This is a genomic window from Pseudomonas sp. MWU12-3088 (assembly GCF_023242405.1).
GTDB lineage: Bacteria > Pseudomonadota > Gammaproteobacteria > Pseudomonadales > Pseudomonadaceae > Aquipseudomonas > Aquipseudomonas kribbensis.
This window is the reverse complement of record NZ_JALJEA010000010.1, coordinates 1-55790: the sequence shown is the minus strand read 5'-3', so window position 1 is coordinate 55790 and position 55790 is coordinate 1. Positions and strand designations below refer to the sequence as shown.

At 60.4% G+C, this 55790-nt stretch carries 54 protein-coding genes and 1 pseudogene (1 of these 55 running past the window's edge); 28 read left to right on the top strand and 27 right to left on the bottom strand.

Translation table 11 applies throughout. The features are described 5' to 3' along the window. Both pta and M5B98_RS21845 read right to left on the bottom strand, forming a co-directional pair. Positions 1-46: the beginning of a phosphate acetyltransferase gene (pta, locus tag M5B98_RS21850; RefSeq protein WP_248743951.1), read on the bottom strand. The gene continues 2054 nt to the left of window position 1, outside the view; 46 of the gene's 2100 nt are visible here — the first part of the coding sequence; the start codon lies at positions 44-46; its stop codon lies beyond the left edge, outside the window. 61 nt (positions 47-107) lie between these two features. Continuing rightward, positions 108-434 carry a DUF3565 domain-containing protein gene (locus M5B98_RS21845; protein WP_085711877.1) on the bottom strand — a complete coding sequence of 109 codons (327 nt, stop codon included), beginning with the start codon at positions 432-434 and terminating at the stop codon, positions 108-110. Between M5B98_RS21845 and M5B98_RS21840 the strand changes: the two genes are divergently transcribed. From M5B98_RS21840 to M5B98_RS21830, 3 genes are all read left to right on the top strand, one after another. Beyond that, positions 403-888 (top strand): FKBP-type peptidyl-prolyl cis-trans isomerase, encoded by a 486-nt coding sequence (locus tag M5B98_RS21840; RefSeq protein ID WP_085711766.1) that lies wholly within the window; start codon positions 403-405, stop codon positions 886-888. The genes M5B98_RS21845 and M5B98_RS21840 overlap by 32 nt on opposite strands. A 122-nt stretch (positions 889-1010) precedes the next feature. Beyond that, on the top strand, positions 1011-1493 hold the full coding sequence (locus M5B98_RS21835) for a glutathione peroxidase (protein ID WP_007959082.1): 483 nt from the start codon (positions 1011-1013) through the stop codon (positions 1491-1493). A 158-nt stretch (positions 1494-1651) separates the two neighbouring features. Continuing rightward, positions 1652-2755 (top strand): NADH:flavin oxidoreductase, encoded by a 1104-nt coding sequence (locus tag M5B98_RS21830; RefSeq protein ID WP_248743950.1) that lies wholly within the window; start codon positions 1652-1654, stop codon positions 2753-2755. Here M5B98_RS21830 and M5B98_RS21825 read toward each other — a convergent pair. Both M5B98_RS21825 and cysZ read right to left on the bottom strand, forming a co-directional pair. Further along, positions 2724-3944, bottom strand: a complete 1221-nt coding sequence (locus tag M5B98_RS21825) for a glycosyltransferase family 4 protein (protein ID WP_248743949.1) — start codon at positions 3942-3944, stop codon at positions 2724-2726. The two genes, M5B98_RS21830 and M5B98_RS21825, sit on opposite strands and share 32 nt — an antisense overlap. A gap of 42 nt (positions 3945-3986) precedes the next feature. Further along, positions 3987-4739 carry a sulfate transporter CysZ gene (cysZ, locus tag M5B98_RS21820; protein WP_114881439.1) on the bottom strand — a complete coding sequence of 251 codons (753 nt, stop codon included), beginning with the start codon at positions 4737-4739 and terminating at the stop codon, positions 3987-3989. A gap of 312 nt (positions 4740-5051) precedes the next feature. Between cysZ and trxB the strand changes: the two genes are divergently transcribed. After that, positions 5052-6014, top strand: a complete 963-nt coding sequence (gene trxB, locus M5B98_RS21815) for a thioredoxin-disulfide reductase (RefSeq protein ID WP_085711762.1) — start codon at positions 5052-5054, stop codon at positions 6012-6014. Between the two features lie 64 nt (positions 6015-6078). On the opposite strand, the gene M5B98_RS21810 is transcribed toward trxB, so the two are convergent. From M5B98_RS21810 to M5B98_RS21785, 6 genes are all read right to left on the bottom strand, one after another. Beyond that, a complete protein-coding gene (locus M5B98_RS21810) occupies positions 6079-6417 on the bottom strand; it encodes a HopJ type III effector protein (protein ID WP_085685761.1) in 339 nt (112 codons plus the stop codon). Beyond that, entirely contained in the window at positions 6410-6706 is a 297-nt protein-coding gene (locus tag M5B98_RS21805) for a DUF1244 domain-containing protein (RefSeq protein ID WP_085711760.1), read from the bottom strand. Before M5B98_RS21805 ends, M5B98_RS21810 begins: the two co-directional genes overlap by 8 nt. Before the next feature lie 68 nt (positions 6707-6774). Further along, a complete protein-coding gene (gene folX / locus M5B98_RS21800; RefSeq protein ID WP_007957207.1) occupies positions 6775-7146 on the bottom strand; it encodes a dihydroneopterin triphosphate 2'-epimerase in 372 nt (123 codons plus the stop codon). Beyond that, on the bottom strand, positions 7147-7707 hold the full coding sequence (folE, locus tag M5B98_RS21795; protein ID WP_248743948.1) for a GTP cyclohydrolase I FolE: 561 nt from the start codon (positions 7705-7707) through the stop codon (positions 7147-7149). Between the two features lie 22 nt (positions 7708-7729). Then, positions 7730-8440: a dihydromonapterin reductase gene (folM, locus tag M5B98_RS21790; RefSeq protein ID WP_248743947.1), complete on the bottom strand. Its 711-nt coding sequence runs from the start codon at positions 8438-8440 to the stop codon at positions 7730-7732. Positions 8441-8496: 56 nt separating this feature from the next. Next, entirely contained in the window at positions 8497-9066 is a 570-nt protein-coding gene (locus tag M5B98_RS21785; RefSeq protein WP_248743946.1) for an antibiotic biosynthesis monooxygenase, read from the bottom strand. A 212-nt stretch (positions 9067-9278) separates the two neighbouring features. Between M5B98_RS21785 and M5B98_RS21780 the strand changes: the two genes are divergently transcribed. Next, on the top strand, positions 9279-10238 hold the full coding sequence (locus M5B98_RS21780) for a MerR family transcriptional regulator (protein WP_248743945.1): 960 nt from the start codon (positions 9279-9281) through the stop codon (positions 10236-10238). 3 nt (positions 10239-10241) lie between these two features. On the opposite strand, the gene M5B98_RS21775 is transcribed toward M5B98_RS21780, so the two are convergent. Together M5B98_RS21775 and M5B98_RS21770 are read right to left on the bottom strand one after the other, a co-directional pair. After that, a complete protein-coding gene (locus tag M5B98_RS21775; RefSeq protein WP_248743944.1) occupies positions 10242-10847 on the bottom strand; it encodes a hypothetical protein in 606 nt (201 codons plus the stop codon). 54 nt (positions 10848-10901) lie between these two features. After that, positions 10902-11378, bottom strand: a complete 477-nt coding sequence (locus M5B98_RS21770) for a PAS domain-containing protein (RefSeq protein ID WP_248743943.1) — start codon at positions 11376-11378, stop codon at positions 10902-10904. A gap of 153 nt (positions 11379-11531) precedes the next feature. Here M5B98_RS21770 and M5B98_RS21765 point away from each other — a divergent pair, with 153 nt between their 5' ends. After that, positions 11532-11987: a flavodoxin gene (locus M5B98_RS21765; RefSeq protein WP_248743942.1), complete on the top strand. Its 456-nt coding sequence runs from the start codon at positions 11532-11534 to the stop codon at positions 11985-11987. Here M5B98_RS21765 and M5B98_RS21760 read toward each other — a convergent pair. After that, entirely contained in the window at positions 11977-12864 is an 888-nt protein-coding gene (locus tag M5B98_RS21760; protein WP_248743941.1) for a LysR family transcriptional regulator, read from the bottom strand. The genes M5B98_RS21765 and M5B98_RS21760 overlap by 11 nt on opposite strands. Positions 12865-12959: 95 nt before the next feature. On the opposite strand from M5B98_RS21760, the gene M5B98_RS21755 reads away from it, so the two are divergent. From M5B98_RS21755 to M5B98_RS21735, 5 genes are all read left to right on the top strand, one after another. Beyond that, on the top strand, positions 12960-13346 hold the full coding sequence (locus M5B98_RS21755; RefSeq protein ID WP_248743940.1) for a CidA/LrgA family protein: 387 nt from the start codon (positions 12960-12962) through the stop codon (positions 13344-13346). Continuing rightward, the gene (locus M5B98_RS21750) at positions 13336-14022 is read left to right on the top strand and encodes an LrgB family protein (protein ID WP_248743939.1); all 687 of its coding nucleotides are present in this window, start codon (positions 13336-13338) and stop codon (positions 14020-14022) included. The genes M5B98_RS21755 and M5B98_RS21750 overlap by 11 nt, the downstream gene beginning before the upstream one ends. A 131-nt stretch (positions 14023-14153) precedes the next feature. After that, positions 14154-14936, top strand: coding sequence for a class II aldolase/adducin family protein (locus M5B98_RS21745; protein ID WP_248743938.1), 783 nt, complete (start codon positions 14154-14156; stop codon positions 14934-14936). After that, entirely contained in the window at positions 14936-15838 is a 903-nt protein-coding gene (locus tag M5B98_RS21740; protein ID WP_248743937.1) for an alpha/beta fold hydrolase, read from the top strand. Before M5B98_RS21745 ends, M5B98_RS21740 begins: the two co-directional genes overlap by 1 nt. 152 nt (positions 15839-15990) lie before the next feature. After that, positions 15991-16902 carry an SDR family oxidoreductase gene (locus M5B98_RS21735; protein WP_248743936.1) on the top strand — a complete coding sequence of 304 codons (912 nt, stop codon included), beginning with the start codon at positions 15991-15993 and terminating at the stop codon, positions 16900-16902. Between the two features lie 52 nt (positions 16903-16954). Here the strand turns inward: M5B98_RS21735 and M5B98_RS21730 are convergent, their stop codons facing one another. Both M5B98_RS21730 and M5B98_RS21725 read right to left on the bottom strand, forming a co-directional pair. Further along, the gene (locus M5B98_RS21730; RefSeq protein ID WP_248743935.1) at positions 16955-17212 is read right to left on the bottom strand and encodes a hypothetical protein; all 258 of its coding nucleotides are present in this window, start codon (positions 17210-17212) and stop codon (positions 16955-16957) included. After that, on the bottom strand, positions 17209-19317 hold the full coding sequence (locus M5B98_RS21725; protein ID WP_248743934.1) for an S-type pyocin domain-containing protein: 2109 nt from the start codon (positions 19315-19317) through the stop codon (positions 17209-17211). The genes M5B98_RS21730 and M5B98_RS21725 overlap by 4 nt, the downstream gene beginning before the upstream one ends. A 689-nt stretch (positions 19318-20006) precedes the next feature. Between M5B98_RS21725 and M5B98_RS21720 the strand changes: the two genes are divergently transcribed. The 4 genes from M5B98_RS21720 to M5B98_RS21705 all read left to right on the top strand — a co-directional run bounded on the left by M5B98_RS21720 (position 20007) and on the right by M5B98_RS21705 (position 29489). Next, positions 20007-21800, top strand: a complete 1794-nt coding sequence (locus tag M5B98_RS21720) for a DUF1302 domain-containing protein (RefSeq protein ID WP_248743933.1) — start codon at positions 20007-20009, stop codon at positions 21798-21800. 23 nt (positions 21801-21823) lie between these two features. Continuing rightward, positions 21824-23191: a DUF1329 domain-containing protein gene (locus tag M5B98_RS21715; protein ID WP_412548548.1), complete on the top strand. Its 1368-nt coding sequence runs from the start codon at positions 21824-21826 to the stop codon at positions 23189-23191. 139 nt (positions 23192-23330) lie between these two features. Beyond that, the gene (locus M5B98_RS21710; protein WP_248743931.1) at positions 23331-25877 is read left to right on the top strand and encodes a helix-turn-helix transcriptional regulator; all 2547 of its coding nucleotides are present in this window, start codon (positions 23331-23333) and stop codon (positions 25875-25877) included. A 162-nt stretch (positions 25878-26039) separates the two neighbouring features. Next, the gene (locus M5B98_RS21705) at positions 26040-29489 is read left to right on the top strand and encodes a dermonecrotic toxin domain-containing protein (RefSeq protein ID WP_248743930.1); all 3450 of its coding nucleotides are present in this window, start codon (positions 26040-26042) and stop codon (positions 29487-29489) included. A gap of 12 nt (positions 29490-29501) precedes the next feature. Here M5B98_RS21705 and M5B98_RS21700 read toward each other — a convergent pair whose 3' ends face one another. Next, complete coding sequence (locus tag M5B98_RS21700) at positions 29502-30284, bottom strand: IclR family transcriptional regulator (protein WP_248743929.1); 783 nt, start codon at positions 30282-30284, stop codon at positions 29502-29504. A gap of 163 nt (positions 30285-30447) precedes the next feature. On the opposite strand from M5B98_RS21700, the gene hmgA reads away from it, so the two are divergent. The 4 genes from hmgA (at position 30448) to M5B98_RS21680 (ending at position 35181) form a co-directional block, all read left to right on the top strand. Further along, positions 30448-31743 carry a homogentisate 1,2-dioxygenase gene (gene hmgA, locus M5B98_RS21695; protein WP_248743928.1) on the top strand — a complete coding sequence of 432 codons (1296 nt, stop codon included), beginning with the start codon at positions 30448-30450 and terminating at the stop codon, positions 31741-31743. 3 nt (positions 31744-31746) lie between these two features. After that, positions 31747-33051 (top strand): fumarylacetoacetase, encoded by a 1305-nt coding sequence (gene fahA, locus M5B98_RS21690; RefSeq protein ID WP_248743927.1) that lies wholly within the window; start codon positions 31747-31749, stop codon positions 33049-33051. A 12-nt stretch (positions 33052-33063) separates the two neighbouring features. After that, positions 33064-33702 carry a maleylacetoacetate isomerase gene (gene maiA, locus M5B98_RS21685; protein WP_248743926.1) on the top strand — a complete coding sequence of 213 codons (639 nt, stop codon included), beginning with the start codon at positions 33064-33066 and terminating at the stop codon, positions 33700-33702. 81 nt (positions 33703-33783) lie between these two features. Then, on the top strand, positions 33784-35181 hold the full coding sequence (locus tag M5B98_RS21680; protein ID WP_248743925.1) for an MFS transporter: 1398 nt from the start codon (positions 33784-33786) through the stop codon (positions 35179-35181). Here the strand turns inward: M5B98_RS21680 and M5B98_RS21675 are convergent. Next, positions 35105-35908: a SirB1 family protein gene (locus M5B98_RS21675; RefSeq protein ID WP_248743924.1), complete on the bottom strand. Its 804-nt coding sequence runs from the start codon at positions 35906-35908 to the stop codon at positions 35105-35107. The two genes, M5B98_RS21680 and M5B98_RS21675, sit on opposite strands and share 77 nt — an antisense overlap. A 184-nt stretch (positions 35909-36092) precedes the next feature. On the opposite strand from M5B98_RS21675, the gene M5B98_RS21670 reads away from it, so the two are divergent. Beyond that, on the top strand, positions 36093-37112 hold the full coding sequence (locus M5B98_RS21670) for a Glu/Leu/Phe/Val dehydrogenase family protein (protein WP_085711736.1): 1020 nt from the start codon (positions 36093-36095) through the stop codon (positions 37110-37112). 153 nt (positions 37113-37265) lie between these two features. On the opposite strand, the pseudogene M5B98_RS21665 reads toward M5B98_RS21670, so the two are convergent. Further along, positions 37266-37523: pseudogene (locus tag M5B98_RS21665) on the bottom strand (YebG family protein); the annotation flags it as partial. A gap of 293 nt (positions 37524-37816) precedes the next feature. Here M5B98_RS21665 and M5B98_RS21660 point away from each other — a divergent pair. Continuing rightward, positions 37817-38317: a phosphate-starvation-inducible protein PsiE gene (locus tag M5B98_RS21660; RefSeq protein WP_003221775.1), complete on the top strand. Its 501-nt coding sequence runs from the start codon at positions 37817-37819 to the stop codon at positions 38315-38317. Here M5B98_RS21660 and M5B98_RS21655 read toward each other — a convergent pair. The 3 genes from M5B98_RS21655 to M5B98_RS21645 form a co-directional block, all read right to left on the bottom strand. After that, positions 38314-38631 carry a DUF3509 domain-containing protein gene (locus M5B98_RS21655; protein ID WP_096819085.1) on the bottom strand — a complete coding sequence of 106 codons (318 nt, stop codon included), beginning with the start codon at positions 38629-38631 and terminating at the stop codon, positions 38314-38316. The genes M5B98_RS21660 and M5B98_RS21655 overlap by 4 nt on opposite strands. A 199-nt stretch (positions 38632-38830) precedes the next feature. Next, complete coding sequence (locus M5B98_RS21650) at positions 38831-40132, bottom strand: HAAAP family serine/threonine permease (RefSeq protein ID WP_248743923.1); 1302 nt, start codon at positions 40130-40132, stop codon at positions 38831-38833. Between the two features lie 63 nt (positions 40133-40195). Next, a complete protein-coding gene (locus tag M5B98_RS21645) occupies positions 40196-41572 on the bottom strand; it encodes an L-serine ammonia-lyase (RefSeq protein WP_248743922.1) in 1377 nt (458 codons plus the stop codon). A 135-nt stretch (positions 41573-41707) separates the two neighbouring features. Here M5B98_RS21645 and M5B98_RS21640 point away from each other — a divergent pair, with 135 nt between their 5' ends. Further along, positions 41708-42655 carry a LysR substrate-binding domain-containing protein gene (locus M5B98_RS21640; RefSeq protein ID WP_085711731.1) on the top strand — a complete coding sequence of 316 codons (948 nt, stop codon included), beginning with the start codon at positions 41708-41710 and terminating at the stop codon, positions 42653-42655. Between the two features lie 200 nt (positions 42656-42855). Continuing rightward, entirely contained in the window at positions 42856-43263 is a 408-nt protein-coding gene (locus M5B98_RS21635) for an HPF/RaiA family ribosome-associated protein (protein ID WP_085711730.1), read from the top strand. 131 nt (positions 43264-43394) lie between these two features. Here the strand turns inward: M5B98_RS21635 and fecA are convergent, their stop codons facing one another. From fecA to M5B98_RS21620, 3 genes are all read right to left on the bottom strand, one after another. Next, positions 43395-45728, bottom strand: a complete 2334-nt coding sequence (gene fecA, locus M5B98_RS21630; protein WP_248743921.1) for a TonB-dependent Fe(3+) dicitrate receptor FecA — start codon at positions 45726-45728, stop codon at positions 43395-43397. A gap of 91 nt (positions 45729-45819) precedes the next feature. Continuing rightward, complete coding sequence (locus tag M5B98_RS21625; RefSeq protein ID WP_248743920.1) at positions 45820-46749, bottom strand: DUF4880 domain-containing protein; 930 nt, start codon at positions 46747-46749, stop codon at positions 45820-45822. Further along, complete coding sequence (locus M5B98_RS21620; protein WP_412548550.1) at positions 46746-47234, bottom strand: sigma-70 family RNA polymerase sigma factor; 489 nt, start codon at positions 47232-47234, stop codon at positions 46746-46748. Before M5B98_RS21620 ends, M5B98_RS21625 begins: the two co-directional genes overlap by 4 nt. A gap of 175 nt (positions 47235-47409) precedes the next feature. Between M5B98_RS21620 and M5B98_RS21615 the strand changes: the two genes are divergently transcribed. The 4 genes from M5B98_RS21615 (at position 47410) to M5B98_RS21600 (ending at position 51868) form a co-directional block, all read left to right on the top strand. Next, the gene (locus M5B98_RS21615) at positions 47410-47715 is read left to right on the top strand and encodes a DUF3649 domain-containing protein (protein WP_085711727.1); all 306 of its coding nucleotides are present in this window, start codon (positions 47410-47412) and stop codon (positions 47713-47715) included. 66 nt (positions 47716-47781) lie between these two features. Next, positions 47782-48348, top strand: coding sequence for an RNA polymerase sigma factor (locus M5B98_RS21610; RefSeq protein WP_248743918.1), 567 nt, complete (start codon positions 47782-47784; stop codon positions 48346-48348). After that, complete coding sequence (locus tag M5B98_RS21605) at positions 48345-49334, top strand: FecR family protein (RefSeq protein WP_248743917.1); 990 nt, start codon at positions 48345-48347, stop codon at positions 49332-49334. Before M5B98_RS21610 ends, M5B98_RS21605 begins: the two co-directional genes overlap by 4 nt. Before the next feature lie 104 nt (positions 49335-49438). Next, positions 49439-51868: a TonB-dependent siderophore receptor gene (locus M5B98_RS21600; RefSeq protein WP_114881468.1), complete on the top strand. Its 2430-nt coding sequence runs from the start codon at positions 49439-49441 to the stop codon at positions 51866-51868. On the opposite strand, the gene M5B98_RS21595 is transcribed toward M5B98_RS21600, so the two are convergent. Further along, positions 51869-52744 carry an AraC family transcriptional regulator gene (locus M5B98_RS21595; RefSeq protein WP_248743916.1) on the bottom strand — a complete coding sequence of 292 codons (876 nt, stop codon included), beginning with the start codon at positions 52742-52744 and terminating at the stop codon, positions 51869-51871. 139 nt (positions 52745-52883) lie between these two features. On the opposite strand from M5B98_RS21595, the gene M5B98_RS21590 reads away from it, so the two are divergent. Then, positions 52884-53786, top strand: a complete 903-nt coding sequence (locus M5B98_RS21590) for a DMT family transporter (protein ID WP_248743915.1) — start codon at positions 52884-52886, stop codon at positions 53784-53786. 20 nt (positions 53787-53806) lie between these two features. Here M5B98_RS21590 and M5B98_RS21585 read toward each other — a convergent pair whose 3' ends face one another. After that, positions 53807-54316, bottom strand: coding sequence for a DUF2165 family protein (locus tag M5B98_RS21585; RefSeq protein WP_248743914.1), 510 nt, complete (start codon positions 54314-54316; stop codon positions 53807-53809). Between the two features lie 138 nt (positions 54317-54454). Continuing rightward, the gene (locus M5B98_RS21580) at positions 54455-55429 is read right to left on the bottom strand and encodes a 2-hydroxyacid dehydrogenase (protein WP_248743913.1); all 975 of its coding nucleotides are present in this window, start codon (positions 55427-55429) and stop codon (positions 54455-54457) included. Positions 55430-55790 lie beyond the last annotated feature (361 nt).

Here is a 55790-nt window from a genome sequence, read left to right as displayed (position 1 = left end):
TCAGACCCACACCAAAATCGGTGGGCGCGATAAAAAAAGTTTGCATGCGGATTCTCTAAGGGTGCATGGCAAGGGCGTGGGCCTATGGCTGGCCTTCCACCGATTTTTCAGGCGTCAAGGTTAGCGCTAACCGCGCCTTGAGCGCACCAACCGCAAGCAAAGGGTTGGCCTATTTTTTCAATACGTTGCGTTGCGTCCAGCACCCATGCCCGCGACTGCCAGGGCGGCTGGTGGCGCAGATGCTGGGTGTGGCCGCAGGAGAGCTCGGCCACCCAGTGACCGTCCTCGTCCTGATGGAAGCCTGTGATCGTCGAATCCCGTTTGTCAGGGTTGTGTTCGCTTTCGAGCGATTGCTTCGCTAAACTTGGCCTTTCTATATTCTTATGCAAAAGGTCTCGCCCCATGCTGATCGCCGCCAATAAGGCTGTCTCCATCGACTATACCCTGACCAACGACGCTGGTGAGGTCATCGACAGCTCCGCCGGCGGCGCTCCGCTGGTTTACCTGCATGGCGCAGGCAACATCATCCCGGGCCTGGAAAAAGCCCTGGAAGGCAAGGAAGTCGGCAACGAGCTGGAAGTTTCCGTCGAGCCGGAAGATGCCTACGGCGAGTACTCGGCCGAACTGGTCAGCACCCTGAGCCGCAGCATGTTCGAAGGTGTCGACGAGCTGGAAGTCGGCATGCAGTTCCACGCTTCGGCGCCGGACGGCCAGATGCAGATCGTCACCATCCGTGATCTGGACGGCGACGACGTGACCGTCGACGGCAACCACCCGCTGGCCGGTCAGCGCCTGAACTTCAAAGTGAAGGTCGTTGCCATCCGTGACGCCAGCCAGGAAGAAGTCGCTCATGGTCACGTCCATGGCGAAGGTGGCCATCACCACTGATTTTCTGCGCTAAGCTCAGAGAACTGGAGAGGCGCCCGAGGGCGCCTTTTTAGTCCGCGGCTGTCCTTGGTAGTCTCGCCAAGTGGCTGTTTCGAGTAGAACACGGGAATCTGGAGTTCGTCATGAGTGCTTTTCACGACCTTAAGTTGACAGCCCTGGATGGTCAGGAGCTACCGCTGGCACCCTTCAAGGGCCAAGTCGTGCTGGTGGTCAACGTCGCCTCCAAATGCGGCTTGACCCCACAGTACGCGGCGCTGGAAAACCTCTATCAGCAATACAAGGGCAAAGGCTTCAGCGTGCTGGGCTTGCCGTGCAACCAGTTTGCCGGTCAGGAACCGGGCAGCGAGCAGGAGATTCAGGAATTCTGCAGCCTCAACTATGGCGTGAGTTTTCCGTTGTCGAAGAAGCTCGAAGTCAACGGCCACGATCGTCATCAGCTCTACCGTCTGCTGGCGGGCGAAGGCGCGGAGTTTCCCGGCGACATCACCTGGAATTTCGAGAAATTCCTGCTCGGCAAGGACGGTCGTGTACTGGCCCGTTTCTCGCCGCGCACGGCACCGGATGATCCTTCGGTGATCACGGCGATTGAAAAAGCCCTGAGCTGAAACGCGAAAATCGCAGCCATCGAGCTGCGATTTTTTTTGCCTGCCTTTTGACCCTTAATCATTCAGATCAATAGTGCTATGACACTGTTGGAACTCCGCATATTATCGCCGTCATATTGAATTCAATGCCCGTCGATCAATTTTTCGTGGAGCCTCCCATGCCTGTCCAAGCCTTGTTCAAACCGTTCCAGCTCGGTGCCCTCGAACTGCCGACCCGCGTGGTCATGGCGCCGATGACCCGTTCGTTCTCTCCGGGTGGCGTACCCAATTCCAAAGTGATCGAGTACTACCGTCGTCGCGCGGCAGCGGGCGTCGGCTTGATCATTACCGAAGGCACCACCGTCGGCCATCAGGCCTCCAACGGTTACCCGAATGTGCCGCAGTTCTTCGGCGAAGCAGCGCTGGCCGGCTGGAAGAAAGTCGTCGACGCAGTGCACGCCGAAGGCGGCAAGATTGTTCCGCAACTGTGGCACGTCGGCAGCGTTCGCCGCATCGGCACCGAGCCGGATGCCAGCGTGCCGGGTTATGGCCCGACCGAGAAACTCAAGGACGGTCAGGTCGTGGTGCACGGCATGACCAGGCAGGACATCCAGGACGTGATCGCGGCCTTCGCCCAGGCTGCCAAAGATGCCCAGAGCATCGGCATGGACGGCGTGGAGATCCACGGCGCCCACGGTTACCTGATCGACCAGTTCTTCTGGGAAGGCAGCAACCAGCGCACCGACGAATACGGCGGCAGCCTGGCCAACCGGTCGCGTTTCGCCATCGAGCTGATTCAGGCTGTGCGCGCTGCCGTGGGCGAGGGTTTCCCGATCATCTTCCGCTTCTCGCAGTGGAAGCAGCAGGACTACACCGCGCGTCTGGTGCAAACCCCGGAGGCGCTGGGCGAGTTCCTCAAGCCGTTGTCCGACGCCGGCGTGGACATTTTCCACTGCTCGACGCGCCGTTTCTGGGAGCCGGAATTCGAGGGTTCCGAACTGAACCTGGCGGGCTGGACTCGCAAGCTGACTGGCAAACCGACCATCACCGTCGGCAGCGTCGGCCTCGATGGCGAATTCCTGCAGTTCATGGTCAACACTGACAAGGTCGCGCAACCGGCCAGTCTGGAAAAACTGCTGGAGCGTCTGAACAACGACGAGTTCGATCTGGTGGCAGTGGGTCGTGCGCTGCTGGTCGATCCGGACTGGGCGCAGAAAGTGCGCGAAGGCCGCGAGCAGGACATTCTGCCGTTCAGCCGTGAGGCGTTGATGACGCTGGTTTGATCGATGTGGGGGGCTTGTCGCGCAGGTCGCGGCAAGCTCCCTGCAAATGGTGTTCAAACTGCTCGATGATGGCCGCCCAGCCTTGGCGACTGGCATGTTGGCGGGCGTTCAATCTGACGCAGCGCAAGGTTTCATCCTCTTCCAGCAGCCACTGCGCTGCATCGCAAAACGCTTCTTCATCCCCCGGCATTGCCAGCACGCCGTTGTAGCCGTGGCGGATATGTTGTGCCGCCGCTGCCTGATCGTAGGCCACCACGCCAAGACCTGATGCCAGAGCTTCCAGAACGACGTTGCCGAAGGTTTCGGTCATGCTCGGAAACAGGAACAAATCGCCGGACGCATAGTGCGCCGCCAATGCTTCGCCACGTTGCGAGCCGCAGAAGATCGCGTCGGGCAATTCCTTTTCCAGAGCTACACGCTGCGGTCCGTCACCGACGATGATCAGCTTCAGATTGCGTTGCGGGTACGCGCCAGCGAGCTTGTCGAAGCAGCGTTTGAGCAGACCAAGATTCTTTTCGGGTGCCAGGCGTCCGACGTGAATCACGGCGATGTCCTGCTCGCTCAATCCCCATTGCTCACGCAGAGCGTTCAGGCGTTTGGTCGGGTGGAACAACTGGCTGTCGACGCCTCGGGACAGCAGCGCCAGACGATCGAAATGCCGCCGTTCCAGTTCCAGGCGCTGGCTGACGCTCGGCACCAGGGTCAGCGCCGAACGATTGTGAAACCAGCGCAGATAATGCGTCAGCAAACGCGTCAGCAGACCGAGACCGTACTGGTTGGTGTACTGCTGGAAATTGGTGTGGAAGCCGCTGACCACGGCGATGCCCAGGCGACGCGCCGCGCGCAGTGCCGACAACCCGAGCGGGCCTTCGGTGGCGATGTACAGCACGTCCGGGCGCTGACGTGTCCAGCGCCGCAATAATTTGTGCATTGACGACTGACCCCACTGCAACCCCGGATAACCCGGCAGTGGCCAACCCCGGCACAACAGCAAAGCGTCGTCCTCAGTGCGCTGAGGATCGTCACCCTGACGCGGGCGCACCAGCTCCACCCGATGCCCGCGCGCGCGCAAGCCGTCGCACAAGCGGCCAAGGGTATTGGCCACGCCGTTGATTTCCGGTGGGAAGGTTTCGCTGATCAGGGTGATATGTAGAGCTGTCGTCATGGCCTCAGTGTCGGCTGAGGCCATGTCGCGCTTGTGACGTTCGGATGATGGATTTGTGACGTGCGCTCAGCGTTGTGTCACGAGGTTTTCGGCACCGCGCTCGCGCACCCAGAACAGCGTAGCCCCGGCCACGGCAGCGGGCATCATCAGGATGTTCACCACCGGGATCAGCAGCGCCAGGTAGACGATCCCGCCGAAGCTCATGCTCTGCCAGCGCTTCTGCCGCAGCCAGGCGAGCATCTCGTTCCAGCCCAGTTTGTGGTTGTCCGCCGGGTAGTCGATGTACTGGATCGCCATCATCCACACACCGAACAGCAGCCACAGCGGCGCGGCGATAATGTTCACCATCGGGATGAACGACAGGATGAACAGGCCGATGGCCCGGGGCAGGAAGTAGCCGAGCTTGCGCATTTCCCGGGCGAGGGTGCGCGGGATCATCGCAATCAGTTCGCCCCAGCTGAAGGCCGGGAAATCGTCGGTGCCGCGCACCACGACTTCGACTTTCTCCGCGAGAAAGCCGTTGAACGGCGCGGCGATCACGTTGGCGAGCATGGTGAAAGTGAAGAACACCATCAACGCCACCAGCACCACGAACAGCGGCCACAGGATGTAGCTCAGAAAGCTCAGCCAGTCGGGGAGCGATGGCATCAGGGAATCGACCCACAGGCTGAACTGGTGACCGGCGAAATAGATCAATCCGACGAACAGCACCAGGTTGATCGCCAGCGGCAGCAGCACGAACAGGCGCAGGCCAGGACTCAGGACCAGTTTCAGGCCTTCGCGCAGGTATTGCGGGCCGGAGAGAACAGGGGCGGGCATAGGGTGCTCCGAGCAAGGGAAAACGCGCCGACCTTACCGGCTTTGCATAAGCTGTGAAAGCGCGGCAGCGGGATCGACATTCACTGTAACAAAGACGTCCATCTCGTCAGTGTGTCGGCATAGAGACCACCTATGAGCTGGATTGTTAAACCGTATTTCCTTAATCTTGCCCCCCTCGATACGCTGCACCCAACTTTTTACAGGACTGTCGAGCTCACGCCTTCCCCAAGGTTATCCACAGTCCTTTTTTATTCTCGCCGGCAGTCCGGCGTCCGCGCCTGATGTATCGGCCGGTCAACAGGAGACAGGTTCATGTCTGAAGTCCGTCATTCGCGAGTGATCATTCTCGGTTCCGGCCCTGCCGGTTACAGCGCTGCTGTCTACGCTGCCCGTGCCAACCTCAAGCCGCTGCTGATCACCGGCATGCAGGCCGGCGGTCAACTGACCACCACCACCGAAGTCGACAACTGGCCGGGCGACGTCCACGGCCTGACCGGTCCGGTGCTGATGGAGCGCATGCGCGAGCACGCCGAGCGTTTTGAAACCGAGATCGTCTTCGATCACATCAACGCCGTGGACTTCGCTTCCAAACCGTACAGCCTGACCGGCGACAGCGGCACCTACACCTGCGACGCCCTGATCATCGCCACTGGCGCCAGCGCTCGTTACCTGGGCCTGCCGTCGGAAGAAGCGTTCATGGGCAAAGGCGTTTCGGCCTGCGCGACCTGCGACGGTTTCTTCTATCGCAACAAGCCGGTGGCCGTGGTCGGTGGCGGCAACACCGCTGTCGAAGAAGCCCTGTACCTGGCCAACATCGCCAGCAAGGTCACCCTGATCCACCGTCGCGAAACCTTCCGCGCCGAGAAGATCCTGATCGACAAGCTCAACGCCCGTGTGGCCGAAGGCAAGATCGAGCTGAAACTGAACGCGACCCTGGACGAAGTGCTGGGCGACAACATGGGCGTGACCGGTGCGCGTCTGAAGAACAACGACGGCAGCTTCGACGAAATCAAGGTCGACGGCGTGTTCATCGCCATCGGCCACACCCCGAACACTTCGCTGTTCGAAGGTCAGCTGGAGCTGAAGGACGGTTACCTGGTGGTTCAGGGCGGCCGTGAAGGCAACGCTACCGCGACCAGCGTCGAAGGCATCTTCGCCGCCGGTGACGTGGCCGACCACGTTTACCGTCAGGCCATTACCTCGGCCGGCGCCGGCTGCATGGCGGCACTGGACACCGAGCGTTACCTGGACGATCTGCAGAACGCTTCGTTCTAAGATCACAGAAACGAAAAAACCGGCCAATTGGCCGGTTTTTTTGTGCCTGCGATTCGCTCGGGAATCAGCGGCGGGTCAGCGGCTGGGCGTCGAACTTCACCCCGGCCAGACCGTGCTGGATCAGCGCACGGATATTGCCGTGATCGCTGCCTTCAGGCGTTGCCACAACCGAACGGTAGTGTTCGCCGAACGCCAGCAGCGCTTCTTCATCGCTCAAGCCTTCCAGCAGCGCCAGACCCAACGTCTTGCACGAACCTTCGTTCTGCCCGGCCGCGTTTTCCACGCCGCCGTTGTTGAACGCCTGAGGCTGGTAGTCGTAACCGGCGGCGATGAACGCCAGGGTGTCGGCAAAAACGTGTTCGCCGCTCTTGAGGCTGGCGCGCAGGGTGTTCAGATCACTCATTGGGTTTTCCTTTGGCGAACGCCGCTTGTTGTTCGGCGCTGGCTTCTTGCTGATATTGGGCTTTCCACTCGGCGTACGGCATGCCGTAAACCACTTCACGGGCATCGTCGAGGCTGACCTCGATCTGGCGCTCGTCGGCGGCGGCCTTGTACCACTTCGACAGGCAGTTGCGGCAGAACCCGGAGAGGTTCATCAGGTCGATGTTCTGCACATCCTTGCGGCTGTCCAGGTGGGCGACCAGCCGGCGGAAGGCGGCGGCTTCGAGTTCGAGGCGTTGTTGCTCGGTCATGATGGGCTCTGTGCAGTCAAATCGTGGCGCGGATGATAAAAGTCTGACGCTTTAAGCGCCAGACGCACTCAGCGGCTCGCGGCGAGGGTGATCGATACCGACTCGGCAAAACGCAGCGCGTGCGGCTTGTCGACTTCGACCTCGGCGTACAGCACCGATTCGTTGGCCATCACCAGATCCAGCAACTCCTGGGTCAGGCGTTCGAGCAGCGCAAAACGGTTGCCCTCCACGTGGGCGATGATCGCCTTGGTGATGGTGCGGTAGTTCAGCGCGTGGTCGATGTCGTTGTCACGCACGGCTTCCTGCGCGGCGTACAGGATGGTCAGGTTGATCAGCACATCCTGCTTGTTGAGGATTTCGTCCTCGTTGATCCCGATAAAGGTGCGCAGGCGCAGATCCTTGACCCGGATGCGCGCCATTCCCGGTTGAAGTTGTGGCATTTACTTGCTCCGTCCAATCAATTGCAGGAACTCCTGGCGGGTGTTGCTCGACTCGCGGAAGGCGCCGAGCATGACCGAGGTGTTCATGGTCGAATTCTGTTTCTCGACACCGCGCATCATCATGCACATGTGCCGGGCCTCGATGACCACCGCGACACCGGCGGCATCGGTGACTTGCTGGACCGCCTCGGCGATCTGGCGGGTGAGGTTTTCCTGGATCTGCAGGCGGCGGGCGAACATGTCCACCAGCCGTGCGATCTTCGACAGTCCCAGTACCTTGCCTGTCGGAATATAAGCCACATGGGCCTTGCCGATGAAGGGCAGCAGGTGATGTTCGCACAACGAGTACAACTCGATGTCGGCGACGATGATCATCTCGTCGCTGTCGGACGCGAACAGCGCTCCGTTGACGATCTCGTCGACGCTCTGTTCATAGCCGTGACACAGATACTGCATGGCCTTGGCCGCGCGCACCGGCGTGTCGAGCAAGCCTTCACGGTCGGGATCTTCACCGAGGCCGATGAGGATCTCGCGGTAGTTTTCGGGCAGGGAACGGCTCATGGAACATCCTCGCGGGGGCGTTTTACTTGACGTGCCGCCCGCCGTTGACGGTCAGGGTGGTGCCGGTGACATAAGGGTTGTCGAGCAGATAGCGCAGGCTCTGATAGATCACTTCGCTGCCCGGCTCGATGCCCAGCGCGGACTTGGCCAGCGCCTTGGCGCGGTATGCCGCGTCGTCGTCGGGATTGAACAATAGCAGGGCCGGTGCGATGCCGTTGACCTTGATTGACGGGGCGTAACGCGCGGCGAAGGACAGCGTGAGGCTGTCGAGCCCGGCCTTGCTGGCGCAGTAGCCGATATGTTTGCTGCTGCCCTTGCGGGTGACGTCGTCGCTGATGTGGATGATGTCGGCGGGGCTCGAACGTTGCAGCAGATCGGCGCAATGCAGGTTGATCAGGTACGGCGCCAGCATGTGAATGTTGAACATACGGGTGAAGGCTTCGGCCTCACAGTCGCCGTTTTCCGCCAGCCATTCGGAGGCGTTGTGCACGATGGCCCGCAGGCTGTCGGTGTGGGTTTTCAGTTCAGCGATGAAAGCGAGGATCGAGGCCTCACTGGAAAAATCCGCGAATACCCCGATGGCCCCCAGATCCCTTAACGTTTTCACACCGGGACGTTCGCTGCGGTAGGTGAAGATGACCCGGTGGCCGTCTTCCAGCAGTCGCTGCGCGCAATGCAGCCCGACGCGCTGGCCGGCGCCAGTGATGAGAATGGGGGCTGTGGAAAGGGTCATGAACGGCTCGCGTCGAGGTCAGTGTAAAAACTATAACAGCGACGCGAGCGATGGTTTCAGCGATTTTGCGCGGGCGCCGCACCGGGCAATGGACGGGCCGGGGCGCTGTTGAGCCAGCCGGCCAGCAGACGCGTCGACAGCGGGATGAAGAAATAGACCATCAACGGTGTCAGGCACAGCGTGCTGATGAATACGCGGGGCAACAGGCTCATTTCTCCGAGCAGCGGACCGAGCACGAAGTTGAACAGCAGCGACACCGGGAAGAACGCCAGCCAGATGGCTACGGCCTGTCTCCAGCGCGGTGGGCGGACGCCTGCTGCGCCGAACCAGCCTTCGATGCCGCTGACCCGATGTTCCTTCGGATGGGCGAACAGATCACTGCCACGGGACAGCCACGCGGTGCGCGACGCCGAGTGCTCCCAGGCATGCAGGGTCTGCTCGTCGACAAAGCGGAAAATGATCTGAAACTCATTGTCGCCGGGAGGCGGAGCCAGGACGCCGGAACCGAGATAACCGGGGAAATCGGTGGCCAGTTGTTCGCCTTCGCGCAGCCAGGCGATCAGGTCCTGATAGCGGCCATCGGCGACGCGACGGGCGACCATCAGCGTGACGGGGGAAGTAGACATTGTGTATCTCCGAATTGCATATGCGTCGCTCCGGGTAGGAGTTTCGCCTGACGCAGCGCCGGGGTAGAGGGCTGCGCTTTCGACAAGCAAGGATTATTCCTGATTATTGTGACGAAACCAGAGACGTTCGTCCCATTTCATCGCTTGAATCGGAATGGGGCATCAGAGGTAGAATGGGATCCAACTACGCCAACAAGGACGTGTCCGCACACATGCCTGTCATTACTGACGTTCGCCTTGCCTCGCAGGTCTCTGTTGCGCTTGAGCGCGAGGAGCTTTTCCCCATACGCGAGGTGGCACGGCTGACCGGCGTCAATCCGGTCACCCTGCGCGCATGGGAGCGGCGTTATGGTCTGATCCAGCCGACACGCACCGAAAGTGGGCACCGGTTGTATTCGATGACCGATATCGAGCGCGTTCGCAGTATCGTCGACTGGATCGATCGCGGTGTCTCGGTGAGCAAGGTCGGCAGGATCCTGGCCAAGACCGAGCCGATGAAGGCGTTGGCACACATCATTCCCGATGACCTGGTGCAGGCTGACTACCTGCAATGGCAGGAGCAGGTTCAGCGAGCGGTCAGTTCGTTCGATGACCAGGAACTGGATCGGGTCTACGGGCAGATTTTCTCTTCCTACACGCTGCCTGTGGTGTTCCAGGACATCCTGATGCCGCTGTGGCTGCAGCTGTTGCAGCGCCAGGACTCATTCGGGCAAACCAGCGAGTGGCTGTTCCTGGACGGTTTCCTGAGGGCGCGGGTACTGCAGCGCATCGTGGTGTTGCGTGGCTCGCATCCGCGCAAGGTGATCGTCAGTGCCCTGGCCGGGCAATGCCGCGAGCTCGAGCTGCTGGTGGCGGCACTGTTTCTCAGTGGCAACGATGCAGGCGTTCGGGTGCTGACCACCGGCCAGCCGTTCGATGAGCTGACGCTGGTTTGTGAAAAGATAAAACCCCAGGCGCTGGTGCTGTTTTCCAATCACGCCCCTACCGCGGAACTGCCCCGACGTCTGAACCGCCTGGCCCTGAGTCTGGATTGTCAGCTGATGCTGGCGGGCGATGCGTCGGATCTGGCGCAGGACAGCCTGGCTGGATCATCGGTGGGCTGTCTGGGCAATGAAGGGTCAACCATGCGCCAGCGTCTGAACCAGTTTCTCGCGGGGACGCTGGATACCTGAGGCTCAGGTGTGCAGGGCGGGGTGAGTCAGGCGATGTTGCTGAAGGATGAACTGGCGCAGACGTTCGGTTTCGTCGGTATCACTCTGGCTCAAATCGTAGGCGAAGAAACCGTTTTCGGTTTCCCGTTCGAAAGTGCCGCGCAGGGAAATCCGCTCATAGCCTGAAGGGCTGAACCACAGGGCGAAATGCTTCGGCGGCTTGGTCTTGTTGCGCACTTCCAGCAGCACGCCCTTATGCGAAACCTCGTGAACCCACAACATGCCCGGCTGGCCCTGGGCATTCTCCAGGGCTACCGGTTCTTCAAGGGCCAGACGCCAGGGGCGAACCATCGGTCCGTCTTCATAGATGCTCGGCACACCCAGACGCAAATGCAGGGCATGGAATTCGTCTTCCACCAGATGCAACGGAAAGGTCATCTGCTGGTTTTCGAAGTTGGCCTGGATGGTGACTTGCTCATGGGCCGCCAGGCGCGTGAGCAGATCACGGATCTGCGAACCACCATTGACCAGCAGGCTCGACGTCGCATCCCGCACATTGAGCTGCGGGTTGTGTTGCATGGTCTGGATGAAATCCAGCTCATCCTGGGTCAGGAGGGCGTCGCGTTGCATGGCTAGCTCGAAATAAATAATTACAAAGTCATTGGTGATTGTAGTTAATGACACTTAGTTCGCTGTTTTGTTTGCGCCGTTCGTCGTTTTCACGGCCGCCAGTTCTGCCTCGAGAGCCGCGACCTGGGCTTCCAGTTGCGCCACTCGCTGCTGCGCCTTGACCTGAACGGTCACGTCCTTTTGCACACCAACAAAGTAAGTCTGTCCATCATCGGCGTTTTTTACCGTCGACAGCGACAGCTCGTTCCAGAACGGCGTGCCGTCCTTGCGATAGTTACGGATGATTTCCCGACACGAACCGTTATTGCGCAAAGCTTCGCGAATCAGTGGCAGATTTTCCTGGTTCCGGTCTCCGGCCTGCAGAAAACGGCAATCCTGATACAGGATCTCTTCACTGGTGTAACCCGTCAGGCGTTCAAAAGCCGGGTTCACGTAAATCAGGATGTTGTCTTCCTTGCCTTCTCGCTCGGCCACCACGATTCCATCATTCGACGCGTTGATCACCATTTGCAGCAGGCTGGCATTGATCATCTTTGAATCCTTTCAAGGTTGTCGGTGGCAGGCATTCTAGAAGATCAATCAGCGCTGTCTACTGGCCATCAGCGCTTATCGAGAGCCAATCGCAACATTGCGTCGGTGGCTGTTACTATCGCCGCTCTTTTTTTCAGTTTCAGGATCAGATTGATGAAAGTCGCCATCCTCTCCGGCTCGGTGTACGGCACGGCCGAAGAAGTCGCTCGCCACGCGCAAAGCCTGCTGAAAGCCGCCGGTTTTGAAACCTTCTACAACTCGCGCGCCAGCCTCGCCGATCTCCAGAACTTTGGCCCCGAGGCGTTGCTCACCGTGACTTCGACCACCGGCATGGGCGAGTTGCCGGACAACCTGCAACCGCTGTATTCAAGCATTCGCGACCAGTTGCCGGCGGCCTGGCGCGGTTTGCCTGGCGCGGTGATCGCCTTGGGCGACGCCAGTTACGGCGACACGTTCTGCGGCGGTGGCGAGCAGATGCGTGAATTGTTCGGTGAGCTGGGCGTGCGTGAAGTGCAGGACATGCTGCGTATCGACGCCAGCGAAAGCGTCACCCCGGAAACCGACGCAGAGCCATGGCTCGAGCAGTTGATCGCCACGCTCAAAGGCTGATATCGCGTTCGCGCAGCAGCGCGAGCCAAGCCTGCGCCGCCTTCGACAGATAGGCGCCCCGGCGCCAGATGAACGCGATATCCCAGCGCAGATAGTCCGGCGCATTCAAGGCCAGGCGCACCACGCCTGGCCGCACCAGACCGCGGGCCACCACGCTGGGCAGCAGCACCACGCCTTGCCCGGCGGCCACCAGCGCCGCGAGAAAATCCGCCTGACCGCTACGGCCACCTTCCTTCGGGGTGAAGCCCATCTGCTGGCACGCCTGAAGCAAACGGTCATTGAGCACGAAACTGCGCTGATACAGCAGAAACGGCGTGTCGGCCAGTTCCTCCAGACCGATTTCACCTTTCGTCGCCAACGGGTGATCCACCGGCAGCAGCGCATCGAGCGGCTCATCGCAGAACGGCTGGAAGTCGAACTGAGGATCTTTCGGCAGCAGACTGCCGCCCAGCTCCAGTTCCCCGCTCAGCACCGCCTGTTCGACATTGCGGCTGCCGCCTTCGAGCAATTGCACGCTGATGTTCGGGTAGCGCCGTCGGTATTCGGCGAACAGCCCGGCGAACAGCGCATCGCTGCCCAGCAAGGGCAAGCCGAGGCGCAACTCGCCCCGGGCCAGATGACTGAGATCATCCAGTTCCGTGAGCAATTCATCGCGCAGGCGCAGCATGCCTTCGGCCCGTTGCAGCACCACGCTGCCGGCGGCGGTCAGGCGCAATTGCGAGCCCAGGCGATCGAGCAGCGGAGTGCCGAGGCTCTGTTCGAGCTGGGCGATCTGCTTGCTCACGGCGGACTGACTGATGTGCAGGGTTTTCGCCGCTTGGGTGAAACCGCCCTGATGCATGACTTCGACAAAGCTTTTGAGCTGTTTGAATTCCATGGCCTGATTCCGGATTGGAATGGCTTTGAGTCTAACAATTCGCTTTGGAGATGGCAGTCGGCTTCGTAAAATAGGCCCCTGAAAGGAGCCCACCGATGAAAGCCTCAACCCTCAAATATCTCTCTCGCCTGCTGGCCGAACTGGCCGTGCTGCTCGGTCTCTACCTGCTCGGCTGCGAACTGGCGACGTGGCTGGCATGGCCGATCCCCGGCGGCGTGATCGGCATGGCACTGTTGCTGCTGGCGTTTGCATTCGGCTGGGTCAAGCCGGCGGCGCTGCAAATGGGCGCGGGATTGCTGATGGCCGAGATGCTGCTGTTCTTCATTCCGGCGCTGATGAGCCTGCTGGATTACGGCGCCCTGTTGCGTGATGACGGCTGGCGGATTCTGCTGGTGATAGCGGCGAGCACGCTGATGGTGATGCTGGTGACGGCGTTCACCGTTGAATTGGCCGTGCGCCTGAGGCGGTCCCATGAAGCTTGAGCTGATGCCGATGTTCTGGCTGGCGTTCACCTTGCTGGCCTACCTGTTCAGTCGCTGGTTGTATCGCCGTACCGGGCGCTACTTGCTGTCGCCGCTGATTCTGGTCCCCGCGTTGCTGCTGGCGCTCGCGGTGCCATTGCATACCGCTTATGCCGAGTACTCAAGCAACACCCACTGGCTGATGCTGGTGCTCGGCCCGGTCACCGTCGCGTTTGCGGTACCGATCTGGCAACAGCGACGTTTGCTGGCGCGGCACTGGTCGGCGTTGCTGCTGGGCATGCTGGCTGGCAGTGTCGCATCAATTGCCACCTCGTTCGGTCTGGCCAGGGCTTTGGCGCTGGACAGCTCGGTGACGCTGTCACTGGTGCCACGCTCGATCACCACGCCGTTTGCCATGCCGCTGGCGCAGGATCTCGGTGGGGTGCCGGAATTGACGGCGGTGTTCGTGATGTTCACCGGGGTGTTCGGCGCGATGCTGGGTGGTGTGCTGCTCAAGTGGCTGCCACTGCGCAGCGCCTTGGCGCGGGGAGCCTTGTTTGGCGTTGGTGCCCATGGTGCGGGCGTCAGTCGCGCTCATGAAGTGGGTGGTGAAGAGGGTTCGGTGGCGGGGCTGGTGATGGTGCTCACCGGGCTGCTCAATCTGTTCGCCGCACCTTTGTTGGCGTCGTTGCTTTGACATGGATCCAAGCAGTTTGCGCAGCTGACTCGCTCAGTCATCAAGCTGGCTGCCAATGCAACTACGCGAAACCCCGGGGCTGACTAGACTGCTGACACCTGCCGAGAAAAACAAAAACAGAGGTGCATACAGTGAGCGTAGCCCCCGTCCCTTCTTCCTTGAATGTCAAAGATCAGGTCAGTGCTGCGGAGTGGCAGACCCGAGTCGATCTCGCCGCCTGCTATCGACTGGTTGCCTTGCATGGCTGGGACGATCTGATCTTCACCCACATCTCGGCCAAGGTGCCCGGCACCGAAGATTTCCTGATCAACCCGTTCGGGATGATGTTCCATGAGATCACCGCGTCCAGCCTGGTGAAGGTCGATCAGGCCGGCAACAAGCTCATGGAAAGCCCCTACGAAATCAATCCTGCCGGCTACACCATTCACAGCGCCGTCCATGAAGTGCGCCATGATGTGACCTGCGTGCTGCACACCCACACCGCTTCCGGTGTCGCTGTGTCGGCGCAGAAGCAGGGCGTGCTGCCGATCAGCCAACAGTCCTTGTTCGTGCTGTCGAGCCTGGCCTTTCACGCTTATGAAGGCGTGGCGCTCAATCACGAAGAGAAGGCCCGGCTGCAGGCCGACCTCGGCGACAACAATTTCCTGATGCTGCACAACCACGGTCTGCTGACCTGTGGCGGCACCATCGCCGACACGTTCCTGATGATGTTTACCTTTCAGCGTGCCTGCGACATTCAGGTCATGGCGCAGACCGGCGGTGCCGAACTGATCGCCATCGAACCGCAGATTCTGGCGGGCGCCAAAGCGATGATCGCCGGCGTCACCAAAAGTGCTCAAGGCATGGGCGGCGCGCTGGCCTGGCCGGCGTTGCTGCGCAAACTCGATAAACAAGACCCGGGGTATAAACTCTAATGCCTCTCGCCGAGATTCCTCTGAGTGCCTGGCGCAAACGCAGCCAGTCGTTTGTCTTCCGTGGCCAGCCGATCCGTTACTGGACGGCCGGGCAGGGCGAACCGCTGCTGCTGATCCACGGCTTCCCGACGGCCAGTTGGGACTGGCATTACCTGTGGCAGCCACTGGCCCAGCGCTTTCGGGTGATCGCCTGCGACATGCTCGGCTTCGGCGACTCGGCCAAACCGCTGAACCACACCTACAGCCTGCTGGAGCAAGCCGATCTGCAACAGGCGTTGCTCGCGCATCTTCAGGTCGAGCAACCGGTGCATCTCCTTGCCCATGACTACGGCGACAGCGTTGCCCAGGAACTGCTGGCCCGGCATTACGAAGAGAAGATCGAAGTCGCCAGTTGTGTGTTCCTCAACGGTGGTCTGTTCCCGGAAACCCATCGGCCACTGCTGGCGCAAAAGCTGTTGCTCAGCCCGCTGGGCTGGATGATCGGCCGAGCGTTTACCCGCGATGCACTGGTGAAAAGCTTCCGGCAGATCTTCGGCCCGGACACCCGGCCCAGCGAAAGTGAAATGGACGACTTCTGGAGCCTGGTCGAATGCAATCGCGGGCCGCGCATCATGCACAAGCTGATCAACTACATTCCGGAACGCCGGGTGCAGCGAGATCGCTGGGTCGCGGCAATGCAGCGTGGCGAGGTGCGGCTACGAGTGATCGACGGCGAAGTCGATCCGATCTCCGGTGCACACATGGTCGAGCGTTATCGCGAGTTGATCCCCGATGCGGACACTGTGCTGTTGCCCGGCATCGGTCATTACCCGCAAAGCGAAGCGCCGGTGCAGGTGCTCAAGCACTACCTGGAATTTCGCGACCACTTCGTGCTGCCGCCGCGCAAGGTGGCGTGCTCCTGATCGACGTGCAGAGGCGCGTTGCGCCTCTGCACGGTTTCATCATCCCCCAGCCTTATCGCGCACCATTCAGCCTCAGCCGTGTTCGTTGTGACCACACGCTCTGTGCCTGACACTCGGGGACACTGTCCCTCAGGCCTGCTGGAGTTGCCTCGATGAATGAGTCTGTGCGTTTTGAAGATAAAGTCGTGATCGTCACCGGAGCCGGTGGTGGCCTGGGGCGCGCTCATGCTTTGCTGTTCGCCAAACAGGGCGCCAAAGTGCTGGTCAACGACCTCGGCGGCTCGACCCAGGGCGAAGGCGCCAACGCTTCGGCCTCCGACCGCGTGGTGGCGGAAATCCGCGAGGCCGGCGGCATTGCCGAAGCCAACCATGACTCGGTGACCGACGGCGACAAACTGGTGCAGAACGCCCTCGATGTATTTGGTCGCGTCGATGTGGTGGTCAACAACGCCGGCATCCTGCGCGACAAGACCTTTCACAAGATGGAGGACGCTGACTGGGATCTGGTCTATCGCGTCCACGTCGAAGGCGCCTACAAAGTGACCCGCGCCGCATGGCCACACCTGCGCGAGCAGAACTACGGTCGAGTGATCTTCACCGCGTCAACGTCGGGCATCTATGGCAACTTCGGCCAGTCCAACTACGGCATGGCCAAACTCGGTCTCTACGGCCTGACCCGCACCCTGGCGATCGAAGGTCGCAAGAACAACATCCTGGTCAACGCCATCGCACCCACCGGCGGCACGCGCATGACCGAAGGCCTGATCCCGCCGCAAGTGTTCGAACAACTCAAACCGGAACTGGTCAGCCCGCTGGTGGTGTACCTGGCCAGCGAACAGTGCCAGGAAACCTCGGGCCTGTTCGAAGTCGGCGGCGGCTGGATGGGCAAGGTGCGCTGGGAACGCAGCCTGGGCGCCGGGTTCGATCCGCGCGTCGGGTTCTCGCCGGAAGATGTGGCGGCGCACTGGCAGCAGATCTGTGATTTCGAAGGGGCGGCGCATCCGAAGGACAACATTGAAGCGCTGAAGGAGATGATGGGGAATTTGCAGAAGTTTTCGTTGTAGCTTGAAGTGGCCACCAGGCGGGAGCCTGGTGGCTGATTGGCTGATTAGCTGGTCAGGTGTATCTGTTTTCGGTCATGAACTTTGGAGGGGACCAGTTCGGGCCTTTCTTGGCCAATCCTTTCTCGCCGGTTGCCAATATTCCCTCTTCAAAGAGTTTTGCATAAGACCTTTGAAGTTCCCCATGCCTGATGGATTCAGGATTAAAACGCGAGATCATCATGTCCAGATGTGGATGGGCTTTGAATAGCGCGAATACAGTGACGATATCGTCGAGTGGTTCATTTAATACAATCTGTTCAATGGTGTTCATTTCCACATCTCCTTCAAGAACTCTCGGAACTCACGTTCCTGCTGGTCATTGTCAGCAGCTAATGCCTCAGCGGTATAAAGCAGGGTAGGGTCATCCTTTAATTGAAAGTCTTCCAAAGTGGCCGTATGCGCATTGTTCCAGATTGGCGTATTCGTACCGGGGCCTTCGGTATCGCTGATCCCAAGTGCCCGGAAACGCTCAAGCTCTCTGATTTCATGAGAGTAGTAGCGTTTGTCCGTGTCGGTTATATCTAACTCCCCTCTGATGATTCTTTCGAGTCGATCAATCATTACCTCGTTGGCTGCGGACCTTGGAAGCCGGGCTGTATGCAGTTTGACGAGCTCCAATCCGTCCTCTGAGGTTCTCATCGGATTCCAATCCAGTTTTTGAATTTCTCCGCCAGCTCTATCCGGATTGAAATCGCGCCCACTATGCGTTCCTTCGACATCGGCTCCCTCATAAGGACTGCTGAAAACCACATAAAGCGGTTCAATCCCCGAATCAGCCGGAAACACGATGATGAATCGATCCCAGCCTTCCACCAGAATCGGATTCAAATCCAGCCGTCCTTCCACCGGCACGATGGACACACCGGAATAAGCGGAAGAATCGGTATCCACTACTGGCGATGCGGTCGAGGCGCCACCCGGCGAGATAGCGGGTGTCCAGGTCAAGTAGTCGGTGGGCGAGTCCGATAGCGCGACCTTGTATACGTTGTTGAGCAGATCGTAGGCGGCATTCAGGACCAGCACACTTGAGCGAATATGGAAGTCATCGCTCGTAGCGACGAACACTTGCATACCGGTACCGAGTCGCCTGAGGCCGAGCCCGGCGTGCATCTCCAGCGTACCCTGTCGATCGGCGATTTCGCGGAGCGTCTCTGCCGGCTCGGACGACAACTCGGCGAGAGGAACACTCATGGAAAAGCGCTCGCCGTTGCCCAGATTTGAAGGCATCAACAGCGCCGCGAACCCCATCAATACCGGACTGCCGAACAGCGCCGTGCCCGTCGCTGTCAGGGTCGCTGTTGCGGTACGTAATGCATTGAGTACTCCCGCCGAGGTAGCAGGGCTGAGGCTGACCGCAGTCGAAGCGAAAGAAACGACCGGGCCGTTGCTGGCCATTGCTCCGGAAGCCGGAAAGACATGCTTCCTTTCCTCCTGTAACCGAGCCTGTTCTGCCGCAAGCGCCCGTGCCGCTGTCTCAGCTTTGGCTTGTGCCTCGGCCTGGGCGATCTTCAACGCAGCCACCCGCTCTTTCTCCCGAGCTTCAGCCTCAGCGTTCAGGCGCGCGGTCTCAGCCGACTGTCGAGCCTGTTCGGCCTCCCGAAGTTGTTTCTCCACCAACGCGGCCAGTCGAGCCTGTTCGCGTGCACCTAGTTCTTCCTGTTCCCGGCGCGCGGCCTCGGTAATATCTCGCTGGCGCTGTTGCTCCGCAGCAATTCGGGCATGTTCCGCGGCTTGCCGCTGCGCCTCTGCCGCAGCGGCCTGATCCTGTGCCTGCACGGTGGCCAGCCAGTTGAGCACGCCGACCTGTTGCTGGTTGAGAAGCGCCAATGTCTGGCCCAGCAGCCGGGCTTCGTGGGCGGCCCGCAACGATTCACTCCATAACGCCCTGCTCTTGACCCCCGCGCCGTGCGCCCGCCGAATGGCCGATGCCTGATCCAGGTAATCCTTGAAAGTTTTCCCCAGCGGATCGCTGCCATAAAAGCGGTTGGCGATGGCGGTCTGCCTTTGAAACTCTGCGCTCTTGCGTTGAATCAGCGTGTTCCTGACGCCGACTTCGCGTGCCAATGCCGCTGCGGGTGGCAGAGGGTTCGTCGGGCCTTCCAGTCTGGTGGCTGCCAATTCCACTTCGATGGATTGTGGAATCGAGGCGGCTTTTGCGTTGAACTCCTGTTCAACGGCAAGTTGTGTTTCATGCATCAATTGACGCGTTTGCGAATTGGCACCGGCAGGGCCGAATGTGCCGCTGTAGGAATAACCCACATTGGTTTCTTTGAATGGCTCGTAATCATCCGGGGCGAACTCCCGGATATGTAATGCGTCCAGCTCTAACGGTGGAGGTTTTGGCATATTCATGTCCTTTTGAATGTGCGTTTTCATTCGCTCGAAAAATGCCCGCGGGGGCTATGACATCCGTGTCACCGGCGAATGGTTGAGGTGTTTCAGGTTACCTCGGAGTGGCGGTGATCAAATCTGAGAAGCCCGTAAGTAACAGGGCGTTGTGTGGGAAGGGTTTTCGCGGGTTGTTGTTAATGCAGAAGGGATTCGTTCGGAACTCAAGGAAATGTCTGACGCGGTTATCGGAGGATCTTTGCAGAACCGCCATCCACGCTTTTTTAAACGCCCATAAAAAAGGCCGCTGCAAACGCAGCGGCCAAGGTAAGACGTTGGATCAAGGAGCTACAAATCAACGTCAGTGAACACCTGGGCGATGGAGCGAAAAAAGGCTTCGGTCCATCAGAAATCGGTTGCCGACGACTCGGTCGCGGACTTTTGCTTCGTGGCTGTCTGCCGTGAAAGCCCGCTCAGAATAAGCGCCTGAGGCCAAAGGAAAAATAGCGATTCCGGACATGCACTGTTACGGGGCATGTAACAGTGGGGTGATTCGAAGGGCCATCATCCGTTGCGTTGATAGTGGCCCATCCAGCCTGTTCATGGCGTGCGCAAAGCCTTGTCCCAGGCGGCGATTCATCCTTTCGAGCGACAGCGCGAATACCTCCTTGGTGCGCTTATCGTCCCCGTGTGGCGGCAGTAGGGTGGGGCCTTCTGTCACTCACCGGGGAAGACGCATGACAAAAACAACAATGCGCGCCATCTTCAAACCGCAGGCGCTGGCCGCTGCGGTGGCCTTGGGTTGCTGGGCCCAGGCCCATGCCGTGGATTTCAATATTGGAGAAATCGAAGGCACGTTCGACTCGTCGCTGTCGGTCGGCGCGAGCTGGGGCATGCGCGACGCGGACAAGTCGCTGGTCGGTACGGTCAATGGCGGTACGGGCCAGTCTTCGACCGGTGATGACGGGCGCCTGAACTTCAAGAAGGGCGAGACGTTTTCCAAGATCTTCAAGGGCATCCACGACCTTGAATTGAAGTACGGCGACACCGGCGTGTTCGTGCGTGGCAAGTACTGGTACGACTTCGAACTCAAGGACGAAGACCGCGAGTTCAAGCCGATCAGCGACAAGGGTCGCAAGGAAGGCGCCAAGTCTTCCGGCGGGCAGATTCTCGATGCGTTCGTCTATCACAACTATTCCATCGCCGACCTGCCGGGCACCGTTCGCGCCGGCAAGCAGGTGGTGAGCTGGGGCGAAAGTACCTTCATCGGCAACTCGATCAACAGCATCAACCCGATCGATGTCTCGGCGTTCCGTCGGCCCGGCGCGGAGATCAAGGAAGGCCTGATTCCGGTGAACATGCTGTTCGGCTCCCAGAGCCTGACGGACAAGCTTTCGGTCGAAGGCTTCTATCAGCTGGAATGGGACCAGACCGTTCTCGACAACTGCGGCACCTTCTTCGGTGTCGACGTGGCGGCGGATGGTTGCAACAACGGTTACACCGTCGGCAGTCCGGCGATTGCTCCGCTGGCGCCGCTGGCCGCTGCCTTCGGGCAACCCATCCAGGTCACTCGCGAAGGCGTGGTCGTGCCCCGTGGCGGTGACCGCGATGCGCGGGACTCCGGGCAGTGGGGGACGGCGTTGCGCTGGCTCGGCGACGATACCGAATATGGCCTGTACTTCATGAATTACCACAGCCGTACGCCCACGGTCGGCACCACCACCGCCGGGCTGTCGACCCTGGCGGCACTGCCGGGGATGGTCAGCACCGCCAACCGCCTGGCTGCCGGCAGCGGTTCCGGGCTGGCGCAAAGCGTGATGCTCGGGCGCGGTCAGTACTACCTCGAATACCCGGAAGACATCCGCCTGTATGGCGCAAGCTTCGCCACCACGTTGCCCACCGGCACTGCATGGACCGGCGAGCTCAGCTACCGGCCAAACGCCCCGGTGCAGGTCAACACCAACGACTTGACCCTGGCCTTGCTCAACCCGATTGCCGGCGGTACGGCATCGCCCCTGAGCACATCGCCCGGCGCCGATAACAAAGGCTACCGGCGCAAGGAAGTGACGCAGCTGCAGAGCACCCTCACGCACTTCTTCGATCAAGTGCTGGGCGCCGAACGCCTGACCGTGGTCGGCGAGGCGGCGGTGGTGCGGGTCGGCGGTCTGGAGTCGCGCAGCAAGCTGCGTTACGGCCGTGACTCGGTGTACGGCCAGTACGGTTTCGGCGGTGACACCGGCGGTTTCGTCACGTCGACCTCCTGGGGTTACCGTGCCCGGGCCATCCTCGATTACGCCAACGTGATCGGCGGGATCAACCTCAAGCCCAACCTGTCCTGGTCCCATGACGTTTCCGGTTACGGCCCCAACGGTCTGTTCAACGAAGGCGCCAAGGCCATCAGCGTCGGCGTCGATGCCGACTACCGCAACACCTACACCGCCAGCCTCAGTTACACCGATTTTTTTGGCGGCGATTACAACGTCCTCACCGACCGTGACTTCGTGGCCTTGAGCTTCGGCGTGAACTTCTGATCTGCCCGAGAAGGATGAAATCCATGCGCAAGATGATTCTGCAATGCGGTGTCCTGGCCCTGAGCCTGCTGGCTGCCAACGTGATCGCGGCGGTGTCGCCGCAAGAGGCCGACAAGCTCGGCACCAGCCTGACGCCGCTCGGCGCCGAGAAGGCTGGTAACGCCGACGGCTCGATTCCGGCCTGGACCGGCGGCATTCCGAAAAACGCCGGGGCGGTGGACAGCAAGGGCTTTCTTGCCGACCCGTTCGCCAATGAAAAACCGCTGTTCACCATCACCGCCGCCAACGTCGACCAGTACAAGGGCAAACTCTCCGAGGGGCAGGTGGCGATGTTCAAGCGTTACCCGGAAACCTACAAGATTCCGGTCTACCCGACCCACCGCACCGTCGCCGTGCCACCGGAAATCTACGAGTCGGCCAAGCGCAGCGCGTTGAACGTGACCACGATCAACGACGGCAACGGCCTGGCCAATTTCACCGGCAATCGCTACTACGCCTTCCCGATTCCGAAGAACGGCGTCGAGGTGCTGTGGAACCACATCACCCGTTATCACGGCGGCAATCTGCGGCGGATCATCACCCAGGTGACACCACAGACCAACGGCAGCTACACGCCGATCCGCTTCGAGGAAGAGATTGCCGTGCCGCAGTTGATGAAGGATCTGGACCCGCAGCAGGCGGCCAACGTACTGACCTTCTTCAAACAGTCGGTGACCGCGCCGGCGCGCCTGGCCGGCAACGTGTTGCTGGTGCATGAAACCCTCGACCAGGTGAAGGAGCCGCGTCTGGCCTGGATCTACAACGCCGGGCAGCGTCGGGTTCGCCGTGCGCCGCAAGTCGCCTACGACGGTCCGGGTACCGCCGCCGATGGCCTGCGGACTTCGGACAACTTCGACATGTTCTCCGGCGCCCCGGATCGTTACGACTGGAAGCTGGTCGGCAAGAAGGAAATGTACATTCCGTACAACAGCTACAAACTCGATTCGCCGAAGCTCAAGTACGACGACATCGTCAAGGCCGGGCACATCAACCAGGACCTGACCCGCTATGAATTGCATCGCGTCTGGGAAGTGATCGGTACGGTCAAACCGAGCGAGCGGCACATCTACGCCAAGCGCCACATGTACATCGACGAGGACAGCTGGCAGGTGGCACTGGTCGATCACTACGACGGTCGCGGGCAGCTGTGGCGCGTGGCCGAAGGTCATGCCCAGTACTACTACGATCACCAGGCCCAGGCCTACACGCTGGAAGCGCTCTACGACATCATCGCCGGTCGCTACATCGCTCTGGGGATGAAGAACGAGGAGAAGCACAGCTTCGAGTTCGGCTTCGAAGCCAAGGTCGCCGACTTCACCCCTTCAGCCCTGCGTGCCGAGGGTGTGCGCTAGGGTTTTCGAGACACCGGCGAGACAAAAGGCGACCGTGCGGTCGCCTTTTTTATGGGCAGCAATCAGCGATCTGAATACTCATCAACAAGCGTCGGGGAGAGGGCTAGGGTGAACGAATAACGATAAAAAGGCGCCCCCGATGACCGCCATGACACCCCTTCTGGATCGACCGGATTTTCTCCCGAGACTGTCTCCTCATCATCTGCCACGTCCGCGCCTTTGCGAGGCACTGCTTGATTCGGCAGCACGGGTCAAACTGATCTGCGCGCCGGCCGGCAGCGGTAAAACCGCGCTGCTCACCGAGTGCCTGCTGCAAGCCCCGGTCAATTGCACCGTCTGCTGGTTGCCGCTGGCAGGTGCGTCCTTGAGCGTCGGTGAATTTTGCGAACGGCTGGCGCATGCGATGGGACTGACGGCCTCGGACGAGGTTTCGTTGCTTTATGAACTGGCGCGGCGGTCCTCGGCAACCTGGGTGTTGATCGACGATTACTGCCGGAGTCCGCAACCTGCGCTGGATGCATTGCTCGACCGGATGCTGGCGATCAGCAGTCCGGCCCTGACATGGTGGATCGGTACCCGGCGGCGTCCGCCCTGCAACTGGCCGCGCCTGCTGCTCGATGATGCTTTGTACGAATGTGAAGGCGCGATGCTGGCGCTGACCCGGGACGAGATCGCCCAAGTGTTGCGTCACTTGCCGCCAGCCCAGGCCGACAGCGTGGCTGCTCGTATTCATCTGCGCAGCGGTGGCTGGTGTGCCGGAGTGCGGATGCTGATGATGCAAAAATGCGACTGGTCGCAAAAGACCTTGCCGCAGCAACGTATGGACACTTTGCTGGACTACCTGCAACACGAACTGTTCAGCGGCCTGAGCCCGGAACTGGCCGAAGCCTGGCGGGTGCTGGCGCACTTGCCGCGTTTCAATGCCAGCCTTTGTGATCACCTGTTCGGTGCCGGGGACGGGGCGCAATGGATGCGCAGTCTGCAAACGCTGGGATGCTTTATCGAACCCTGGCAAGGATCTCCGGACTGGTTGCAGGTATGTGTTCCACTGTCGCGCCTGATGCGTGACGAACCCTGGCCTGCCGGGCGTTCCTGGCATCGCCGGGCCTGTCAGTGGTTTGCCGCCGGGCAACATTGGAAATGTGCTTTCGAGCAAGCGTTGCTGGCCGAAGAATACGAGGTTGCGGTGAGTCTGTTGCAACACTTCAGTTTCGAGCATCTGTTCGAGGAACAGACGGTCGTGCTGTTGCTGCGTCTGTATGAGCAGCGCGGCGAGGAACTGCTGTTGGGTTCGGCGCAACTGGTCGGGTTGATTACGGCTGCGTTGTTGTTCGCCGGGCGCTTCGCCCAGGCGGCAGAATGCATCGGGCAACTGTCGCGCTTTTTGCCGCCACCGTCGGCTGGCCAGCAACGGCAATTGATCGCCCGCTGGCAGGCTCAGCAAGGCTGGTTATTGCATCTGCAAGGGCGGATGGACGAGGCGCGTGAGCATTTCGAGCAAGCGTTGAGCGATCTGTCGCCGAAGGCCTGGACAGCGCGTCTGTTGTGCCTCTCGGGCCGTACACAGCAGGCGTTGCTGTGTGGCGATCTGGAGCTGGCTCATTCGATCAATCGTGAAGCCCTTTGCCTGGCCCGGGCAGAGGGTTCATTGCTGTTCGAGGCGTTGCTGGAACTTGATCACGCCCAATTGCTGGAACAGCGTGGTGGGGCCGCCCGGGCCGAAGAGCTGCTGGCCAATCTCTGCGAAATGCTCGGCTCGTCCGTCGAGCGACCGACGCCGCTGCTGGGGCGCATTGCCCTGCGTCGAGGGCGACTGGCGCTGAGCATGGGACAACCGGAACGGGCGACCGAGCACTTTCAGCAGGGACTCGACGACTGTCTGCGCAGCTTTGACAAACGTGTGCTTTACGGCTTTCTCGGACAGGCGCAACTGGCCGCCGATCAGGGCGATTACCCACAGGCTTTCATGCGCCTGCGTGATGCTGAACGGTTGATGCAGCAGCGACAGATTCCGGACACGGTTTATCGCGGCGTCCTGTTGCAAGTCAGCAGCGAATTCTGGTTGCAACAAGGGCGGCCAGAACTGGCCCGGGAGGCCTTGACTCGGGTACTTCGGCACTATCGTGGCCCCCACGCACGACAGGCACCGCCGGCGTCGCTGGAGCTTGTCCCGCGCATCGAGTGCTTGCTGATTCTGGCCGAGACCCGGTTGCATCAGGCACTGCAACCCATGGCGCGTCTGCAGTGTTTGTTCGAACAGGCTCAAGCCAATCGGATGATTGTTCTTGAAGCCGAGCTGTTACTGGCAATGGGTGAGGTGGCTTCGTTGCTCGATGAACGGGAATCGGCCCGGCAGTACTTTGAAAGAGGCCGGACATTGGCCAGCCATTTCAATTTGTCGCGAGTATTGTTGAAGTTTGAAGAGCAAGTGTCGGATGCCTGGGTTGATTTGACACAGGAAAAGAAACCTTCTGATGAAAGTGGCGATGAAAGTTCATTGAGTTTGCGAGAGTCTCAGGTTCTGGAGTTGATTGCTTCGGGGAACTCCAACCAACAAATAGCGGACAAGTTGTTCATCTCGTTGCATACAGTTAAAACTCATGTTCGGCGAATTCACGCCAAGTTGGGCGTGGAACGTCGGACGCATGCCGTGGCACGGGCAAGAATGCTGGGGTTGTGCAGTTAATTGTCAGTTAATAAAGTTGTAGGTCATGTTGAGGTTTGAAGGTTTTCAATACTTCGTAAAGTGTGGTGGGTATTTGTGCTGGTGCTTTTCAAGCTAGGTTAATTGCACGGTTCAGGTGATGTTGTATTGCCTGGTTGTAACGTGTATTTGCGGAGTTTGTTTATGAGTGCCATGGAAAAGATTTCGTTTGAAACAGGTCTGGGTAAAGTTGATCAGGGTTTTGTAGAGTTTGAACGTATGCTGGGAGGGTTGCCTTCGTTCAAATCGTTTTTGCAGGAGGTGGTGTTCAAAGAACTTCAGAAATTGCTGCCGGACATTTACATCAGCAAGACTTACATCACTGCCCGAAGCTGGGAAATCGTCAATCCGCAACCGACCGGGCTGGTCATGGACGTGTTCATGCAGTGCCTGGCGCTGGGGCGGGCACCCGTGTATGACGCAGGCCAGTACGGCGTCTACGACTGGCCCGGCTCCACGGATGACGAGGATCGAATCCAGGGTCTGGATGTGGTTGCCGTCGCCTCGGTGATCGGCAATGTGTTGGGCTCGCTGGCACAAAAGTACCCGTCCTTGCTGGCGCAATACTGGGCTGCTTCTTCGGGCAAGGATGACAAGGGGCGCGAGCTGCCGTCGCGCAGCCGTCAGCTACAGAGTGCCCATGCAGCGCTGTTCTGGCAGGAATTGAGTGCGACGGTGCAGATGCAAGGCGCGAGGCCGGAAGTAGAGGAAAGTTTTGCCGTCTACATCAGGGACGCATCCATGACGCCGGCCTACAGTGTTTCTCTGCAACTGGATGACGGTCGATTCGCGACGCTGGCCGGCTGCTTTGTCACTTACCTCGCCGGCCGCTCGGTCGCTGAACTGATACCGGGCGAGGACGATTGGGTCGTTCTTTTCACTCACGTGAACGGCCTGGAAACATTCCGTACATCGGCCATGATGCAGCGTGTTCTGGAGCAGCGCCTGAGCAATACGGACAGCCGGCTGCAACTGCTCAAGGGCGTTGCCCTGGAAGACGCCGCTCAGGTCAGGCAGGTTCCGGACATCCGTTACCTGAACATTCAGGGAGAACTCTTTCACACCCTCACGGCCCGGTTGCTTGAACAGCAGCAAAGAGACGCTACCTGGCACCTTCGCCAACTGGAAAAAAACGGCGCGGATCTGCAGGCCGTCATTCAGTCCATCGAATCGGTGCATCGTCAGCAGACAGTGACCGATGCTGCAAAGGGACGTATTGCCCACCTCCTGGCCCTGATGAACAAAAAAAATCGGCCGCAATGGCTCAAGGATGCTCCCGCCGCCCATCAGGAAGTTTTCGCCTCGATGGAAAACGGATTGTTCAGAAGTCAGGTGGCATTGCATGAGTCGATGGGCGGGGTGTCTTCATTCCAGGAGTATGTGCGCGGTGTCGTCGAAACTCATATTTCCGCAGGCGATACCCAACGTGTGGACCCTGATGCGATCTGGGTGACGGTGCAACATTCGCTGCCGATGGGCAGCCGGCGTATCGAGCATATCGAGCGCAAAACCCTGACCCAGCTGTTCATGTATGGCGTGCATGACAAGGGGGCTGCGTACTCGATCAAGTTCGAGGCGTTTCACAACAACCCTCGACTGACCGCGTTCAATATCGAACACGCCATCCGCCGGTTTGATCTGCGGGTGCAATACGCCAACGAACGCAATGATCGCTTTGGACGGGCGTCTGTCAGAGAGGCCATGCGCGAAGTGCTGGCGCAGCAGATTGCCGTCAGCAACTTCGCCGCGATCCTGCAAAAACACATCAGCCCGCAGGCCCAGGATCTGGTGCAGCGCTATTTGCTTGGGGACCCGGCAATGGAGGCATCGGGTGTTGCTTTCCGGCGTTACTACAAACCGTTCAGGGACATGCTTGCGTTTCGTGCGAAAGGCGCGGCGGCTGATCACTCAAGGCATGTCCTTTATGCACCCGGCGCACCGACAGGGCAGCAGTGGTTCGAGTTCACCGATCTGACGGCATTGAAGCGCCAGTTCATTGCCTGGGGATTCGAGCCGCGTGATCGTGACTTCCTGACCGGTCAGGCATTCAGTGAAGATCGTGCGGAATTCGAGAAGGACTACCTTTCCCTCAGCGAACCGGGCCCGGTATTCCAGCCATGGTGGTGGGAGGGCGTGACACTGGTGCAGTGGGCTCAAGGTCTGGATGAAGGCCCGCTGATGGGGGCTATCCACAGGATCATCGACTGGGAAGTCGCAGAGGAAAAAGTGGCCACACCTGTCTGGTACCGGAACGCGGCGGCACAGGATCGTGAGCTGCTCACCCGGCTGAATACGGAGTTCAAGGCAATCTACGAAGTGTCAAAAGATGAGCTGAATATCCCCACGATGGCGCTTTTTTCGCGAGACCTGGTGATGGAAAGGCTGAACAGTCATCTGCGCCGATCCGACCCGAAACACCCATTGATCGATCCTGATCAAGTGAACGTCAAGGTGCGTGGACAAGACTGGATGACGCTTACCCAACTGTTCATTCAATGGCAGCTCTGGCCAAGCGATGGTCAGGTGGCGTTTGCCTCCGGAAATGGTGCTTCGCTGGGAGGCCTGAATGCGAGTGTTGTGGGATCGTTGATCAGCCTGAAACCGGCCATGGCGTATGAGTGGCATCTGGTTGACCATTTCGCCAACTCCCCGTCGCAGAGCCTCAAAGCGAAACTCTTCTGCAAGGTCAAGCAAAACGAAATGCTCAAGGCTGCATTGACCCAAAAGATGCAGGGTTCCCTGTCCTCCGAGCAGTTCAATTGGCTGGCGGGACTGGTCGAGGGGCTGGATCATGACCGCCCTCATGAGCCGGAACCGTTCAAGCCCGGAGCTACCCCGCAGGAGGGTATCTATACGCTGGTTCTTGAAGGTCGACGCATCGAGGGTGCCTACACATTCGGACGCCGTGTGGCGGGGAAGTTGCAGCTGCTGGTCTACATTCCCAAGGCACCGGACGGTTTGAGCTTTCGCCCGCTCGAATCGCTGACGCTGGGACTCAAGGGCGCCAGCCTGGGCAATCACGTCATTGCATTGGCAAGGCTGGAGCACCGGGCTGTCGTGCAGAGTTTCGTCACGCGTTGTCAGCAAGCGGAAAACGCCCTCCCTGCACCTGCATTGAACAACAGTTACGCCGTGACTCATTTCAAGTTCGAGTTCGACAGCATGATTTCGCGGGTGCTCAGCGACGTCGATCATCAAACGACCACGCCTGCCGAACGTTTCTGGAACACGGTGCTGGTGGTCACAGAGCTGGCGGTGGATATCGTCTCGCTGTTTGTACCGCCGGTGGGACTGGTCGCCAGTATCGTACGGATCACACGGTCGATCGTTCAGGGCATCGTTGCCTACAGCCAGGGGGATGACGACGCAGGCAGGAACCACCTCGCCTCGGCCTGGAGTAGCTCCATTCTCCTGTATGTCGGTGTGATTGCGGGAGTTGGCGGATCGGTATCGGCAGTGGGCGCATTGTCACGGGTCAAGGATATTGCCGACATCGTATCGACCGCGACCGGCGTGCCGGTCGGGATCGGTTATATCACCGCATCGGTTTCTCCCCATGTGATTGCGGACAGCAGGACCCACATTGTCGGCTGATCCTTCAATCCTTCAGGCGGGTTGATACCCCATCCGCCAACTCACGGCCCGCGTCGCCGTCAGCAACCGCTGCGCCGCCGGGCCGTTTTCGTCGGCGTGGAACAGCGATGTCGGGCCAACGATGGTCAACACCGCCGAGATCTGCCCGAGGGCGTTGAACACCGGTGCCGACAAGGCATCGACACCGGGCATCAGCAAACCGTGCACATGATGCAGACCGCGTTCGCGGATCTGTTCGCACAACGCCGAATAGGCTTTTTCGTCTGCCAGCGGATGGCCGCCGCTGGCGATTTCCTGTTCGCGCAATTCGTCGGTTTCCCGGTGCGGCAGATAGGCGCTGAATACCAGACCGGTGGATGAACTGAGCAGCGGCAATACCGAGCCCAGTTGCGTTACCACGGTCACCGCGCGCACCGCCGGCTCGATGTGCACCACGGTCGCGCCCTGGTTGCCCCACACCGCCAGGAAACAGGTTTCGTTGAGTTCGTCGCGCAGTTCGGCCAGCGGCAGGGCGGCGACTTTCAGCACGTCCATACTGTTGAGTGCGGCCAAGCCCACGCGCAGCGCTTCACGGCCAAGACCGTAATGGTTGGTGGCGGTGTTCTGTTCGGCGAAACCACTGGCGATCAATGCCTGCAGATAGCGGTGAACCTTGCTCGCCGGCATCTGCACATGTTCGGCCAGGCGCGACAGCGAAGTGGACGGCGACAACTCGGCCAGAGCCTTGAGGATGTCGGTGCCGACTTCGGCGGAGCGGACTTTCTGTTTGCCGTTGCTGTCGCTGGTTTTTTCCATGGTGCTGCCGTGTCCCGGAACGAATGGGCGTCTTTATAGCTTGACGCTGGATAGCGAGCAAATTACGTTATGCGTAATTGAATTACGATAAAAATAACCCCGGCGTGCCAAGACCTCCGATCCAGAGCGTCCGGCCATGCCGACTCCCTGTTCAGGAGGCTCCATGAACCTCGATTCAGCCCTGGCTTACCAGTCCGGTTTCGGCAACGAATTCAGCTCCGAAGCGTTGCCCGGCGCACTGCCCGTCGGCCAGAACTCCCCGCAGAAAGCCCCTTACGGCCTCTACACCGAACTGTTCTCCGGCACCGCGTTCACCATGACCCGCAGCGAAGCGCGGCGCACCTGGATGTACCGGATCCAGCCGTCGGCCAATCACCCGGCATTCGTCAAACTGGAACGACAACTGGCGGGCGGCCCGTTGGGCGAAGTCACCCCCAATCGTCTGCGCTGGAACCCGCTGGAGATCCCGGCCGAACCTACCGATTTCATCGACGGTCTGGTGAGCATGGCGGCCAATTCCGCTGCCGAAAAACCGGCCGGCATCAGCATTTACCACTACTGCGCCAACCGTTCGATGGAGCGGGTGTTCTTCAACGCCGACGGCGAGCTGCTGCTGGTGCCGCAACTGGGTCGCCTGCGTATCGCCACCGAACTCGGTGTGCTGGAAGTGGCGCCGCTGGAAATCGCCGTGTTGCCACGGGGCCTGAAATTCCGCGTCGAACTGCTCGATGCGCAGGCACGCGGTTATATCGCCGAGAACCACGGTGCGCCGCTGCGCCTGCCGGATCTGGGACCGATCGGCAGCAACGGCCTGGCCAATCCACGGGATTTCCTGACCCCGGTCGCCGCCTACGAAAACCTGCAACAACCGACCACGCTGGTGCAGAAATTCCTCGGCCAGTTGTGGGGCACCGAACTCAATCACTCGCCGCTGAACGTGGTCGCCTGGCACGGCAACAACGTGCCGTACAAATATGACCTGCGCCGCTTCAACACCATCGGCACCGTCAGTTTCGATCACCCGGACCCGTCGATCTTCACTGTGCTGACCTCGCCGACCAGCGTCCACGGTCTGGCCAACCTCGACTTCGTGATCTTCCCGCCGCGCTGGATGGTGGCCGAGAACACCTTCCGTCCGCCGTGGTTCCACCGCAACCTGATGAACGAATTCATGGGCCTGATCCAGGGCGAATACGACGCCAAGGCCGAAGGTTTCGTGCCCGGCGGTGCGTCCCTGCACAGCTGCATGAGCGCTCACGGACCGGACGGCGAGACCTGCACCAAAGCCATCAACGCGGACCTCAAACCGGCCAAGATCGATAACACCATGGCCTTCATGTTCGAGACCAGCCAGGTGCTGCGCCCAAGCCGCTTCGCTCTCGACTGCCCGCAACTGCAATCCACTTACGACGCCTGCTGGGCCACGCTGCCCGCCACGTTCGACCCGACCCGGAGATAACCCATGACTCAGAATTCCATCACCCGCAGTTGGGTCGCTTCGGCCAACGGCCACACCGATTTCCCGTTGCAGAACCTGCCGCTGGGCGTGTTCAGCTTCAATGGCTCGGCACCGCGCGCGGGCGTGGCGATTGGTGAGCACATCTTCGATCTGCAAGTGGCGCTGGAGGCCGGACTGTTCGACGGCGTTGCGCGCAGCGCAGTCGAAGCCATGCACGGCGGTGAGTTGAACGCCTTCTTCGAACTCGGCCGCGACGCTCGCGTTGCCCTGCGCGAGCGTCTGCTGGAGCTGTTCAGCGAAGGCAGCACTCACCGCGGCAGCATTGAAGCTCAGGGCGCGAAACTGCTGCCGCTGGCCGCCGATTGCCAGCTGCACCTGCCGGCCCGCATCAGTGACTACACCGACTTCTACGTCGGCATCGAGCACGCGCAGAACGTCGGCAAACTGTTCCGCCCGGACAACCCGCTGCTGCCGAACTACAAACACGTGCCGATCGGCTACCACGGTCGAGCGTCCACCGTGCGTGCTTCCGGTACCGACGTGCGCCGTCCGAAAGGCCAGACCCTGCCGGCCGGTGCGACCGAGCCGACCTTCGGCCCGTGCGCGCGTCTGGACTATGAGCTGGAACTGGGGATCTGGATCGGTCAGGGCAACGAAATGGGCGAGCCGATCGCCATTGGCGATGCCGCCGAGCACATCGCCGGTTTCTGTCTGCTCAATGACTGGTCGGCCCGTGACATCCAGGCCTGGGAATACCAGCCGCTCGGCCCGTTCCTGTCCAAGAGCTTCATCACCAGTGTTTCGCCATGGGTGGTGACTGCCGAAGCGCTGGCGCCATTCCGCACCGCGCAACCGGCACGTCCGAAAGGTGATCCGCAGCCGCTGCCGTACCTGCTCGACAAGCGTGATCAGGATGGCGGTGGTTTCGACATCGAGCTGGAAGTGCTGCTGCTCACCGAGAAAATGCGCGAGCAGAACCTGCCGGCCCATCGCCTGACCCTGAGCAACACCCGCTACATGTACTGGACCGTCGCGCAAATGGTCGCGCACCACAGCGTCAACGGCTGCCAGTTGCAGGCCGGTGACCTGTTCGGTTCGGGCACGTTGTCCGGCCCTGAAAACGGCCAGTTCGGCAGCCTGCTGGAAATCACCGAGGGCGGCAAAAAGCCGATCGAACTGGCGTCCGGTGAAGTGCGCAAGTTCCTTGAAGATGGCGACGAAATCATCCTGCGCGCCCGCTGCGCCCGCGAAGGTTTTGCCTCCATCGGTTTCGGCGAATGCCGTGGCACCGTGCTGGCGGCACGCTGACAGGAGCGGCTCATGGATCTCTATACCTATTACCGTTCCACCTCGTCGTACCGGGTGCGGATCGCGCTGGCGCTAAAGGGCCTCGACTATCAGGCGTTGCCGGTCAACCTGATCGCACCGCCCGGTGGCGAACATAGGCAACCGGCGTATCTGGCGATCAACCCCCAGGGCCGGGTGCCGGCCTTACGCACTGATGACGGCAAGTTGCTGATTCAGTCGCCGGCGATCATCGAGTACCTGGAAGAACGTTATCCACAGGTGCCGTTGCTGCCCGAAGACCTCGTTGCCCGCGCCCGGGTGCGCGGCGTGGCGGCGGTGATCGGCTGCGATGTGCATCCGCTGCACAACGTCAGCGTGCTCAATCGGCTGCGCGGTCTGGGCCATGACGAGCCGCAGGTCAACGAGTGGATCGCTCACTGGATCGGTCAGGGTCTGGCGACGGTGGAGCAGTTGATCGGCGACAGCGGTTTCTGTTTCGGCGAGTGGCCGTGCGTGGCTGACGTGTACCTGATTCCGCAGTTGTACGCGGCCGAGCGTTTCAACGTTTCGCTTGAGGCGTATCCAAGGATTCGTCGGGTGGCTGCATTGGCCGCAGAACATCCGGCGTTCATCGCGGCGCACCCGGCGAACCAGCCGGACACACCGAAGTAGCATTTGATGGCTCCCGTGCAACACACGGGAGCCATTCCGGTTACCCGCAAAAAATCATAAAAACAAAACAGGTACCTTGCGATGCATAACCAGATTGCCAGCTTCCGGGCGGCACTCGACGCCCGTCCTGTGTCCCGTTTTCAGTGGTTGCTCCTGATTCTTCTCGCCTTGCTGCTGGTCACCGACGGCTATGACGCCCAGGTGCTCGGTTACGTGGTGCCGGCACTGGCGCAGGACTGGGGCCTGGAGAAATCGGCGTTCGGTCCGGTGTTCAGCGCCAACCTGCTGGGCCTGACCCTCGGCTCGCTGGCCGTAACGCCGCTGGCCGATCGCTTCGGCGTACGGCGGATTCTGCTCGCCTGTGTACTGATTTACGCCAGTCTCACCGTGCTGATGGTGTTCGCCGATTCCCTGAACACCCTGATGATCGCGCGCTTCATCTGCGGCATCGGCATGGGCGGTGCAATGCCCAGCGCTATGGCGTTGATGTCGGAATATTCACCGCCGCGCCTGCGTACGTTGATGGTGACGCTGGCGGCATGCGGTTTCTCTTTCGGCGGGGCGGCGGGCGGTTTTGTTGCAGCCGGGTTCATCGACCGTTTCGGCTGGCAGGCGGTGTTCCTCGCCGGTGGTGTCACGCCGTTGCTGCTGTTCCCGTTCCTCTGGTGGATGCTGCCGGAGTCCTTGCCGCGTCTGCTGCGCGATGCGCCACCGTATGCACGCCTGCGCAAGGTCACCGCGCGAATGCTGCCGGATTGGCAGCCGCCCGCCGCATCGGTCGAGCAGAACGAGCGGGAGCAGGGCAGCAAACTGACGGTGGTGGAATTGTTCCGCAATGGTTACGCACGCCCGACCTTGCTGATCTGGGCGACGTTTTTCGTCAGCCTGATCCTGCTGTATTTCATGATCAGCTGGCTGCCGTCGCTGCTGCTGGAAAGTGGCCTGAAACTCAACGAGGCGAACCTGGTGACGTCGATGTTCCTGTTCGCCGGTACGCTGGGCGCGATCTGCATGGCGTGGTTCGCCGACCGTTTGAAAAGCAAAGTGCGGCTGCTGTCCGGTGTACTGGCCGGCGCGGCGGTGTGCACGATTCTGCTGGGCCTGAATCACGACAACCCGCGTTATCTGGTGGCCTGTGTTTTCGCGGCGGGCTTCTGCATCATCGGCGGGCAACTGACGCTCAACGCCTTCGCCAGCAATTTCTATCCGGCCCACGTGCGCGCCACCGGCACCGGCTGGGCATTGGGAGTAGGGCGGTTCGGCTCGATTCTCGGGCCGCTGTTCGGCAGCCTGTTGCTGGCGATGCACATTCCGGTGCAGCAGATTTTCTTCTTCTGCGCGATTCCGGCGGTGATTGCGGCGTTGCTGATCATTCAGGTACGTTCGCCTTCGGCGGGGTCAGTCAGTGCACCACCGAATTGGGCGGCAGATGCCCCAGCCGTTCCGTCAGGCGAAGCCGCTGAATCGGGTCGTCACTGAGCAATAGCGCATGCTCCAGATCGAAGCGCTCGGCGTTCGGGCAGTCGAGACGTTGATACAGACTGGCCCGGGCCAGGTAGTCGGCGACGCTGGCATTGCCCAGTTCGAGCACGCGTTCGGCATCGATCAGCGCCGCAATGTAGTCATCGTGGGTCAAATGCAACTGGCGCAGGTTGCGTGACAGGCGCTGTAGCATATGCAGCGGCGTGGCGGTCAGCAGGTGGTCGGCCTTGAGTTGCATCTGGTGGCCGTATTGGCGATGCAGCAGTTCGCGACAATCGTTCGGATACAGGCGCCGTCCACCGCACGGATCAAGCAGGTGATCGGCGCCGGGAACCTTCAGCAGGAAATGCCCGGGGAAGTTCACGCCTACCAGCGGAATCTCCAGGCCTCGGGCCAGTTCCAGAGCAATCAGCGCGAGGGCCAGCGGTTGACCGCGGCGGGTCTGTAACACCTTGTTCAGCAGAGCAGCCTGCGGGCGCACTGGCGCAAAATCATCCTGCGCAAAGCCCAGCTCGACCATGCGCCGCAGCAGCGGTTGCGCCAGCTCGCTGACCGGCAACAACGGCAAGCCAAAGCTGACCCGTTGCTGCAGCTCGATGAAATCCTGCAACAGCGCATCGGGATCGACGTGCTTATCGTGTTCGGCGGCCATCCACAATCCTGCCTCCAGCAGCGCAGGCGGTGAACGGTGCAGACACTCGAAAAAACGTTGGCGCGGACTCATCAAAATCTCCGGAGAATGCCTCGTTTTAGCCCCGTCTCTGTCATTCGTCCAGTACCGCGCCGCTCTGCCATCGGGTTATGCCGCAACGCATCGGTCGCTGCAGGGCCTTATTCCCGTGCGCTTCAGCAATTTTTGGGCGCAAGCCTATACTGGCGACTACCAGAAGTGATTCGGGAGCCTGCCGATGTTCGCTCTCATGCAAAGCACTCGCCTGGAATCGCTGCACCTTAGCGTTGATCCGGTCTCCGGATTGAAGGCGGTCATTGCCATTCATAACAGTCGTCTCGGGCCAGCCCTGGGCGGGTGTCGTTATCTTGCCTATCCGAATGATGAGTCCGCCGTCGCGGACGCCATACGCCTGGCCCAGGGCATGAGCTACAAGGCGGCGCTGGCCGGTCTGGCCCAGGGCGGCGGGGTGGCCGTGATCGTGCGGCCGGCCCATGTGGAAAACCGTGGCGCGCTGTTCGAGGCATTCGGTCGTTGCATCGATCAACTCGACGGCCGCTACATCACCGCCATCGACAGCGGTACCTCAGTGGCGGACATGGACTGCATCGCCCAGCAGACTCAGCATGTCACCAGCACCACGTCCGCCGGCGACCCGGCGCCCCATGCCGCGATGGGCGTGTTCACCGGCATCCGCGCAACGGCCATGGCGCGGCTGGGCAGCGACAACCTCGAAGGTTTGCGCGTAGCGATTCAGGGACTGGGCAATGTCGGTTACGCACTGGCCGAACAACTGCATGCCGCCGGCGCCGAACTGCTGGTCAGCGACATCGACCACGGCAAGGTGCAACTGGCGATGGAACAGCTCAACGCTCATCCGATTGCCAACGACGCCTTGCTCAGTACACCGTGCGACATCCTCGCACCGTGCGGCCTGGGCGGTGTGCTCAACAGCCACACCGTTACGCAGTTGCGCTGTTCGGCGGTAGCGGGGTCGGCCAACAATCAACTGACACATCTGGACGTCGCCGATCAACTGGAGCGGCGCGGCATCCTGTATGCGCCGGATTACGTGATCAATGCCGGTGGCCTGATCTACGTTTCCCTCAAGCATCGAGGCGAGGAGCTGACGACCATCACCGCGCATCTGTCGAAGATCAGTTCGCGGCTGACCGAAGTGTTTGCCCACGCCCAGGCGGAAAAACGTTCACCGGCGCGGGTGGCAGACGAGTTGGCGGAGAAGGTGTTGTACCGCTGAATTTTCCCCGGACATGAAAAAGCCCCTGAGTCGTTCAACTCAGGGGCTATTCAATTCAAGTGTCGCTTACTTTGCAGCCTTCGCCGCCTTGGCAGGTTTGGCCGGGGTTTCTACCGGTTCGGCCACATCTGCGGTTTCGGTCGCCACAACCGGTGCCGCCGGTGCGTTGATCAGCTCCGAGAGGGCATCAGGCTGGCTCTTGAACGCCCGGGCAAACACATCGCGGTTCTTCGCCATGTAGATCCCGACTTCTTCCACTTGCTGCTCGCTCAACGAAGGAACGGCTTTTTCCAGCACTTCGGCCAACAGTTCGGCCAGTTCGAGCATTTTGTCATGACGGTCAGCTTCGGCTTTATCCATGAACAAGCGCTCCAGATCTCGGCTGCTGCGGTATACCACTTCGACGGCCATTCACCACCTCACATGCCTTCACATTAAGTTGTCTTTGCGACTACTGTATCTATATACAGCGAAAAGAATAAGCGAATCCCTGCGCTTTGGGTAGTGGCTTTTTAATGTAGACCGGATTCGGATTTTGTCAGCCCGACGGTCATGCACAGGTGCGACCAAACGCCACGGCGCAGGTTTCGCGGCGCCTCGCCATGATGGCGTGGCCTCTTTTCTGCATGCATCTGTGTACGTGCGCAATAACCGTCACGTCCAGCAAGCAACATCCGCTCGAACCGGGCTAAGGAACCTTCATCGTGAAAATCAACTGGGCCGAGAAACTGCGGCAAAACGTGCACCAACTGGCCGAGTCCCTGGGCAACCTGTTCGTCGAGACCTTCCACTACCTCGCGCTGTTCGCCATTGGTGCGGTGACCGCCTGGGCGGCGGTGATGGAATTTCTCGGGATGCTCGAGGAAGGGCACATCAAGATCGATGACATTCTGTTGCTGTTCATCTATCTGGAACTGGGGGCGATGGTCGGGATTTATTTCAAGACCAACCATATGCCGGTGCGCTTCCTGATCTACGTGGCGATCACCGCACTGACGCGCCTGCTGATCTCCAACGTCTCGCACCACAATCCGCCGGACATGGGCATCATCTACCTGTGCGGCGGGATTCTGCTGCTGGCGTTCTCGATCCTGGTGGTGCGTTACGCTTCGTCGCAATTCCCTTCGGTGAAAATCGAGAAGCCGCAACGCAAGCTCGGTGCGGGGTCCGGTGAACATCCGGAGATCGAGAAGGGTGAGCTTTAAAGACCGATCGAGGGTCGATGCTGGCCCTTGATCTGCCGCGGTGGCGGGGTGAGCCCGTCGCCGCGGGTCATGGCTTCGAGGATCGCCATGGCGCTGTGGCCCTGTTCGATGGCGATGCCGAACTGAATGCTTTGCACCAGTCGCTTGAGGCGTTTGGGGTCGTTGCGCTGGTCGGCGCTGATCATCCGTTTGGCGACGATCCGGCCGCTGTTGGAAAGGGTCAGCATGATGCTGCCGTCGAGGCCCTGAATGCTCAGGTTGATCTGATAGTCCGGCGCGAAAGCATCGGTAATGATCTGAAAAGGATTGTCCATGATGCGTCACCGCCTGATTGAACGTGCAGTTGTTGACCGGCCTTGATCGGGTTGGTTCGCCAAACCTGACCGTCGGCCCTTCCGTGGTCCTGTCTCCTTCAGCGATGTAGCAAGGGACATGCCGGGAATATTGTCGAACAACAGAACCGGCCAAAAAGAAGGCGAGCTCATGGCTCGCCTTCTTCGTTTACGGCCCGTTTCAGGGCAGAACCGAGTAGATGATCGCCGACAGTGCAATCAGGCCGATCAGCACCACGAATACGTTGGACACCTGGCCCGAATACTGGCGCAAGGCTGGCACGCGGCGGATGGCGTACATCGGCATCAAGAACAACAGGCAGGCAATCACCGGCCCGCCGAGGGTTTCGATCATGCCGAGGATGCTCGGGTTGAAAGTCGCCACGGCCCAGCAGCTGAGGATCATGAACAGCGCCGTCGCACGGTTCAGCCAGCTCGCCGACATCACCCGGCCACGACCGCGCAGGCTTTTGACGATCATGCCCTGGAAGCCTTCGCTGGCGCCGATGTAGTGGCCGAGGAAGGATTTGGTGATCGCCACCAGCGCAATCAGCGGCGCGGCGTAGGCGATGACCGGAGTCTGGAAGTGGTTGGCCAGGTACGACAGGATCGAAATGTTCTGCGCCTTGGCTGCTGCCAGATCGGCTGGCGACAGTGCGAGCACGCAGCTGAAGCAGAAGAACATCACCGTCACCACCATCATGCCGTGGGCCATGGCGAGGATGCCACTGCTCTTGCGTTCGGCCTGGTCGCCGTAGCGCTGTTTCTGCTCGACGGCGAACGCGGAAATGATCGGCGAATGGTTGAACGAGAACACCATCACCGGGATCGCCAGCCACAGGGTCTTGAGGAATACCGACATTTCCATCGGTTCTTTAGCGCTGGCGAAGAATGCGCCGTTCCAGTTCGGAATCAGGCTGATGCCGAGCAACAACAACGCGGCGACGAACGGATACACCAGCACGCTCATGGCTTTGACGATGACGCTTTGACCGCAACGCACAATGGCCATCAGACCGAGGATCAGGGCCAGCGACAGCACCGCGCGCGGAGGCGGAGCGATGTGCAACTGATGTTCGAGGAAGCTGCTCAGGGTATTGGTCAGCGCCACGCTGTACACCAGCAGGATCGGGAAGATCGCGAAGAAATACAGCAGCGTGATCAGCTTGCCGGCGCCGATGCCGAAGTGTTCTTCCACCACTTCGGTGATGTCGCCGGAGCGGCCCGACAGCACGAAGCGGGTCAGGCCCCGGTGCGCGAAGAAGGTCATCGGGAACGCCAGCAACGCCAGGATCAGCAACGGCCAGAAGCCGCCGACACCGGCGTTGATCGGCAGGAACAGCGTACCGGCACCGATGGCGGTGCCGTACAGGCCGAGCATCCAGGTGGTGTCGAATTTGCTCCAGCCCTTGTGGGCGGTTTCGTTATTTCGTGTGCGGTCTACAGCAGGATTTTCGGCAGCAGGTGTACGTACATCGGTCATCGTTTTTGCCTCGTTATTATTCTTGCTCGGGCTCACGTGTTACGGGCGGTCAGGGAGTGCTCCTCAGCACTCCACCCAGCTCACGGCCAGGCCGCCCCGTGAAGTCTCTTTGTATTTGTCATGCATGTCGGCGCCGGTATCGCGCATGGTGCGGATCACCCGGTCGAGGGAAATGAAGTGTTTGCCGTCGCCGCGCAGGGCCATTTGCGTAGCGTTGATCGCCTTCACCGCAGCGATGGCGTTGCGCTCGATGCAGGGCACCTGCACCAGTCCGCCGACCGGATCGCAGGTCAGGCCGAGGTTATGTTCCAGGCCGATTTCGGCGGCGTTTTCAAGTTGCTCCGGAGTCGCACCGAGCACATCGGCCAGACCTGCAGCGGCCATCGCGCAGGCCGAGCCGACTTCGCCCTGGCAACCGACTTCTGCACCGGAGATCGAGGCGTTTTTCTTGCACAGGATGCCGACCGCTGCTGCGCCCAGAAAGAACGCGACCACGTCATCGTCCGACGCGTCCGGATTGAATTTCATGTAGTAGTGCAGGACGGCCGGAATGATCCCGGCAGCACCGTTGGTCGGCGCGGTGACCATGCGCCCGCCGGCGGCGTTTTCTTCGTTGACGGCAAGGGCGAACAGGTTGACCCACTCCATCGCCGACAGGGTCGAACTGATGACGTTCGGCTTGCCGATTTCCAGCAGGCTGCGGTGCAATTTCGCTGCGCGACGCGGAACATTCAGACCGCCGGGCAAGACGCCTTCGTGACGCAAACCTTGTTCGACGCACTCGCGCATCACCGACCAGATATGCAGCAGGCCCTGACGGATCTCGGCGTCGCTGCGCCAGGCTCGTTCGTTGGCCATCATCAGTTCGGAAACCCGCAGGTTGTGCTGCTTGCACAGCGCCAGCAGTTCGACGGCGCTGGAAAAATCGTAGGGCAGCTCGACGTCACCGGCCGGCGCTACGCCGGATTCGGCTTCGGCCGCTTCGATGATGAAACCGCCGCCGACCGAGTAGTACGTTTGCGTGAACAGCTCGGCAGATTCGCCAAAGGCTGTCAGCGACATGGCGTTGGGGTGGTAGGGCAGGCTCTCGTCCAGCAGCAGGAGATCGTGTTGCCAGTTGAAGGCAATGTTTCGCTGCCCGGCCAGACAGAGTTGGCCGGTTTCCCGCAGTTGCTGGATGCGCGGGTCGATGGTCGACGGATCGATGCTGTCCGGCCATTCGCCCATCAGGCCCATGACCGTTGCGCGGTCGGTGGCGTGACCGACGCCGGTGGCCGAGAGCGAGCCGTACAAACGGATTTCCACCCGGTTCACATCCAGCAGCAAATGCTGGTCGATCAGGGCCTGGGCGAAGGTGGCGGCGGCGCGCATCGGGCCGACGGTGTGGGAACTGGACGGACCGATGCCGACTTTGAATAGATCGAAAACACTGATAGCCATGCTAAAGCCTTACAAGCAATGGAGTAGGAATCGCCGCCATTTTTTGTAGGACAAGCGCAATGTCGGCGATACTGCCTACCTCGCTTCAGCGTGACTAACGAAACTTCCTAAGTAAGCCTTTAGCAGGACTAAACCATGAGCCGTCAATTGCATGCCCAGACTTACGTCTGGCTGCAGGTGTTTTCCTGTGCCGCGCGGCACCTGTCGTTCACCCGTTGTGCCGAAGAACTGCACATCACGCCGGGGGCGGTCAGCCAACAAATCCGACAACTGGAAGAGCGCCTGGGCTTTCGCCTGTTTCACCGTCGCGCGCGGGGTGTGGAGCTGAGTGCGGAAGGGCAGCGACTGGCGATTACGGTCAACGAGGCTTACGGCAGCATCGATGCGGAGTTGCGTCGTCTCGATGCGGGGATGATCAGCGGAATTCTGCGGGTGCGTTCGATTCCGTCGTTTCTCAGCAAATGGCTGACCCCGCGCCTGCCGCGCCTGCAACAGCGTTACCCGGACATCCAGTTGCGGCTGGTGGCCGAGGACAGCAGTGTGCCGTTGCATGAAGGGGATTTCGACCTGGCCATCGACTTGAACGACGGCAGTTATCCGGGCCTGTTATCCACAGCCTTGCTCGACGAGCAGATTTTCCCGGTGTGCGCGCCGGGCCTGCTGCGCGGACGACCGCCGCTGCACGGGCCGGCGGATCTGGTGCATTTTCCGCTGCTGCACGACATCACCGCATGGCGCGGCAGTTATGAGTACGCGGAGTGGGAGTTCTATCTCAACGCTGTCGGTTTCGAAGGTGCCGACGTACGGCGTGGGCACACGTTCAACCGCAACCACCTGACCATCGAAGCGGCGATTGCCGGCATGGGCGTGGCGATTGCCCGGCGCACGCTGCTCAACGACGAGCTGGAGCGGGGGACGTTGATCGTGCCGTTCGGGATTTCGGTGCCCAATCACAAGCGCTATGTCTTGCTCTATGCGCCGGGGGCGTTGAGCCATCCGGGCGTGCGCGCGGTGCATGACTGGCTGGTGGAAGAGGCGGAGATTTTTCGTGGCCTGCACCCGTTGGGTGATGGCCAATTGTGAGCAGATTTTTCAGGGTGGCGGGGCGACCCAACTCCCGACCTTACCAGCGCTTCACTCGGTTGTCCGGCTTTTTTTGCGTATGAATATTTATCTTTTTTCAGGGGTTGAAATGTTCGTCAAGCGGGCCGATTGTTGTAATCAAGAGGTCACGAAATCCTGTTCAAGGCCTCTTGCGAGCTAGCTGAAATAAGGGATGAACTATGCAAATCCAAGTCAACAGCGACAACCATATTCAAAGCAGCAAACGACTGGAGGAGTGGGTACGAACCACAATTGAGAGCACGCTCGACCGTTATGAGGAAGACCTGACCCGTGTCGAAGTCCATCTGAGCGACGAGAACGGTGACAAACCGGGTCCCCATGATTTGCGCTGCCAACTGGAGGCGCGGCCAAAAGGCCATCAACCGATTTCCGTCACCCACAAAGCCGATTCGCTGGAACAGGCGATCGATGGTGCAGCCGAAAAACTGGAGCACGCGCTGGAGCACCTGTTTGGCAAACTGCGGGGCAAACCGCGAGCCGCTGTGGTGCCGTTCGAAAGAAAGGCGAATGACCGGTTGCTGGAGGAAGAATTTCTGGAAAACGAACAGGCAGCGATCAACAGTTGATGCGCTGATTTTATAAGTCACCCAATGAGAACGGGCCTGCAATTGCAGGCCCGTTTCGTTTTTGGTGGGTTTTGTGAGTGGATCAGATGAAACCCCTCTCCCTTTGGGAGAGGGCTGGATGCATGTAGATCTCAGAAGGCAACGGATGTCTGCACATATACCGTGCGCGGCTCACCGACATACTTGCCCTTGTTGTTGTCATCGAACGAGCGGGTGAAATACTGGGTGTTGAAGATGTTCTTCACCCCCACCGCCACGTTCAGGTCCGACAGTTGCGGGCCGAAGTCATACCCGGCACGGCTGCTGAACAGCATGTAGCCCGGGATCTTGCCGGTGCTGCCGTCGGCGCTTTCTTTCGAGGTGTTGGCGTTGTCGGCGAACTGGTCGCTCTGGAAGCTGCTGTCCAGGTTGAGTTTCCACGGCCCTTCGGTGTAACCGACGCCGATCGTGCCTTTGTGTTTGGACGAGAACGGCACACGGTTGCCCTTGTTCGGGCCGTCTTCGCGGATGGTCGCGTCGACATAGGCGTACGTGGCGTAGACATCGAAGCCGGCCAGTGCCGGGCTCAAATCATCCAGCGCGTAATTGACGCTGGTCTCGATGCCTTGATGGCGGGTCTCGCCACGGGCGATGACCGAATCGTTGGTCTGGTTGCTCTCGTACTGGTTGTCGAAGTTGATCAGGAACGCGCCGATTTCCGCGCGCAGCGCGCCGTTGTCGTAACGGGTGCCGAGTTCCCAGGTGCGGGCCTTTTCCGGTTTCACTTCACCGCTGCTCACGCGGTTGGGCATCTGGCTGTATTGCACGCTGCCGAAGGAGCCTTCGGTGTTGGCGTACAGGTTCCAGGTGTCGGTCAGGTGGTACAGCACGTTCAACGCCGGCAGCGCGGTGTTGTAGTCGCCCTTGTATTTGACGTTGGTCAGGTTGTTGGTCTGCTGCGACTCGATCATCTCGTAGCGCACGCCCGGGGTGATCGTCCACTTGCCGATGTCGATGCGGTCATCGACGAAGAACGCATTGGCTTCAGTGCCGCCACGGGTGTCGCGGTCGTTGCGACTATTGGTGGTCGGGTATTGGTTGCTGGCGATCGGCGTGCGATAGCGCGACTCGTGGCCGGCTTCATTGATGTAGCGATAGCCGACACCGACTTCATGGCTGGTCGGGCCGAGGTCGAAACCTTGGGCGAAACGGGTTTCCAGACCGCGAACCCAGTATTCGCGCGGCGACAGCGACAGGAACGTGCCCTGATCCAGATAACCGCTGCGCAGGGTCTTGGTGAAGAAGGTGTTGGCGGTGAATTCGCGGCGGTCTTCCTGATAGCGGTAACCGAAATTGAACATGGTGCGACGACCCCAGAACTGGTCTTTCGGGCGGGTCGATTGATACGGATCGGCATCGTAGTCGGCGACATTCAGACCGCCGGGCATGTCAGCCTTGCCTTCGTAATACTGGGCCATGGCGTTGAAGCTGTTGGCTTCGTCGAGCTGGTATTTGCCCTTGAGGATCAGGTCGTCGATTTCCGTGTCGCTGTGTTCGCGCCAGTCTCCACCGCGCGTGCCGGAGTACAGCAGCGCGCCGCCCAGGCTATTGTCGTTGGTGCCGCCGGCCAGCAGGTTGGCGCTGGTCTTGAAGCCGTCGTGGCTGGACGATGGGCTGGTTTCGGTCTGGAAACCGCCCTTGACGGTCGGCTCGTCCGGAATCGCCCGGGTCACGAAGTTGACGACGCCGCCGACGTTCTGCGGGCCGTAACGCACGGCGCCGCCGCCTCGCACGACATCCACCGCGTCCATGTTGCCCATGCTGATCGGCGCGAAGGACAACTGCGGCTGACCGTAAGGCGCGAACGGCACCGGAATGCCGTCCATCAACACCGTCGAACGCGCGGCCAGGCGCGGGTTGAGGCCGCGAATGCCGAAGTTCAGCGCCATGTCGTGGCTGCCGGTGCCGTTGTTTTCCGGGGCATTGACCCCGGGAATGCGGTTGAGCACATCGCGGGCCTGAGTCGCGCCCTGACGTTCGAATTCTTCGCGGCGGATCACGTCACGGGCACCGGGATGTTCGAAGACGTTGACCTGCTCGGCTTCACCCAGCCAGTCGCCAACCACTTTCGAGGTGTCCAGCTCCAGCGCCGTATCGCTCGCCGGTTGCAGGCTGAAGGCGTTGCCACCTTCGGCGCGAGCTTGCAGGCCGGTGCCTTCGAGCAGCGCGTTCAGACCTTGTTCCGCTGTGTAGTTGCCTTCCAGTCCACGGCTCTGCACGCTGCTGGTGACCTGCGAGCCGAACGAGATCAGCACGCCGGCTTCACGGCCGAACTGGTTGAGGGCGTTTTCCAGCGACGACGGGGCGATGTGGTAAGCCTTGGTTTCGGCAGCCTGCGCAAGGGGCAGGGCGCTGAAGCTCAGGCTGGCGCCGAGGACAAGATTGCGCAGGGTTCGGGCCAGTGGCGTGAGGCGGGTGAAGTGCATGGAGGACGGTCCTGAGAAGGTTGAATCAAGGGGGCTTTCCTTCTCTGTCACGCCAGATCTGAAAAACGGCTCATTTATTTTTTGCGATGGATCAAACCTTGGCTTCGACCGTCACCCAGTATCGGGTAAAGCGCTTCACTTTTACCGGCAGGCTGATTTCCAGCAGATCGAGAATCCGCTCGCTGTCGTCCAGTGGATAAGTCCCGGAGATCAGCAGGTCAGCCACTTTCGCATCGCAATGGAGCTGCCCGCGACGATAGCGGCCGAGTTCGTCGAGGAAGTCACCCAGGCGCATGTGCGCGGCCACCAGCATGCCGTCGGCCCAGGCGCCGCTGTTGGCGTCCAGCGGTCTGGCTTCGCCGACAGAGGTGGCGCTGAAACTCAATTGCCGGGCGACCGGCAACAACATCGGTGCGCGACCTTGTGCGTTCAATTCGACCCGACCTTCAAACAACGCAACCTGCGTGCGGTCGGCAAACTGCCGGACATTGATCCGTGCGCCTCGGGTTTTCAGCAGGCCTTGGGCGGTTTGCACTTCGAAGGATTGAGTGGCGGTCAGCAGCATTTCACCTTCGAGCAGGCGGATCAGGCCATCTCCCCGGACATCCGCCGCACTGGCGGTGTTGAGCTGCAACTGTCCGCCGGCGCCGAGCGATATCTTGCGCCGTTGACCGACCGGGCTGCGGTAATCGGCCAGCAGCGATGGCAATGGATTGTGCTCGCGCATTCCCCAGGTGACCGCCGAGCCGGCGCCGAGAATCAGCAACAACTTCAGCGCCTGACGCCGGCTGCCGGACTTTGGCGCATTCAGCGCGGCGTGGGCCAGAGGCGATGACAAACCGCGCAACCGCGAATTGACTCGCTGAATGTGTTCCCAGGCGCGGCGGTGTTCGCTGTGGGCGTCGATCCATTGTTGCCAGGCTTGTTGCTGGCGCGGATTCAACGGACCCTGCTGCATTTCCAGCAGCCAGTGCACCGCCTGCTCGGCGACCTGCGATGAAAAATCCGTCGGCGGGTTCACAGGGCGAAGTAGCAGCGCATCGCTGCCTTGTTCAGATGACGTTTGACCGTGGCCACGGAGATGCCCAGTTCAGCGGCGATCTGTGGATAAGTCAGGCCATCCACCTGAGCCAGCAGAAAGGCACGTTTGACGGTGCGCGGCAGGCCGTCGAGCAACTGGTCCAGCTCCATCAGGGTTTGCAGAATGATCGCTTTCTCTTCTTCCGAAGGCGCGACGACTTCCGGCATCTGCGCGAGGGTGTCGAGGTAGGCGCGCTCCAGATCCTGGCGGCGGTAATGGTTGAACAGCACGCGTTTGGCCAGGGTGGTGAGGAATGCGCGCGGCTCGATGATCACCGGCGGCTCGCGAGCGGTCAGCACCCGGATGAAGGTGTCCTGGGCCAGATCGGCGGCGCTGTCCGGGCAGCCGAGCTTGCGCCGCAGCCAGCCGGTGAGCCAGCTGTGATGGGCCTGATACAGCGATTCGACGGGATGGGCGGGCGACAACGGCATCACTCCGGGCGCATGTGGATGCGTTAGAGAACAAGAATGGTTCGCATTGTAGGGCTGCGAGTGTGTGCCGGCAATCAGACTCTTTTGCGTATGAGAATATTTATCATTAATATCGCTTGTCTGTCGTCTTGACTTGTTGGTCGGGCGTTAACCGTTTCAGGGCCGAAACATGAAAGCCAAACTTGCCGCACTTCCCATGTCCTATCGTCTGGCCGTCACGTCGCGGGTGCTCGCGGCGGTGTTTGGCGGCTATCTGGTCGCGGCGCTGGCCAGTGTCACGCTGACCCTGTGGTTGCCGCTGAACCGCGCCGAAGCGGTCGTCACCGGCATGACCGTCTCGTTCCTGGTCTATCTGGTGGCCGTGCTCTGGTGTTTCGCCTGTCGCAGCGCATGGTCGGCGTGGGTCGGTTTGCTGGTGCCGAGCGTGATTCTGGCGACGATCTCCGGCGCTGCCCGAGGCCTGGGTTACGCATGAAAGAGGGTTTAAGCCAGGCAATGACCGGCCCGCTGCCGTCCCCTGTCGCAGGGTTCTTGAACTGACATGCTGATCAGCCATCCCCCCGAGTCCCGCGACGACGAACCCCACGGCGCCCGTGCACATTTTCTGCAGGTGTTTTTGTCCCAGCGTTCGCAAATGGAAGCCCTGGTGAACCGCCGCGTCGGCTGTCGGGCAACTGCGGCGGATCTGGTGCAGGATCTGTTCTTGCGTTTCTGGCGCCGGCCGCTGGTGCAGGTCGAAGAGCTGAGCACCTACCTGTTACGTTGCGCCGGCAACATCGCCATTGACCATCTTCGCAGTGAAGGCACGCGGGTGCGGGTCAACGAAGGCTGGCAGCCGGATGAACCGGACAGCAGCGCCAGCGAACCGCAAGCCGCGCTCGAGGCGGGCAATGATCTGCGCCACGTCGAAGCAGCGTTGCGCGCCTTGCCCGAGCGCACACGGCAGATCTTTTTGCTCAATCGCATTCACGGACGCAAGTACGCCGAGATCGCCAAAGCCACGGGGCTGTCCCAAAGCGCCGTGGAAAAACATATGATGCGCGCCCTCGAGGCCTGCAAGGCCAGCCTGCGCGAATCCGCGCCACGCCTGCCAGGGAAAGCACCGTGAATCACACCGACCGCGTCACTCCGACGCCTGCTCAGGAGCAGGCGGCTTTTGCCTGGCTGAGCCTGTTGCACGACCGCCCCAGCACCGGCGATCAACTGACCTTCAGCCAATGGCTGCATGCCGATCCCGCCCACGCCGAGGCTTACGCTCAGGCACAAGTCATCTGGGAATTGAGTGAAGGGCCGGCCCGCACACTGGCCGATGAAGAAGCGTTCGCCTTGCAGGGTTACCTGAATGCGATGGATCGGCCGCGCCGTCCACAGGTCCGGCGCTGGGCCGGAGCGCTGGCGATGGCGGCCTGTCTGTTGTTGATGATCAGCCTCGGCACCGGTTGGCAGCCGCAGCGCTGGATCGACGATCTGGGTGCCGATTACGTTTCGGCTCCCGGCGAAATCCGCACCGTGACCTTGTCCGACAAATCCCAGGTCACGCTGGATGCCGACAGCGCCATCGCCGTGGATTTCAGTCATGGCGAGCGGCATGTCCAGGTGCGTCGGGGTGCCGGATTTTTCAGCGTGACCCACACTGGCGAGCCGTTCGTGGTCGAGGCTGAAAAGGGCCAGACGCGGGTGCTCGGCACGCAGTTCGAAGTGCGCCTGCAACCTCACGGCGCACAAGTCACTGTGCTGTCCGGGCGCGTCGGCGTGACGGCATCCCGTGATGATCAACAGCAGATTCTCACCACCGGACAGCAGGTGGCGTATGGCGAAGGTTCAGCGCAAAAACTGCACGCCGTGGACAGCGAAGCGCAACTGGCCTGGCGTCAGGGCTGGCTGACTTACTACAAGTCGACACTGGCCGATGTGGTGCAGGATCTGCGGCGTTATTACCCCGGGCGCATCGTGTTGCTCAACGACGAATTGGGCGCGCGCAAGGTCAGCGGAAGCTTTCCGAGCAAGGATCCGCAAGCGGTGCTGAATTCGCTGCAGGGGGTTCTGGGATTCGAGCAGCATCAGGTGTTGGGCAAGCTGATTATCCTGCGCTGAAAATATTTTCAGATTTGTAGTGAGGTAAATCCCGACGCCATCCGTGTAGTGACTGAAACTGCGAGTCATTCGCATCCGTTGCGGTTCTACACAGGTCATGAGCAATGAAGTCCAGGGCAAAATCGGGTTCGGTCAAACAGTGGTTCGGCGCCTCGGCGCTGAGTTTTGCGGCGTTGGCATTGCTGCCGATGAGCGTGGCGCAGGCCGCTGAAAGCAACAGCAGCCAGCCACAGAAACAGTTCAGTTTTTCCCTGGCTGCCAAACCGCTGCCGCAGGCCTTGAGCGATTTCAGTCGTGTGACCGGCCAGAGCGTGGTCTACACCGTCGAAGCGCCGTACGGTCTCAACGCACCGGCGGTCAACGGACAGATGAGCGCCGAACAGGCACTGCAACGATTGCTCACCGGTTCCGGCCTGACCTTCCGCCGCACCGACAGCCATACCCTGGCCCTCGAACCGCAACCGACCGCAGGCGCGCTGAACCTCGGCGCGACGAACATCACCTCGGTCATCGATCAACCGATGAGCTACCAGCCACCGGAAACCAGTTCGGTGATGCGCTCCTCGGCCTCGCTCCAGGAAATCCCGCAGACCGTCAACGTGATCCCGGCCCAGGTCATTCGCGATCAGGCACCGCGCAATCTTGATGATGCACTGGCCAACGTCAGCGGCATCACCCAGGGCAACACGCTGGGCAGCACCCAGGATTCGGTGATGACCCGCGGCTTCGGCGACAACCGCAACGGCTCGATCATGCGCGACGGTATGCCGGTGGTGCAGGGCCGCGGCATGAACGCGACCGTTGATCGTGTCGAAGTGCTCAAGGGCCCAGCTTCGCTGCTCTACGGGATTCAGGACCCGGGCGGCGTGGTCAACATGGTCAGTAAAAAGCCTGAACTGACCCAGTACAACGCACTGACCCTGCGCGGCTCGACCTATGGCGACGGCAAGAACGGCAGCGGTGGCTCCTTCGACAGCACTGGTGCGCTGGGGGACTCCGGTCTGGCCTATCGCATGGTGCTGGATCATGAAGACGAAGATTACTGGCGCAACTTCGGCACCCATCGGGAATCGCTGATCGCGCCGTCGCTGGCCTGGTACGGCGAGCGCACCAAGCTGTTGTTCGCTTACGAGCATCGGGAATTCCTGACGCCATTCGACCGTGGCACCCTGATCGACCCACGCACCAACCATCCGCTGGACATCTCGCGCAACGAACGTCTCGACGAGAAATTCAACGACATGGAAGGCCGTTCGGATCTCTACCACTTCGAGGCCGACCACGAACTCAACGACGACTGGAAAGCCCATTTCGGCTACAGCTGGAACCGCGAAACCTACGACGCCAGCCAAGTCCGCGTAACCGCGATCGACACCAAAAAAGGCACCCTGACCCGCAGCATGGACGGCACCCAGGGCGCGATCAGCACCGACCGTTTCACCACCGCCAGCCTCGAAGGCAAGGTCAACGTGCTGGGCATGCAGCATGACCTGGTGTTCGGCGTCGACGACGAGTACCGCAAGATCTACCGCGCCGATCTGATCCGTCAGAAAAGCCTGAGCACCTTCAGCTACGTCAACCCGGTCTACGGTCGTGAAGTTGCCGGCTCCACCGTCAGCCCGGCGGACAGTGCGCAGACCGATCTGCTGCGCAGCGACTCGGTATTCCTGCAGGACTCGATCCACCTCAACGACCAGTGGATTCTGGTGGCCGGCGGGCGCTTCCAGGAGTACGACCAGTACGCCGGCAAAGGCGTACCGTTCAAGGCCAACACCGACAGCAATGGTCAGAAGTGGGTGCCGCGCGCAGGTCTCGTATATCGCTACACCGACGCGTTGTCGTTCTACGGCAGTTACACCGAGTCGTTCAAGCCGAACTCCACCATCGCCCCGTTGAGCGGCAGCAGTACCGTGCTCGACGGCAGCATCGCGCCGGAAGAAGCCAAGTCCTGGGAGCTGGGTGCGCGCCTCGATATTCCGGGACGTGTCACCGGCAACATTGCCCTGTTCGACATCAAGAAACGCAACGTGCTGGTGGCCAACGCCGAAGGCCCGACCACGATCTACAGCGCCGCCGGTGAAGTGCGCTCCCGAGGTCTGGAAGTGGACCTGACCGGCCAGCTCAGCGACCGCTGGAGCATGATCGGCAGCTACGCCTACACCGACGCCGAGGTCACGGAAGATCCGGACTACAAAGGCAACAAGCTGCAGAACGTGGCGAAAAATACCGGCTCGCTGTCGGCGGTCTACGACTTCGGCAGCGTGATCGGCGGCGATCAACTGCGGGTCGGCGCCGGCGCGCGGTATGTCGGTGAGCGAGCGGGTAACGCAGTGAATGATTTCGAGCTGCCGAGCTACACCGTGGCCGATGCGTTCGCCACTTACGACACCAAGGTTGAAGGGCAGAAGGTCAAGTTCCAGCTCAACGTGAAGAACCTGTTCGACCGCACCTACTACACCTCGGCGGCCAGCCGGTTCTTTGTGTCGATGGGCGATTCGCGGCAGATTTCGTTGTCCAGCACGCTGGAGTTCTGATCAGCGCAAAAACGCCTGGCGATACTCGCCGGGCGTTCCACCCAGCACCTGGCGAAAACGGTTGGTGAAGTGGCTGGCACTGGCAAATCCGCACGCCAGGGCAATCTCGCCCAATGGCAACGACGTCCCGCGCAACAACTCCCGCGCCCGGCTCAGGCGCCGCGCCAGCACATACTGATGCGGCGGCAGACCGAAGCTCACCCGGAACATCCGCGCAAAGTGGTATTCCGACAACGCACACAACCCCGCCAGTTGCCCGAGGCTGATCGGCTCGGCCAGTTGGCTGTCGATGAACTCCACCAGTTGCCGGCGCTGATGCGGCGCCAAACCACCCTTGAGACGCAAACCCTCTCGCACGCCGACCTGGCTGAGCAAGGTATGGCTGATCAGTTCATGGGCAAGGCTGCTGGTCAGCAAACGTTCGGCGGGTTCGTCCCAATTGAGGGTGAGTAGCTGGCGAAACCGCTGGGCCTGTTGCGGATCTTCGAGAAAAGTCTGTTCGCGCAACTGCATTTCCCGGGGCTCGCGATCCAATAGGGTGACGCAGCCCAAGGCAAATTGTTCGGCGCTGAAATACAGGTGGGCCAGACGAATATCGCCATTAATCACCCAACCCGATTCGTGATCGGCCGGCAGGATGCACAGCTTGTCCGGGCCGCCCTTGTTGCCGGGCTCGCCACGGCGGAAGGTGCCAGTGCCGCCGGCGATGTAGCAGGAGAGGGTGTGATGGCTCGGCGCTTCGTATTCCTGGGCGTCGTGGTGATTGGTCCACAAAGCAGCAGACAAGCCGTCGCCCAACTCGGCGCTGTGCACAAGGCGTGCATTGGGCGAATTGTTGAGGGCTTGAAAGACTTGCAGGGTATCGATGGCGGCCATGATCGGTTCTCTTCAACGCCTTGCATCCTACTCCGTAGATTTCCCGCTGCCAGCCTGTGGCCCGACAAAAGCGCAAGTTTATGCAAGCACGGGTAGATGGCGTGGGCGGACACTGAAACCCAATCGAGGAGTGTCTGCCATGAACCTGTCGTTGTATTTGTTGACCGTACTGATCTGGGGCACCACCTGGATCGCTCTTAAATGGCAACTGGGCGTGGTCGCGATTCCGGTGTCGATCGTCTATCGCTTCGGCCTCGCCGCGTTGGTGCTGTTCGCGCTTTTGCTGCTCAGCCGCCGTCTGCAACCGATGAACCGGCGCGGGCATCTGATTTGTGTGGCGCAGGGGTTGTGCCTGTTCTGCGTCAACTTCATGTGTTTCCTGACCGCCAGCCAATGGATCCCCAGCGGCCTGGTGGCGGTGGTGTTTTCCACCGCGACCTTGTGGAACGCCCTGAATGCGCGAGTGTTCTTCGGCCAACGTATTGCGCGCAATGTGTTGATGGGTGGGGCGCTGGGGCTGTTTGGCCTGGGCCTGTTGTTCTGGCCGGAGCTGGCCGGGCATCACGCCAGCCCGCAAACACTGCTTGGCCTTGGTCTGGCGCTTTGCGGCACCTTGTGTTTCTCCGCGGGCAACATGCTGTCGAGCCTGCAACAGAAGGCCGGCCTCAAGCCGCTGACCACCAATGCCTGGGGCATGGCCTACGGCGCGGCGATGCTGTCGGTGTGGTGCCTGCTCAAAGGCATTCCGTTCGAGATGGAATGGACATCGCGCTACATCGGCGCGCTGCTGTACCTGGTCATCCCCGGTTCGGTGATCGGTTTCACCGCGTACCTGACGCTGGTCGGTCGCATGGGGCCGGAGCGCGCAGCTTATTGCACGGTGTTGTTCCCGGTAGTGGCGCTGAACGTATCGGCCTTTGCCGAAGGCTATCAATGGACGGCGCCGGCATTGGCCGGGTTGGTGCTGGTCATGCTGGGCAACGTGCTGGTGTTTCGCAAACCCCGCGCACCGATACTGCCGACTCAAGGCAAACTGGCCTGATGCACATGAGCGCTGAATGTTCAGCGCTCAACTTTTATGACGATGTAAATCAATAGCGGAAATATGAAATCGACAATATGCCGGGCCCAGTCCTTGGCATTCCATGTTTGCGAAGTGTCCATGTCGAACCATTCAACACCGATGGTTTGCAGACCGACGTAATAAACGAACATGGCGATCATCAAACCAATGATCGAAAGTTTCTTTGCGTCGTGGAAAGCTTCGGCTGAGTCGTTGATTTTCCGATAAAGGTGATAAGTGCCCAGCAGGCAGCAAACGGTGTAAATCACTTCCAGAGTAATAATCAGCCAGTAGATGCGGTGGTGCAGCATGGGTGAGGTGATTGCCCGATATCGTATGTTTTCGTTGATCTGGGTGGTGTCCATGCTGAGGATGTGCCCGACATATTCATAGTTTGATGGGTAGTCGGTGAAGTTGCTGTACATCACAAGAAGGCCGAAGAAGCTGATGTAAGCCATGAGTATGACTTTGCTGTAGCGGACAAGTTGATCGGTGTTCAGGCTTTTCAAGGTAGATGTTCTCCAGAAAGTTTTAATTTCTGGAGAGTCTATAGCGGCAGTGCCTGTTTCGTTGTTCAGTTCAATTGCAAGTTATGTGCGCCGGATAAAAGATCGGGCAAGTGCGATACAACACTTGCCCGATCTTTTTTAACCGCGCCAGACCTGCGGATTGACCAGATCCTGCGGTCGCTCACCAAGCAGAGCGCTACGCAAATTGGCCAGTGCACGGTTGGCCATGGCCTCGCGAGTTTCATTCGTCGCCGAGCCGATGTGCGGCAAGGTCACTGCGTTTTTCAGCTGGAACAGCGGTGATTCCGCCAGCGGTTCCTTTTCGTAAACGTCAAGGCCGGCACCACGAATGCGGTTGTTCTGCAGCGCTTCGATCAGTGCCGGCTCGTCGACCACGGGGCCGCGGGAGATGTTCACCAGAATCGCGTTCGGCTTCATCAGCGCGAGTTCGCGATGGCTGATCAGATGACGGGTCTTGTCGCTGAGCGGCACCACCAGGCAGACGAAATCCGCTTCGGCCAGCAACTGATCGAGGCTGCGAAATTGTGCGCCGAGTTCTTGCTCCAGTCCGGTCTTGCGGCTGTTGCCGCTGTAGAGGATCGGCATATTGAAGCCGAAGCGTCCACGACGGGCGACGGCGGCGCCAATGTTGCCCATGCCGACGATGCCCAGGGTCTTGCCGTGCACGTCGCAACCGAACAGTGGTGCGCCGACACTGGCCTGCCATTGGCCGGCCTTGGTCCAGGCGTCCAGTTCGGCGACGCGGCGGGCGCTGCTCATGATCAGGGCGAAGGCCAGGTCGGCGGTGCTTTCGGTCAGCACGTCCGGGGTGTTGGTGAGCATGATCCCGCGTTCATTGAAGTAGGCGAGGTCGTAGTTGTCGTAGCCGACGGAGACGCTGGAGACCACTTCAAGCTTCGTGGCGTTTTCCAGTTGGGCCTTGCCGAGTTTGCGGCCGACACCGATCAGGCCGTGGGCGTGGGGCAGGGCTTCGTTGAACTGGGCGTTGATGTCGCCGTTTTTCGGGTTGGGGACGATGACGTCGAAGTCCTGTTGCAGGCGTTCGATCATGGGTGGGGTGATGCGGCTGAAGGCCAGGACTGTTTTTTTCATTGGCTTGGGCTCGGCTGTTCTGGGTTGCCAAGCAAGCTAACATTCTTCGCCAGATTTGGCTTGTCCTTGGCGGCCTTTGGGCCGACCAGGTTCTTGGGGTTTTGGGTGAATAACCGTTTCTGCGGGTGTTGCGGATGGCGGTTTCGCCCTTACGGCGAGTCCCTTTGGCAAACGCCCCAAAGGAACCAAAGGTCTGGGCCCCGGCGTTCGGCACCTCGCTTTGGCTCGGTGTTCCCTCGTTACGGGACTCATCCGGGGGCATCGCCTACGGTTTGCTTCGCTGCACCTCCTCTCGATGTGTTTGGCTTCGCCAAACGGTCGCTGCGCTCCCACCCCCGGATAAATCCCTCCACTCAGCCTG

What these genes read in the sequence shown, in the direction of transcription:
- M5B98_RS21780 (WP_248743945.1), top strand. Translation starts at nt 9,279, where the DNA reads ATGCCTGTCATTACTGACGTTCGCCTTGCCTCGCAGGTCTCTGTTGCG.
- fahA (WP_248743927.1), top strand. Translation starts at nt 31,747, where the DNA reads ATGACTCAGAATTCCATCACCCGCAGTTGGGTCGCTTCGGCCAACGGC.
- fecA (WP_248743921.1), bottom strand. Translation starts at nt 45,728, where the DNA reads ATGCACTTCACCCGCCTCACGCCACTGGCCCGAACCCTGCGCAATCTT.
- M5B98_RS21725 (WP_248743934.1), bottom strand. Translation starts at nt 19,317, where the DNA reads ATGAAAACGCACATTCAAAAGGACATGAATATGCCAAAACCTCCACCG.
- M5B98_RS21760 (WP_248743941.1), bottom strand. Translation starts at nt 12,864, where the DNA reads ATGGAATTCAAACAGCTCAAAAGCTTTGTCGAAGTCATGCATCAGGGC.
- M5B98_RS21595 (WP_248743916.1), bottom strand. Translation starts at nt 52,744, where the DNA reads ATGGCCGCCATCGATACCCTGCAAGTCTTTCAAGCCCTCAACAATTCG.
- M5B98_RS21655 (WP_096819085.1), bottom strand. Translation starts at nt 38,631, where the DNA reads ATGGACAATCCTTTTCAGATCATTACCGATGCTTTCGCGCCGGACTAT.
- M5B98_RS21675 (WP_248743924.1), bottom strand. Translation starts at nt 35,908, where the DNA reads ATGAGTCCGCGCCAACGTTTTTTCGAGTGTCTGCACCGTTCACCGCCT.
- maiA (WP_248743926.1), top strand. Translation starts at nt 33,064, where the DNA reads ATGGATCTCTATACCTATTACCGTTCCACCTCGTCGTACCGGGTGCGG.
- M5B98_RS21670 (WP_085711736.1), top strand. Translation starts at nt 36,093, where the DNA reads ATGTTCGCTCTCATGCAAAGCACTCGCCTGGAATCGCTGCACCTTAGC.
- M5B98_RS21715 (WP_412548548.1), top strand. Translation starts at nt 21,824, where the DNA reads ATGCGCAAGATGATTCTGCAATGCGGTGTCCTGGCCCTGAGCCTGCTG.
- M5B98_RS21805 (WP_085711760.1), bottom strand. Translation starts at nt 6,706, where the DNA reads ATGACCGAGCAACAACGCCTCGAACTCGAAGCCGCCGCCTTCCGCCGG.
- folE (WP_248743948.1), bottom strand. Translation starts at nt 7,707, where the DNA reads ATGAGCCGTTCCCTGCCCGAAAACTACCGCGAGATCCTCATCGGCCTC.
- M5B98_RS21710 (WP_248743931.1), top strand. Translation starts at nt 23,331, where the DNA reads ATGACCGCCATGACACCCCTTCTGGATCGACCGGATTTTCTCCCGAGA.
- M5B98_RS21825 (WP_248743949.1), bottom strand. Translation starts at nt 3,944, where the DNA reads ATGGCCTCAGCCGACACTGAGGCCATGACGACAGCTCTACATATCACC.
- folM (WP_248743947.1), bottom strand. Translation starts at nt 8,440, where the DNA reads ATGACCCTTTCCACAGCCCCCATTCTCATCACTGGCGCCGGCCAGCGC.
- M5B98_RS21580 (WP_248743913.1), bottom strand. Translation starts at nt 55,429, where the DNA reads ATGAAAAAAACAGTCCTGGCCTTCAGCCGCATCACCCCACCCATGATC.
- M5B98_RS21635 (WP_085711730.1), top strand. Translation starts at nt 42,856, where the DNA reads ATGCAAATCCAAGTCAACAGCGACAACCATATTCAAAGCAGCAAACGA.
- M5B98_RS21775 (WP_248743944.1), bottom strand. Translation starts at nt 10,847, where the DNA reads ATGCAACGCGACGCCCTCCTGACCCAGGATGAGCTGGATTTCATCCAG.
- M5B98_RS21680 (WP_248743925.1), top strand. Translation starts at nt 33,784, where the DNA reads ATGCATAACCAGATTGCCAGCTTCCGGGCGGCACTCGACGCCCGTCCT.
- M5B98_RS21610 (WP_248743918.1), top strand. Translation starts at nt 47,782, where the DNA reads ATGCTGATCAGCCATCCCCCCGAGTCCCGCGACGACGAACCCCACGGC.
- M5B98_RS21640 (WP_085711731.1), top strand. Translation starts at nt 41,708, where the DNA reads ATGAGCCGTCAATTGCATGCCCAGACTTACGTCTGGCTGCAGGTGTTT.
- cysZ (WP_114881439.1), bottom strand. Translation starts at nt 4,739, where the DNA reads ATGCCCGCCCCTGTTCTCTCCGGCCCGCAATACCTGCGCGAAGGCCTG.
- M5B98_RS21770 (WP_248743943.1), bottom strand. Translation starts at nt 11,378, where the DNA reads ATGATCAATGCCAGCCTGCTGCAAATGGTGATCAACGCGTCGAATGAT.
- M5B98_RS21645 (WP_248743922.1), bottom strand. Translation starts at nt 41,572, where the DNA reads ATGGCTATCAGTGTTTTCGATCTATTCAAAGTCGGCATCGGTCCGTCC.
- M5B98_RS21830 (WP_248743950.1), top strand. Translation starts at nt 1,652, where the DNA reads ATGCCTGTCCAAGCCTTGTTCAAACCGTTCCAGCTCGGTGCCCTCGAA.
- M5B98_RS21765 (WP_248743942.1), top strand. Translation starts at nt 11,532, where the DNA reads ATGAAAGTCGCCATCCTCTCCGGCTCGGTGTACGGCACGGCCGAAGAA.
- M5B98_RS21735 (WP_248743936.1), top strand. Translation starts at nt 15,991, where the DNA reads ATGAATGAGTCTGTGCGTTTTGAAGATAAAGTCGTGATCGTCACCGGA.
- M5B98_RS21845 (WP_085711877.1), bottom strand. Translation starts at nt 434, where the DNA reads ATGGAGACAGCCTTATTGGCGGCGATCAGCATGGGGCGAGACCTTTTG.
- M5B98_RS21650 (WP_248743923.1), bottom strand. Translation starts at nt 40,132, where the DNA reads ATGACCGATGTACGTACACCTGCTGCCGAAAATCCTGCTGTAGACCGC.
- M5B98_RS21600 (WP_114881468.1), top strand. Translation starts at nt 49,439, where the DNA reads ATGAAGTCCAGGGCAAAATCGGGTTCGGTCAAACAGTGGTTCGGCGCC.
- M5B98_RS21590 (WP_248743915.1), top strand. Translation starts at nt 52,884, where the DNA reads ATGAACCTGTCGTTGTATTTGTTGACCGTACTGATCTGGGGCACCACC.
- trxB (WP_085711762.1), top strand. Translation starts at nt 5,052, where the DNA reads ATGTCTGAAGTCCGTCATTCGCGAGTGATCATTCTCGGTTCCGGCCCT.
- M5B98_RS21785 (WP_248743946.1), bottom strand. Translation starts at nt 9,066, where the DNA reads ATGTCTACTTCCCCCGTCACGCTGATGGTCGCCCGTCGCGTCGCCGAT.
- folX (WP_007957207.1), bottom strand. Translation starts at nt 7,146, where the DNA reads ATGCCACAACTTCAACCGGGAATGGCGCGCATCCGGGTCAAGGATCTG.
- M5B98_RS21835 (WP_007959082.1), top strand. Translation starts at nt 1,011, where the DNA reads ATGAGTGCTTTTCACGACCTTAAGTTGACAGCCCTGGATGGTCAGGAG.
- M5B98_RS21720 (WP_248743933.1), top strand. Translation starts at nt 20,007, where the DNA reads ATGACAAAAACAACAATGCGCGCCATCTTCAAACCGCAGGCGCTGGCC.
- M5B98_RS21740 (WP_248743937.1), top strand. Translation starts at nt 14,936, where the DNA reads ATGCCTCTCGCCGAGATTCCTCTGAGTGCCTGGCGCAAACGCAGCCAG.
- hmgA (WP_248743928.1), top strand. Translation starts at nt 30,448, where the DNA reads ATGAACCTCGATTCAGCCCTGGCTTACCAGTCCGGTTTCGGCAACGAA.
- M5B98_RS21755 (WP_248743940.1), top strand. Translation starts at nt 12,960, where the DNA reads ATGAAAGCCTCAACCCTCAAATATCTCTCTCGCCTGCTGGCCGAACTG.
- M5B98_RS21730 (WP_248743935.1), bottom strand. Translation starts at nt 17,212, where the DNA reads ATGAACACCATTGAACAGATTGTATTAAATGAACCACTCGACGATATC.
- M5B98_RS21615 (WP_085711727.1), top strand. Translation starts at nt 47,410, where the DNA reads ATGAAAGCCAAACTTGCCGCACTTCCCATGTCCTATCGTCTGGCCGTC.
- M5B98_RS21810 (WP_085685761.1), bottom strand. Translation starts at nt 6,417, where the DNA reads ATGAGTGATCTGAACACCCTGCGCGCCAGCCTCAAGAGCGGCGAACAC.
- M5B98_RS21705 (WP_248743930.1), top strand. Translation starts at nt 26,040, where the DNA reads ATGAGTGCCATGGAAAAGATTTCGTTTGAAACAGGTCTGGGTAAAGTT.
- M5B98_RS21750 (WP_248743939.1), top strand. Translation starts at nt 13,336, where the DNA reads ATGAAGCTTGAGCTGATGCCGATGTTCTGGCTGGCGTTCACCTTGCTG.
- M5B98_RS21840 (WP_085711766.1), top strand. Translation starts at nt 403, where the DNA reads ATGCTGATCGCCGCCAATAAGGCTGTCTCCATCGACTATACCCTGACC.
- M5B98_RS21700 (WP_248743929.1), bottom strand. Translation starts at nt 30,284, where the DNA reads ATGGAAAAAACCAGCGACAGCAACGGCAAACAGAAAGTCCGCTCCGCC.